This window comes from Saccharothrix sp. S26, assembly GCF_021390395.1.
Classification (GTDB): domain Bacteria; phylum Actinomycetota; class Actinomycetes; order Mycobacteriales; family Pseudonocardiaceae; genus Actinosynnema.
In genome coordinates this window covers 1-57,060 of record NZ_JAJUWT010000001.1, presented here as the reverse complement: position 1 = coordinate 57,060, position 57,060 = coordinate 1, and the positions used below count along the sequence as shown (strand labels likewise).

Sequence of the window (57,060 nt, the reverse complement as noted above, 5' to 3'; positions counted from 1 at the left end):
GAGCGTGCCATCGTGGCTTACCCCTGGTGTGTTCGAGCGAGTACGGAGGCCCGCGTGAGCAGTCCGGAGGCAGCGCTGTGGTGGGCGAGATCCCGGGCCGTGGGGCCGCTGCGTGTGCCGTCAGCGGCCAGAACCCCGGCAGGCATGTTGCGGCTGGTGGGACGGGGCGGTGAGCACTGTTGGCTGCTGCCCCGCCCGCCCGACGACGTGACACCGGCCATGCTGCGTGAGCTGCGGATGCAGGTGCTCCCGGTGGAATTTCCGAACGAGACCAGCCGGGTCCTGGCCGCGGCGCTCCGTTGCTGCTGGACCGATATCCAGGGAAGCCCGTGGCCGGGGCGGCCAGCGACGATGCGCGAGGTGCTAGACGTGGTGGACCAGCTCACGCCCGGACGGGGGGAAGAGGTGCTGCACCGCTTCGGGGTGGGGGCGCTCCGCCGCTTGAACGCCAGCCGATGGCTGGATATCGATGACGACGCGCAGCGGGTCTGCCTTGGTCCCAGGGTGGCCACATGGCCGGACCAGGACCTCCCGGTGCTGCGGGAGCTGTGCCGGGAGTTGCCACTCCCGCGACCTGACCGGGAGCCGGACCGGTGAGCGGCTTGTTCGATGACCTGCTCCAGCCGCTCGGTGATAAGCAGCGCGACGCGCTGGTCTCGGCGTGGGCCGCGCTTGAGTACGGCAGCGAGCCCGCCAGCGAGGCCGCACTGCCCGCACTCCGCGATGCGGCGCTGCGTCATCTGCTTGACCAGATGCTGCGAATGACCGGCCGTACGCTCGTCGACGCGGGCGCCTACCTGTGGACATCGGGATACCGGGACGACATCGCTGCGGTACTCGCGGCAAACGGCTGGGGAATTCTGCCGCCGCTGGAGCGGGCCGCACTGGTATTGGTGCTAATCCACTCCGTTGCGATCCCCCGGGCAGAGGGTCACCTGGCCGGCGACGATTGGCAGTCGACCCATCCGACCACACCGACCCATCTGCGGAAGCTGTCGCAAGTTCGCGGGCAGCGACGCCTGTCCGATGCTCTGCAGTGGCTGCGTGCGGCCGGGCTGGTCCGCTCGGTACGCGGCGCCGATTCAGAGATGGCCGGCGCCTCGTACGTCCCCGGGCCGGCGCTGCGCCGGCTCACTCCAGCCGCGCGGCGGCGCCTGCAGGAGAACCTGATCCTGGCCGTAGGCCCGGATACAGCGCTCGCTACGGCGATCACGGTACGCCGGAGTTTGGGCCGCCCAGAAGTGACGACCTCCCCAAGGAGCAGCTCATGAGCGGCACGCCGCAAGGAGAGGACATCGTCGGTGACCGCGTCCTGGTCGGCCTGCAGAGCGTGAGAATCTCCCGGCTGTCCACGCATCCCATCCCGGTTGCCGCCGGCACTCTCATAGCCGTGGCCGGGCAGGGGCCGAAGGACTCCAATGGGGCGGGGAAGTCGTCGCTGCTAGCCCAGATCAGCTTGCTGCATGCCGATGAGCAGTGGCGATTCGGCTCCGGCGCGCCCGCCGCGGTCGACCTACTGTTCAACTCCGAGGACGCTGGCGGTGAAGACCGCTGGGGCAACGCCGACCATGGGTACCTCATCGGCGTGTTCGCTCCTGCCGCCGGGACCCTCGATCAGCTTCAGGCCTGCGCCCTGACCGTGTGGATACGGATTGACCGCAGCAGCCAGAAAGGTCCCCGGCTGAAGCTGCGCTGGCAGGACGGGCTGCATCTACCCGCTGGGGACAGCGAGGCTGAGCGGGAGCAGGCCGCTGACTTTGTCTGGCAAGCCCTGCCCCAGCGGGCCGGGCGGCAGGACGTGGCGGCCCGCGACCTTCCGCGCACCCTCTACGGCGAGCACGTGCGGTGCGTGTCGTTCCTGTCGACGTCGGTGCGGGCCAGCGCCGCCCCGAACCTGCTCGCCCAACCGTTGAACGAAATCTCAGAGCGGCGGATCTTCGAGGCGATCGCTGCGCTCACCGGCCTAGACATCGAGCTAGAGAAGGAACGTCAGGCACGCCGCCACGAGTATGACCGCCTGCAGGAGGCCGGCGACGCCGAGTCCGACCTTGCCAACTGGGAGGAAAACTCCCAGATCATCGAGGGTGGCATCGACGCCCGGGACCGAGCACGCGGGCTCGTCGTGGAAGCGGCGGACCTATGGCGGTCGCGCACGGCACGGCTGCTATGCGATGCCCTCCAGCGCGACGCCGATATCCAGCACGAGATCGCCGGGATCGAGACCGAGATCGACCGGGACAGCAGCACGGCACAAGAGCTAGGCACGCAGGCGGCGGAGCTAGCCGACGACGAGGCGTTCACGCAACGGCAGCAGGCCGCGATGAGCACGTTCATCAAGCTCGACAGCGACGACCGTGAGCTGGGCAACCAGATCGCGACGCTGGAACAGCAGATCGAGGACGTTGACCGCCAGCTGCGCGGGGCCAGGGAAGCAGCCCGCGACGCTGACGGACGCGACGAGCAGGCCGCTGACCGGGAGCGCGCCGAAGCGGACGCGGCCCTGGAAGACGCGGTCAAGGCGGTCGGAGTGGCAGAGAAGGCGCTCTCCGACGCCGAATCAAGCCTGCGAGACACAGAAAGCGGCCGGGATCTGGCCCAGCAACAGATCGAGCTCCTCGCGACCGAGAAAATCGGCGCTATCGGCTTGCTGGACGCTGTCGTCCTTGACGAGCCGGACCGAGCCCGCTGGGAAGCTGCCCTCTGGCCCTACCGCGAGGCGGCGGTCGTGGACTCAGCCCAGCTCAACCGAGCCAGCCAACTCCTAGCGGGCATACCCGGCTCGATCCTGATCGCTGCCAACCTGGCCTCGCCAGCCCCCCACGGCAGGCTCCCGGGCAGCGTCGATCCCGAGTACGACGTGAGTGGTTTCCTCGCAGCCCTTCACGCCCGGACCACGGCCCACAGCGACCCCGACCGGGTCCACGACGACGCCGGGATCGTGGTAGTCGGCGGGTTCAGCCAGCCCACAACCGGCCGCGCCGCCCGCATCGCGGCTGCCCGCGAGCAGGTCCGCCAGAAGTCCACGGTGCACCGGGACGCTGTCAAGGCACAGAATACCGCCAGGCAAAAGGTAACCGGCGCTGAGCGTCGACAAAAGGGCGCACGGGCGGCAGCGGAGGCAGACCAGCTGGAAGTGCAGGCTGGCAGGTTGCGAAAAAAGGACGAGGCCGCCAGAGAAGCACGCGGAGAACTCGCCCCGGCGCTCACTGCCGCGCAAGCCGATCGGGACGAGGTGCTCCGCCTGGCAGGCATCCGCCAGCAGCAGATCGAGTCGCTACGGCGTCAGAAGACCACCCTCGACGGCACGAACGAGACCCGGCGTAAGGAGCGTGGGAAGCTCGAGGAAGAACAATCGCAGCTCGGCCTTCCGGAACTGATTGCCGACTGGGACGGCACCCCCGACTCTGCCGGCGAGTATCTGCTCGCCCTGCCGGACGACCAGCAGTCCTGGACGGCCGACGACTGGTGGGAGGGGGCCAGGGGCCTGATCAACACCGCGATATCCGAGTGCTTCCCTCCCACCGCATCGGGCAGTATGCCGACGGAAATCAACGGCCTGATGGAAGAGTCCAGCCAACGTGGGCCCGGCAGCAGCCGACGAGCACAGGCCGCTTTTGCCCCGCTACGTCATGCGCTTCACGTCTACCTGCGCCAACAGGAAGATACCGACCGATACGAACGCCAGCAGATCGCCACTCAGCGCGAGGAACGGCATAAGAGCCTCGACGCTGCGCGGATCGGCCACGAGGAGGCGGTCCAGGCTGGCCGCGCCTACCGAGGGGCGCTCACCTCCGCCATCAAGAAGAAGCTGGCCGACGTCGCGGCCGAGTTTGACCGGCTCGATAGAGCCCACGGCGGGTACGGGGCCTCGCTCCAATACGAGGAGCCTCCGCCGCCAGCCCACCCCACCGAGGCGTGGGGCTGGAAAGTGACGCCGATGTGGCGACGCGCCGAGGGGCGGCGCCACATCCCCTACGACCGGCGGGCCAACACGGCACAAATCGATGACCGGGCGATCAAGCTCGTCTGTGCCGCCGCAGCTGCGAGCGGCACCGGCCGCCCGTTGGTGCTCGTCTTGGACGAGCTAGGCCGCAACCTCGGCAAGCAACACCGTCGCGAGGCGGTCGCTCTGCTCGGGCAGATCGGCAAGGACAGTGGCATCACAGTCGTCGGGGCACTGCAAGACGACATGGAGACCTACGCTATCGACGCCTGCGGCCAGTACGTCAAGCTGCGCCGCAGCTCAGACTCCAGCCCGTACAACGAGCAGCCCGTCGTCGTCGGCCACGACGAGCACACCCCGCGTGTTGAACTGCTCCGAGCCTGGCTGGCCGGCAACGAGTACCGCGAGCCAGCATGACCGCCCGCCGCCTCCCGCGAGGTTTCGCGATGCGCCACCTCGACGTCTACCCCGGCCTCACCACGTACGCCGTCCCCTTACCCGACGGCAGCTACAACACCGACCGCAACGGCAATCCGAAGATCACGCGCGTCACTCTGGAACCGGAAGGCTTCCCGCTACCGCACCGCCCAGGCGGCCTGACCGACAGTCAGTGGGCCTTCGTCACCAACGGCCCCCGACGGTGGCAATCTGCGGTGACCACGTTCGGCGACCGCGCCGAAGACATAGCCGTGGCGCTTGCGCGCAACGGTTGCATCGCCCTCGAATGCGACTTCCGCAGCGCTCGCGTAGTCCTGCCACCCCGCGGCTGGACACCTCACCCTGACCTGCACGCGGCCCGACAAGAGCAGAACAGCCAGCGCGCCGCCCGCCGGGCCGCGCAGGACGCCGAGGCACGCTGTCTCGCTGCCGAGCTTGCTCACTATCCGGCCGCTGGCTCACTGGTAGCCATTCTCAGAACACAACGGGACGGACCCTACCGTGACCACGTCATCGAGGCCGCCCGCGCCTTTCTCAGCGACGACACCATGACCGACACAGGCGGGGCCGCGCCGTGGGCTGCTGTGCGCTGGCTCGAGCGCGGAACGAAGTCGGACTACGACAGGGACCAAGAACCGCTCGCTGAAGGTGGTCAGGGCGCGGTCTACAGCGGCATGCACAAATACACCCGCATCCCCGTTGCGCTGAAGCAGCTCCGCTACGGTGATGAAGACGCTGTACACCGCATGCGCCGCGAGATCTCCATCGGGCACCTCTACGGAGAGCACCCGAACGTCATGCCGGTCCTGGACTCGGACCCAGACGGGCGGTGGTTCGTGATGCCGCTTGCGAATGGCAGTGCCGCCAGCCACGTGGAACGCCTTCGGCGGGAAACAGGAGCCCTCCGGGACCTCGTCACGGCAGTCTGCAATGGACTGCGCCGCCCACACAACGACGACCGGATTCACCGCGACATCAAGCCAGCCAACGTCCTGCTCCTCAACGGCAAGTGGGTCGTAGCGGACTGGGGGCTAGGCCGACAGCCCCGAGGGGAAACCAGCGTTCCGCGCCGGACTCGGACCGGTACGGGCTTCGGCTCTGAAGGATTCGCCGCGCCGGAGCTGTCGTCCGGAAACCCCCACAACGTGACGGTCGCCGCCGACATCTACAGCATTGGGCGGCTCATCGCAGCAATCCTGACCGGGGAACGACCGGAGCAGAATCTTCCGCTGCTGCCCGCCAGCGGACCATGGCGAGCTGTAGTGACGAAGGCAACCCACCACAAGCCAACCGACCGGCCGCAGGGCGTGGACGAACTCCTCCACCTGCTCAAGGACATCCCGTGACCGTTCCTTCACGGTCCCAGCGCTGCCGGGCACAGAAAATTGTGCTTCACCTCAGCTGAAAGGATCATGTTGCCGATGACACGCATTGCGCTCGAGCCGTACTACCTGCACCAAGACCAGGTTCAGTCCCTCCTCGGAGAGCAGCGGACGGAGTCCGCACGGGCGCGGGCGGCCCGCAGGAGCGATCCCGAGGCAGCGATGCCCTACGTGCTCGCCGCAGAACTTGCCGAGGCGCTCTCCTCGTTGGGAGTCGGCGAACTGACGAGGCGCGTCCTGGAGCAGGCCCTACGTGCGGGGCAAGTCGTCGGCACTGAGTTGGAGTTCACGTTCCAGCGAGACCGTGACCGCGACGCCCCCGGCTTCAAACCGACCAGCTTCACGGCGGTGCTCGACGCGGGCGAGCCGGTGCGCGTCACCGGAACATTCAACGCGGCAAGAATCGCCAGTTCCTCCGCACCCGGCAACCTCACCGGGAACAGGCGGGCCTACCTGATCGGGACGGTCACCAATCTCAGCGCAGAGCGAATCGAGCTCAGGCCAGCCTTCATCGGAATCAGGTCGTTCGTCGATGACGACCTTGGCACCGGAGGCCCCGCGTCGGGAGCGCGGGTTTACCCCAGCGATATCGGCCAGTTCAGCGGAATCGACTTCGCATCTCCCCTCACCGAGGCCGAGGGTGAAGCGGTCCTGCGAGTGCCGGAGGACACGGTGAAACGCGCCTTTGCCGGGCTGATCGGCGAGTCGTACGTTCCGAAGGATTGGGGTGGCGAGCGCTCCGACCTCTACACGTCACGAGTATTCGCTCGCGGGCGCCAGGTGTCGGCCGCGTGGCTGTTCAAGGGACCAGGCTACCCTCGCGCCATGGACGTCAAGGCCCTGGGCAAGAATGGCGACCAGATCGACCGGCTGTTCACCGAGCCTGCGGAGCTACTCGTTCTGCAGCACTGTCATCAGATCAAGCCGAGCGTGGTTGGCATGATGGACGCCTACGCCCACGACGCGCGGCACCGCCGCTCCTACATGATCATCGACGGAGCGGATACCGGACGCATATTGAGGTCTCTGGGCCTGCTCCGGTAATCGCATCACGTTCGCCTCTGCAGAACCAAGGAACGGGAGCCCTACGGTCCTGATGCCCGCGGCGGAGGCCACCAGCAAACTGGCATCCTGCGTCAGAAGCGAATCCGCGAGTAGCTGACTTCCATCGGCAGCGGTTCCGCACTGCGCGTCACTCCACGCTGTCCAATAGATCGATGATCTGTGACTGGCCGTCCTCACCGACGTCCGGCGTGGAGGTGAGCCTGTGGAACTCTTTGCCCGCGTTCTCCGGCGTCCGCTGATCGTCCTGGTTGGATGGGGCAATGGCGACTGCGGCACCTGAAAGTCTCGGCGAGGAGCCACTGGTTCCCGCCCACCCGTTCAACGAGCCGGGCGAGGACATCCAGCTTTACGAGGGACCCTTGCTCGAAGCACACGGTCAAGAACTTCGAGGCCGGGTCCTGCTGAGGTGCGGGTCTCAGCTCGACGTCGTCTGGCACCTCGATGAGGCACCACCAGTGCGCTGGGCGCTGGAAACTATGGACAAGTCCGACATCCGACTCCGCGTACACCAGCCATACGGCGTGTACGAGGTGGCGGGCCTACTACGGAACTCCGCGGGCGGACTCGTCCACGGGCAGTCGATCGGCAGTGACGAGACCCCACTGCACCGGGTCATGCTCCACTGGATCAACCTCCCCTCGATCCACAGCCCGACCAAGCTCTACCACAGGGAAGGTGAGAGCTGGTCATGGTGGACAGGCAGGTGGCGGTGCCAAGTAGGTCCGTGGAAACTCACGCTCGATCGACGTCAAGATCACAAACGCGTCTGGGACGTCCCGGGTAGCGAGCACAACTTCGTCATGACCCACGTCATGGAGATCAGCAGGTCCGACGGCGAGGAGTTCACCGCCACGGATCTCAAACCGCTTCAGCAAGCCCTGCACTTCGGGACGTCTTTCGCCTTCGGGCGCTGGGTGGCGCCCGCGGCTCCCGTCGGGATCGACTCGACCGGCTCTATCGTGTGGCGACAGTGGGCCAACGTCTTCTGCCACCCGGGTCGCAACGGCAGCCTCGCCTGGCTGCACTACCCCAACACGCACCACCTCCACGATCTCGTGTCCTGCGTGTATGCCGCATTCGCCGATCCGGACCGCAGCCACACCACCCGGTTCCTGCTGTCGATGGCCACAGAGGCGAACCACGCCGGCCGGGTCGAACAGCGCACCATGACGATCTTCTCCGCCCTGGAACTACTGAGCTGGGTCATCCTCAAACTGACCAACGGACTCAGCAACACCCAGTACAAACAACCCGGCACCAGCGGACGCATTCGGATGCTGCTGGAAGCGGCTTCCGTCGACACGAGCATCGACGCGGCACGCCAGCCCGCTCTCACGCAGTTCGCCACGACGGAGTCGAGCACCGGCACATCACTGGACGGGCCCGCCGCCATCACCAAGGTCCGCAACCGGCTGGTCCACCCCAACGCACCCCAGGACGAGGTCTATCACCTCAACGGCCTCGTCCGGGACACCTGGCTCCTCAGCCGCCACTACCTCAACCTGCTGGTCCTGCACTGGCTCGGCTACAGCGGGTCGTACCAGACGATCCTCGGCCCAGGCGGCTGGGCAGGGGACGCCGACCCCGTGCCCTGGGCACCCCAGCCGCCTGCAAGCACCTGATGACCGCGAGTACGGCGACTCGGTCGACCGGTTCCGAAGTGCCCGATCAACTCCCACACCACTTCCGCGCGGACGCGCACGAGGCTGGCAGAACAGTTTCGCCGCCGGCCGTTGAGTACGGAGGGGCGACCGTCTGCCGCTCGGCGCCATCCGCATCCACGGATCGAGATTGCGTGTTTGCGGCGGCTGCGCTTCGTCACGCAGGTGCCGACGTCGTGGTCGGCGAGAAACGCCCGCCCAGGCCGCCGCTGACCGGACATCCCGGCACCACCCGCCCGTACGACCAGACGGCTGTCCACGCACGTCAGCGGCGATCCCAAAGGTCCTGACTAACAACCACCCGGCCGGGCGACCAATCCTGGAGAGAATCCTTGACCCTGTTTCACGGCGATCAGGACCAGTTCTCCTGATTTCCTCCGGCTCGGCACACCACTGTCCACAGTGGACCGAAAACGGAGATCGCCCACCGAACCTGTTTACGCAGGTCAGCGGGCGATTCGTATACCATATGTGATTGTGGAGCTGAGGGGACTCGAACCCCTGACCCTCACACTGCCAGTGTGATGCGCTACCAGCTGCGCCACAGCCCCTTGCCTGCACGTTTCCCGGCGGTTGGGGCCGCCGTTCTCGTGTGGCAATACCGTACAACACGGCACCCGTCAGGACGAAATCGGGGGGGTGCCTTTCGGCATCCGGGCTGCTCGGCGGGGGTGTCACGGCCCTACTTGAGCAGGTTGGTCAGCCAGTCCCGGTCGTCCCACGAGACGATCTCGCCGTCCTTCATCACGGTGGGCGTGCCCTTGAACTTGCCGGTCGCCTTCACGGTGTCGAGCTCGGCCTGGGCGTCCTGCTCGTGGGCGCCGCTGTCGACGCACTGCTTGAACGCGTCACCGGTGATGCCGAGGTCCGTGCCGAGCTTCACCAGCTCCTCCTTGGTGTGCCCCGGACCGCCTTCCTCGGGCTGCCGCGCGAACAACGTCTCGTGGTACTCCCAGAACTTGCCCTGGTCGGCGGCGCACAGGGCGGCGTTGGCCGCGTCACGCGAGTAGCCCTCGGGGTCGGAGAGCCGGATCAGGAACGGCAGGGCGTGGTAGCGGACGCGGAGGTTGCCCGACTCGATCTCCTGCTTGATCTGGTCGCCGTAGACCTTCTTGAAGTTGCCGCACGCGGGGCAGAGGAAGTCCTCGTACAGGTCGATGGTGACCTTCGCGGACGCCTCGCCGACGACCACCGCGCCACCTTCGCGCACGATCGGCGCGGAGATGCCGCTGACCGCGGGCGGGTTGGCCAGTGAGTCGTCCGAGCCCGACTTGGACGACCAGATGACCCCGCCGATCACCACGGCGGCGAGCACCACGACCACCACGATGCCGATGATGACCTTGTTCCGGTCGCTGGACGCCCCACGCGCCGCGACCACCGCCTGGCTCGCCCGCTGCTGCTGCTTCTTCTTCCGAGCGTTGCGCTCCGCGCCACCCACCGCACTGCCCTCCCGGTCACAACCCGGCCCGCAGGCTATCGAGAGATGCTGAGCGGAACCTGAGTGCTCACGCGTCCGGTTGACGGGGACGGCCCGACACGCGCTCGCCCACGGGCACCTCGGGACCTTCGTCCAAACACCCGGACTCACCGGCGACGTCCGACGCCACGTGCGTCTCCTCGGCCCGCGGCAGGGTCTCCGGCGCGAACAGCCAGAACACCAGCGCCACCGCGGCCATCGCACCCGTCAGGGTGAACGCCGCCTGGTACGAGAACTGGTCCACCAGCACGCCGGCGACCAGCGGGCCGACGATCGCGCCGCAGTCGGCGACCATCTGGAACGCGGCCAGCACCGGCCCGCCCTTGGCCTTGGTCCCGATCACGTCGGCCACGACGGCGTTCTGCGGCGGGTTGAGCAGACCGGCGCCGATGCCCGCGACCAGGGACGCCGCCATGAACATCGGCACGCCGACGCTGAACCCGAGCCACACCGTGCCGATGGCGGACACGGCGAGGCCGGCGATGGCGACCGGCTTGCGGCCGATGGTGTCGGCGAGCTTCCCGGAGATCATCAGCACGGCGGCGTTGCCCGCGGCGAACACCGACAGCGAGATGCCGGCGATGGCGGGCGTGCTGTGCAGCGCCTCGACCACGAACAGCGGCACCAGGGAGATCCGCACCCCGAACACGGCCCAGCCGTTGGCGAAGCCCGACGCCAGCGCCGCCCGGTACGCCGACAGCCGCACGGCCGCGCGCACGGGCAGCGACTCCTGTTCGACCGACTTGTCCAACGCGGCGGCGAGCGTGGACCGGCGCAGGAACCACCACACGACGAGCGCCGCGACCACCAGGGCCGCCGCGTACGTGACGAACGGCACCTGGATGGAGATCTCCACGAGGGCCGCGCCGACGATCGGGCCGCCGATGTTGCCGAGCAGGAACCCGGTCGCCCACAGCCCGGACGCGCGTCCGCGCAGGGGTGCGGGCGTGATCCGGATCAGCAGGCCGACCGCGGCGACGGTGAACATGGTCGACCCGACGCCGGCGAACGACCGGAACACGATCAGCTGCCAGTACGCGGTGGCGAAGCCGCACGCGCCGGTGCCGACGGCGACGATGAGGATGCCGACGATGTAGACCCACGTCTCGCCGAACCGGTTGACCAGCCGACCGCTCATCGGCGCGAACAGCAGCCTGACCAGCGCGAACGAGCTGACCACGGCCGACACGGCGAACGTGCCGACGTCGAAGCTCTTGGCGTACGCGGGCAGGACGGGTGCCACGATGCCGAACCCGAGGGCGATGATGAAGCTCGCCACGACGAGCACCCACACCTCGCCGGGCAGTCGGGGCTTGACCTTCACGTCGGACCCGGTCCCCCGCACTGTGCGCCCCTTCCGATCTCCGTTAGCTGTGCTAAGGATATGCGGTGGGGCAACCGATGACTCAATCGAGCAGTTCGTCAACTCTGCGCGCATAGGCGGTTACGGGGTAGCAGACGTCGAAGCCGCATGCCTCCACGAACCGCTCCCCCGCGCCGCCCTCCGCCACGTGCGAGGCCACCAGCAGCGCACCGGCGTCCCGCAACTCGGCCACCACGCCCAGCACCAGCGCCTTGCCCAACCCCCGGCGGCGACGGGCGGGCCGCACCACCGCGTGCTCGACCAACCCGACCCGGCGCTCGCCGAACCCGGAGGCGAACCCGCCGATCCGGTCGCCGTCGTCCACCACGACGAACACGCAGCGCGGGTCGTCCAGCCGCTGCCCGAGGTGCCGCAGCAGCCGCGGCCCGTCCACGCCCAGGTCGTCGGCCAGCAGCTCGGCGACGCCTTCGAGGTCGGCGTCCCGCGCCGGCCGCACGAGCGGCGACCGCGACGCCTCCCCGCGGTGCACGACGGCCAGCGACTCCTCCACCGCGTGCCACCCGGTGTCGTCGGCGATGCCCTCGATCTCGGCCACGGTGGTCGGTGACGCGTACAGCACCGCCTCGGCCCGCCCCACGTCGGCGAACGTCTGCTCCAACCGCATCAGCGTGCCCGCGACCTCGGCCGACGACCCGTACACGCCGCACGCGTGGTTGCCGCCGGGCAGCGGGTTGTCCCGGTTCACCACGACCTGCGCCACGCCGACGCGGCCGACCTTGCCGTACCGGACCGCGCCGGAGGCCAGCCGGGCGGCTTCCACCAGCCCGGCCAGGTCACGGGCCCGGTACGGGTCGAGCAGTTCGGGGTCGTCTGGGTCGCGCAGCGGGTCAACCACTACCTCAGCCTCGCACGTCGCGGCCCTTCCACTTCGTGGTGCCGTGCAGCGCCTGCCACGCCGCCTCCAGCGACAGCGCGCCGAACGCGACGTAGGACAGGGGCGCGAGCACGGCCGCCGACCGCGGCTGCCCGGTCCGCCGCAGGAACGCCCACTCGGCCACCGACTGCGCGAGCCACGCCAACAGGCCGAGCTTCGACCCACGCGCCGCCGTGACGACCGGCACGACGCCGTAAGCGATGTGCGCGAGCCCGGTCGACCCGAGTGACAGGAACGCGCTCGCCGGCCCCTTCGCGTACAGCGACGTGCCCGCGACCATGCTCTTGCGCAGCGACGCCCACGTGTCGCCGAACGCGTCCAGGCCCGAGGTGGTCAGCGAGTCCGCGCCGTCCACGTACCGCGTGCGGCCGCCGGTGTCGCGGATCAGGGTGGCGAAGCCGACGTCGTCCGCACGCGACCCGGCGATCGCGGCCCAACCGCCCGCCCGCTCGTACATGGCCCGGCGGACCAGGATGCAGTGCCCGACCGCCAGCGCCATGCCGCGCCGCCCGTCCACGGTCGTCGTCTCGAACAGCAGCTGGTTGACCGGCGGCAGCAGCAGCCACCACCCCGCACCCGGTTTCGTCCCCCGCCCGGACGTGGACACCAGGTCCAGCTCGTCCTGGCGCGCGCCCGCGAGCAGCCGGCCGACCAGGTCGGGCGCGGCCTCGGTGTCGGCGTCGACGAACAGCAGCCAGTCGGTGTCCGCGTCGGCGGTGCCGACGTGCAGCGCGTGCACCTTGCCCGCCCAGCCCGACGGCGGGCCCGAACTGCTCACCAGCCGCACGCGCGGGTCCTCCTCCGCGTGCCGCCGCACGATCTCGGCGGTGCGGTCGGTCGAGGCGTCGTCCACGACCACGATCCGCAGGTCCGCGTAGTCCTGCTCGCGCAGCGCGGCCAGGCACCGGTCGATGGTCCGCTCCTCGTCACGCGCGGGCACGACCACCGTCACGGGACCGGCGTCGACCTGGGTGGCGGGCAACCGCTTGACCTCCTGCCAGACCTTGATCGCCACGGCCGCGCGGGCCAGGGCCACCGCCGCGCCGAGGACACCCCATTTCCCCATGGGTCCACAGTGGCACAAGACTGGGCGCCGTGGAGCTGCCGAACCTGCCGATCCGCCCGCTGCTCGGGCAGATCGCGGCCACGCTGACCGCGCACGGCTCGGCGGTGCTGGTCGCGCCGCCGGGCACGGGCAAGACGACGTTGGTGCCGTTGGCGCTGGAGGGCCGCGTGGTGGTGGCCGAACCGCGCCGGCTGGCCGCCCGTGCCGCCGCCGCGCGGATGGCGAGCCTGCTGGGCGAACCGGTCGGGCAGACGGTCGGCTACTCGGTGCGCGGCGACCGGAAGACGTCGAAGCACACGCGGATCGAGGTGGTCACGTCCGGTCTGCTGGTGCGGCGGTTGCAGCACGACCCGGAGCTGGCGGGCATCGGCACGGTGCTGCTGGACGAGTGCCACGAACGGCACCTGGACGCGGACCTGCTGCTGGCGTTGCTGCTCGACGCGCGGGAAGGGCTGAGGCCGGACCTGAAGCTGCTGGCCACCTCCGCGACCGTGGCGGCCGACCGGTTGGCCCGGTTGCTCGGCGACGCGCCGGTGATCCGGGTGCGGGCGCGGGCGTTCCCGGTGGAGGTCGTGCACACCCCGCCGGCCCGCAACGAGCGCGTCGAGGCCACCGTGGCCCGTGCCACCCGCCAGGCGTTGTCCGAAGTGGACGGTGATGTGCTGGTGTTCCTGCCCGGCGTGGCGGAGATCCGGCGGTGCGCCGCGCTGATCGGTGACGACGTGGACGTGCTGCCGCTGCACGGTCGCCTCGCCGTCACCGCGCAGGACGACGCGCTGCGCCCCGGTCGTCGCCGACGGGTCGTGCTGGCCACCGCGATCGCCGAGTCGAGCCTGACCGTGCCGGGCGTGCGGGCGGTGGTGGACTCCGGGCTGTCGCGCGTGCCGCGGGTCGACCACCGGCGCGGGCTGTCGGGCCTGGCCACGGTCCGGGTCAGCGCGGCGGTGGCCGACCAGCGCGCCGGCCGGGCGGGCCGCGAGGCGCCGGGCCGGGTGTACCGGTGCTGGCCCGCGCACGAGCACAGCACGTTGCCGCGCTACCCGGAGCCGGAGATCCGCACCGCCGACCTGACCCGGCTGGCGCTGGAACTGGCCTGCTGGGGCGTGCCGGACGGCGAAGGACTGGGCTGGTGGGACGCGCCACCGCCGGGCGCGCTGGACGCCGGGCGCTCGGTGCTGCGCGCGCTGGGCGCGTTGGACGCCAACGGCGGCGCGACCGACCGGGGGCGCCGGATGGCCGACCTCGGCCTGCACCCGCGGCTGGCGCGGGCGTTGCTCGACGGCGCGGCGGCCGTGGGCGCGCGCACGGCCGCCGAGGTGGTGGCGCTGCTGGACGACGACCGGGCGAACTCCGGGGTCGAGCTGTCGACCCGTGACGCGGACCCGCGCGAGGTGCGCCGCCTGGCCGCGATGGTGGACGGCGCGGGTCGCGGCGACCCCGCCCTGGTGGTAGCCCTCGCCTACCCGGAACGGCTGGCGCGCAGGCGTTCCCCCGGTTCGCCGGTGTACCTGATGGCGGGCGGCACGGCGGTGGAGCTGCCGCCGGGCAGCGGGCTGGCCGACGCCGAGTGGTTGGCCGTGGCCGTCGCCGACCGGGAGGCGGGCCGCGCGCACGGCCGCATCCGGTTGGCCGCGAGGGCGGACGAGGAGCTCGCCGTGACCGCCGCGTCGTCCCTGTTGACGACCGAGGACGACGTGCGCTGGGACGGCGACGTCGTGGCGAACCGGCTGCGCAAGCTGGGCGCGATCACGTTGTCCAGCAAGCCGTTGCACGATCGCGAGGCCGTCCGTCGCGCGTTGCTGGAGGGGTTGCGCGTCGAAGGCGTCGGCCTCCTGCGGTGGGACGCCGACGGTGTGCGCACCCGTGAGCGGATGGCGTTCCTGCACCGCGTGATCGGCGAACCGTGGCCGTCGGTGGACGACGAGGCGCTGCTGGCCGTGGTCGACGTGGGTGACGCGCGGCGCAAGGCCGACCTCGCCCGGATCAGCGGCGAGCAGGTCGTGCGGCGGCTGCTGCCGTGGCCCGCCGCCACGCGGTTCGACGAGCTCGCCCCGGACCGGCTGGAAGTGCCTTCGGGTTCACGCATCCGGGTGGACTACTCCGGGCCCGACCCGGTGCTGCCGGTGAAGGTGCAGGAGGTGTTCGGCTGGACGGAGACGCCCCGCCTGGCCGACGGCCGCGTGCCGGTCGTGCTGCACCTGCTCTCCCCGGCGGGCCGGCCGACCGCCGTGACGGGCGACCTGGCCTCGTTCTGGCGGACGGGTTATCCGCAGGTCAGGGCGGAGCTGCGGGGCCGTTACCCCAAGCACCGCTGGCCGGAGGACCCGATGACCGCCCACCCCGCCCGCCGCTAGTACTTGACGCTGACCGTCAAGTACTTGACGATAGGCGTCAAGGAGGTGGTCGCGTTGCTCGCCGAGCAGATCGCCACGATCATCCGCACCCGGCTGCTGGACCCGTTGGAGATCCTCTTCGACGACGTCGGCGACCTGCCGTCCCGGGCCGACGAGGTGGCCGGGCGGCTGGCCGCGGCCATGGAGGGGGACGACGAGGCGGCGGCCGTGCACGCCATCGCCCGGCTGATCGGCGCGCTGTACCCCGGTGACGAGCCGTTCGACCCGCCGGCCGACTGGTGGCGCACGCCGTTGGGCCAGGTCGTGGCGCGGCGGATGGGCCACCCGGCCGCGCGGTCGGTCTCGTACTCGGTGGCCGGCGCGATGCTCGGCGTCACCAAGCAGGGCGTCCACGACCTGGTGCGACGCGGGAAGTTGGAGCGCGACTCGGACGGCGGCGGCGTGACCGTCGCCTCGGTGAGAGCGAGGTTGGGCAGATGAGGGTGCTGGCACTGCACGGCGCGGGCGGTTCCCCGGCCGACTGGGATCCGGTCATCGCCGCCCTGGACGGCAGCCACGACGTGGTCCCGCTGTCGGTGACGGGCCCGTGGGACTGGGAGTCGGTCCTGGACCGGATCGAACCGCACGCCACCGACAACCCGGCCGTGCTGGGCATGTCCATGGGCGGCATGGTCGCCGCCCTCTGGGGCCGGCGGCACCCGGAGTGCCCGGCCGTGATCGACCTCGACGGCCACGGCGTGCCAACCCAACCGCAGCGCTACCTGGACCCCGCCGCCGTTGCAGAAGAAATCGCAACCCTGCGCGAACAATTCCGCGCCTACGGCCAACCGGAACTCCAACAGGCCCTGGAAGACCTCGACTGCTTCGAGGTCTTCCGCGCCCTGCGCTGCCCCGTGCTGCTGGCCCTGGCCACCAGACCGATGCCGGGACAAGCCCTGTTCGAGCCCTACCAACGAGGTCTGTCCCGAGACCTCGAGACCCTGCCACCGAACATCACCATCACCCGCCTGGACACCACCCACGCCATGGCCCGCGAAGCCCCGGCCCTCGTCGCCACCCTGATCAACGACTACCTGGCCGACAGCCGACTTCGGCGAGCGGATCACCCCTGACGACGAGCGGCGCACCCGGCGGGTCGCACGACCGCTCGCACCCACTGCTCCCCGCAAAAATCAGGACATCACAACAATCCGCTGTTCACTCAACGCTGTCGCCTCACCCTTTCGAGTGAGGCGACAGCGTTGTCATTCTTTGCGGACTGGGCAGTAGTAATGCTCAGAGTGTTCAGATGACCCGAGCTTCACCCATCGGCCGGACTGAACACTGGGATCCACTCGGCGCACCCGCGAGTCCGCTCGCCGACCAAAGCGCCCGAATCGTTCGACCCGACCAGTTCCAGCCGAATAGGCTCATCGGGTGAACCACTAGCCTATATTGAGAACATCAGTGACCGAATAGGTAGAGTTTGCTCATGTTCTGGCAACGCCGGAAAGCTGCCCGTCGCGTTCTCGACGTGCTCGCCGCGACTCCGACTCGAGAGATGTCGGCCGCCACCCTTTCCAGCCGGACGGGAATGAGCCCGGCCCAAATCTACGTCATTGTGGTGGCGCTCCGGAAACAAGGGTGTGTCGTAGCGCGCTGGAGCCACCCCCACGAGCAGGACATGCGACTGCGCAGCCCACTGTTGTACCGCGCCAGCGCATATGGTCGGTGGGTTGCGGGGGGACGTGGCAAGGGTTCGCGACCGGTCGTCGAATGGTTGCCGGAGCACGATCGGCCCTTACCTTGACCCGTGGCACGACGAACATCAGATTGTTCACCGCTTTGACCGCGGCCGTCTACGCGGTGCGGTTCGCGCGAGTTCTGCGCCTCTACCCGGCGGCGCATTACCCACTGCCGCTGTTGCTGATAGCACCCCTGCTGCCCAGCCGGGAAGCGACCCTCTGGGTACCGGAGCTGGAAAGCCAGTTCGCCGTGCTCGACCCCACCGCCCGAAGAGAACTCACCACGGACGTGATCCGCTCATTGCCCGGCCTCCTGCGCGGTGCCGCGGAGCGAGCGGTCCTGAGGGCGGTGAGGCGGCAACTCGGACCGATCAACGCCGCGCTCCGGTCCCCGGCGCCGATCTGGCCTGCCGACGAACGACAGTGGTACCGGCTCAAGGCGCACTGCTCGACGTTGCGCCTCAGCGCCCGACTGCTCGACCACTTCGTCAGCGAACCACGCCACCCGGAACTCGTGAGTCGAGCCAAATGGCTGGCGACCCGGTGCGAGGACTTCCTCGTGGAGCAGACGCAATTGAGGCCCGCCGCGCCTCACCGTCGCTGCACCGCGCAGGAAGCAGCCTTGCTGCTGGAGATCGCGCACATCGCGCTGATGGTGAACGAGCTGATTGATCGGGAGCTCGCCCGAGGGGATCGCTAGGGTGCCATCGGCCTCGGGACTCGGACTACGAAGTGCCCTCGACCGTGGCGTTCCAGATCGGAAGCGATTCAGCCAGGCTCTTCGTCGTTTTGCGAAGTGCTTCGCGAGCGGATGCCGCGCCGTCCTCGGTCAGGCGGTAGTAGCGCCTGCGCGGTCTTCGTTCGTCGTGCGGATCGACCTCTTCCCATCGATCCTTGATCCAGCCGGCTTCGAGCAGCCTGGTCAGGATCGGATAGGTGCTTCCAGGCAACAGATTCGTGCGCTCAGCGATCTCGAGCCCGTACAACTCCGCCGTCGGATCGGCGAGGAGGGCATGAAGGACTGCCTGCGTTTGAACAGTCATCCGCAGTGCTGGCACGGGGTGAACCCTATATGGCGTAGCAGCGCCTGGGGACAGTGGTGTGCGTCGAACCACCCTTCAGTGCAGCTCATCTGGGTGAACGGCCTAGCACTGTGACCTGGCGTGCCACAGAGACGGTGCATCACGCCACACGGATGGACTAACCGCCCGTTCGGGATAGACCCCTAACCGGAACCCCCGCACGCGACGGATCCCGGACGGTCGCCCCATCGCTACCTTCCGCCACACTTTCGGGTGACGACCCTATGATGAGAAAGATCTAGACCATAAAATTTCCTCGCAGATGCAAGACAGCGTCGGCAGCCGGGCTGCCTCATGGGCACCACGCACCCCGCCGATGGATGGTCTAGCACCTGGCACCGACATTTCCCTCATCACCGCAGCTCGGAAGCAATCCACGGTTGCCGAAGCGCTGCCCCCGCCCCCGAGGTAACCGCAGCGATGACCAACCCACGGCGCCAGCGCCGACACCCTGCGCCACCCGCGAGAGCCCGCTTACGCCGGGGCGCTCGCCTGCCGGGACCGTTGGCACTCGGCGGTTTCGCCGCGGCGACGCTGTCGACCGGCCTGCTGTGGTCGCTCACCTCGGCGTTGCTCGTGCTCGCGGTCGGTGGCGTCAGCGTCGTCGCGTTCGCGATCTGCACCCGACGCAGCGAACCGTGGCAACGCCTGGTCGAGCTGGTGCGCTTGCTCAGCCCCGAGCCTCGGATCCCACCCCCGAGGACACCGGAGCGAGGAGAACCGCGGTCGCTCGAGCCGGCGCGGAACAGCCGGTGAACCAAGAGGTCCAGCGGTGCCTCAGGCTCGCGTCCCTGGCGGCGCTGCCCTTGGGGCTCGCGATCGGCGCGACGCTCGGCGATTCGCTGTGGGTGCCCCTGGCCGTCGGGCTCGGATCGTGGTTGCTGTGGTCGCTCGCCACCGTCGGGCTCGTGCTCTGGCACCGCGTCCGAGCCCTGCACCGGCGAAGCGGCCACTGGGTGCTGACGGCCGTCGCGGTCGGGTTCCCCCACGACCGCGTCGGCGTGTGGTTGGAGGAGATGCGCGGTCAGCTGCTCGAGCTGACGGGGAAGGCCCGCCGGAAGTACCTCGTGAACCTGGCGACGACCGCCGTTCGGAACTGGTCCTACTCGTGGTGGGCCCGGTGGCAGCACGTGAGGGCCGCCCGCTTCCGCGGTGAGGAGCACAAGCTCGTCCACGTGCTCGGCCTGATGCTGGCACCCGATGGCGACCGCACCACGGCCGTCGACCTGTTGCACGCGACCGGCCTGTCGCGCCTGCACTCGCGACAGCCCGCGCGACACGTGCCGGCGCTGATGGCGGCCAGGCGCCTGCTGTCGACAAGGGGCCCGCACCTGGCCCGGGCTCGCGAACTCGCCCGCGACCTGCTGTCGACGCGGGAACGGGCGTACTTGATCACCCTGAAGCTCCGGCGCGACCACCTGGCCGCCTGGTTGCGCGACCACCAGGAGCCGTACGCCCGGCAGTACGCCGAACTGGCACGGCTGCGGGTCCAGGCGCAGCACCAGGCCGAGCACCTGCGCGCCGAACTGCACACCGCGACCGAGCACTGCGACCAACCCTGACACGCCCCAACCCCACCACCGGCGGACCCAACGCAACCACGCGGATGGGGGTCCGGGGGCAACGCCCGCCGGGCGGGGCCCGGGGGTCGCACCCCCGGAAAACACGACGAGCGAGGTGGTCCGCGCTCTCCGCGGACACACCTCGCCCAGAGCGAGTGGAGGTGCCGGGAATCGAACCCGGGTCCTCTGCCGCTTCATCAAGGCTTCTCCGTGCGCAGTCCGCTACATCTCTACTCGGCTCCGGTGATCACGCGGACAAGTCACCGTGATGAGCCCAGCCACTGTGGGTGTCCCGACCGTTCCCCGTGGCCGGGAACGGTGGTGAGCCTCCTAGCTGATGCCGGCGACCGGAGCGGAGGCTCCTCCGGGCCGACAGCGTCGCTCCTAGCCTCAGGCGGCGAGGGCGAACGCGCGCTGGTCGTTAGACTCGGCGCTTATTGGTTTGCGATGACGCTTGCGGTGGTCTCTCGCCTGCACCGGCACGCTTCCCTTGAATCAACGCACAAAGTCGAAACCGTTCACCCCCGTGTCGTGGGTCTTGCTCCAGCACAGCATAACCCCCCGACCGCCGTGGTTCATTCCGATTAGGTTGGTAGGGCTGTCCCCACCCCTCGCCCACCGGCGGACCTGATGGTTCCGGCCACCCGTTCGAGCGATGCTGGACGGGTACATCGGGCGTGAAGGTGGGGAACATGGCGACGCGGGTCAACCCGAACATCGGCCGGATCAGCGGGTACTTCCTGCTGAACCTGGTCACCGGCATCTTCTGGTTCGTGCTGCTGGTGACGTTGGGCGCGGTGAGCGTCGGCACGGCCGTCATCTGGGTGGGCATCCCCCTGGGCGTGCTGACGATGGCGCTGGCCCGCGGTGCGGCGTCGGCTGAACGGGTCTGGTTGCGGGCGGCGCTCGGGGTCGACATCCCCCGGCCGTACCGCCCGCTGCCCGAGGGCGTGACCGCCCGCGCGAAGGCCCTCGCGAAGGATCCGGCGACGTGGCGCGACTTCGCGTACTGGTTGATCATGCTGCCGCTGGGCGCGCTGGAGTTCTCGCTCACGGTGGCGCTGTGGTCGGCCGTGCTGGGCACCGTGTTCCTGCCGTTCTACCTGCACTGGCTGCCGGCCACGTGGGAGGTGACGCTGCCGGACGGCACGCTGTGGCTGATCGACTCGTTCGCCAAGGCGTTGCCGGTGAGCGCGCTCGGCCTGCTGCTCGGCGTGCTGGCGTACCGGCTGCTCAAGGCACTCGGCAGGGGGCACGCGCTGCTCGCCCAGTCGCTGCTCGGCCCGTCGCGCTACGACGTGCTGGAGGCGAAGGCGGAGCACCTGTCCGCCAGCCGGGCCCGCGGCGTGGAGGCGGCCGAGGCGGAGCGCAGGCGCATCGAACGCGACCTGCACGACGGCGCGCAGCAACGCCTGGTCGCCGTGGCCATGGGCCTGGGCCGGGCGCGCGGCAAGATGGAGTCCGACCCGGACGCGGCCCGCGAGCTCATCGCCGAGGCGCACGCCGACGCCAAGCTCGCCATCTCCGAGCTGCGCGACCTGGCCCGCGGCATCTACCCGTCGGTACTGGGCGACCGTGGCCTGGACGCGGCCCTGTCGTCGCTGGCCGCGCGGTCACCCATCCCGGTCGAGGTGGAGGTCGACGTCGAGCCGCGCCCGCCGACAGCCGTGGAGAGTACCGCGTACTTCACCGTCGCCGAGTCGTTGACGAACATCGCCAAGCACTCCGGCGCCACGCAGGCACGCGTGCAGGTCTCGCGCACGGAGAACTCGGTGGTGGTGGAGGTCACCGACAACGGTCGCGGCGGCGCGGAGGTGCGCCCGGGTGGTGGCCTCGCGGGCCTGGCGGACCGTGCTGCGACGATTGACGGCGTGGTCGTCGTGGTGAGCCCGATCGGCGGGCCGACCGTGATCCGAACGGAGCTGCCGTGCGCGTGGTGATCGCGGAGGACTCGGTCCTCCTGCGGATGGGTGTGCAACGCCTGCTGGCCGACGAGGGCATCGAGACGGTCGCGGCGGTCGAGGACGGCGACGCGCTGCTCGCCGCGATCGAGGAGCACCGCCCCGACCTGGCCCTGGTGGACGTGCGGATGCCGCCCACGTTCACCGACGAGGGCCTGCGGGCGGCGATCGAGGCCCGCAAGCGCATCCCGAACCTGCCGGTGCTCGTGCTCTCGCAGTACGTGGAGGAGCGCTACGCGGTCGAGCTGCTGGCCGGCGGCGCGAACGGCGTCGGCTACCTGCTCAAGGAGCGCGTGGCCGACGTGTCGGAGTTCGTGGCCGCGGTGCGCCGGGTCGCCGAGGGCGGCACGAGCATCGACCACGAGGTCATCACGCAGCTGATGGTCCGCGCCAAGCGCAACCCGGTCGACTCGCTCACCCAGCGTGAGCGCGAGGTGCTGGGCCTGATGGCGGAGGGCCTGTCCAACGCCGCCATCGCGGCCTCGCTGGTGGTGTCCGACGGCGCGGTGGAGAAGCACGTGGGCAACATCTTCGCCAAGCTCGGCCTGGAGCCCAGCACCAGCGAGCACCGCCGCGTCCGCGCCGTGCTGGCCTACCTCAACCTGGGCTGATCCCGGGCCGCCCGGTCAGTAGCGGCCCTTCAGCGCGCGGCCGTGCGCCCTCTGGATCTCCCGCTGCGCGTCCCGCTTGGCCAGGTCCTGCCGCTTGTCGTAGGACTTCTTGCCGCGCGCCAGGGCGAGCTCGACCTTGACGTACCCGTCCTTGAAGTACATCGACAGCGGGATCAGCGACAGACCGCTCTCCTTGGTCTTGCCGATCAGCCGCTCGATCTCGCTCTTGTGCAGCAGCAGCTTGCGCTTGCGGCGCACCTCGTGGTTGGTCCAGGTGCCGGCCACGTACTCGGGGATGTGCAGCGCGTGCAGCCAGATCTCGCCGTCGTCCACCTGGGCGAAGGCGTCCACCAGGGACGCCCGGCCCATGCGCAGGCTCTTCACCTCGGTGCCGACGAGGACGACACCGGCTTCGTAGGTGTCGAGGATGGTGTAGTCGTGCCGAGCCTTGCGGTTCGACGCGATCACCTTCTGACCGCGTTCCTTGACCATGACCGCAACCTTACGTGAGCGCGCCAGCGGTTATCGGAACCTACAGGCGCACGTAGAGGCGCAGCGTGACGTAGCCGGTCAGCGCCGAGATCGCGATCGCCACACCGACCAGGATGGGTGAGAGGAAGAGGATCTCCACCATGCTCACCTCCGGGATGATGTTCGCCTGGAACAGCTCGCCGAGCACCCGGTTGAGCAGGAAGACCTTCGTCACCACGAGCAGCCCGATCGAGGCGACCGCGCCGATGACGCCCGCGACCACCGCCTCGATGAGGAACGGCAGCTGGGTGTACCAGCGGGTCGCGCCGACGAGCCGCATGATGCCGACCTCGGTGCGCCGGGTGAACGCCGACACCTGGATCGTGTTGGAGATCAACATCAACGCCGCGAACGCCTGGAGCAGCGCGAGCGCCAGCGCCGCGTCACGCACGCCGTTGAGGAACCCGAACAGCCGGTCGAGGTCCTCGCGCTGGTCGTCGACCTTCTTCACGCCCGCCTTGCCGGTGAACGCCTGCACGATCACGTCGGACCGCTCCGCATCCTCCAGCTTGACCCGGAACATCGCCGGGATCGCCTCGGGACGGGCCAGCTTCGCCAGCTCGGGCTGCGACTCGAAGACCTTCTTGAACCGCTCGTAGCCCTTGTCGCGGTTCTCGTAGACGACCGTCTCGACCCCGGACGTGGTCTCCAGCTGGCTGCGCAGGCTCGAGCACGGCTGCTGCGTGCAGTCCTTGTCGTTGACGCTGATGTCGTTGGTGAGCATGACCGCCACCTCGAGCTTGCCGAGGTAGTCGTCCTGCATCTTGCCCACCATGTTGACGACCAGCAGGCCGACACCGAGCAGGAAGAGCGAGATCGCGGTCGTGAGGATCATCGCGATGGTCATCGTGACGTTCCGGCGCAGGCCGGTGACGACCTCGCTGAACACGAAGCTGGTACGCATCGGGGGGAACGTTCCTCAGGGTCGGGGGATGAGGGGGTCCGGCGGTCTCGGGCTCAGCGGCCCACGCCGTAAACACCCCGCGCGTCGTCGCGGATGATGCGGCCGTTGTCCAGCTCGACCACGCGACGGCGCATGGAGTCGACGATGGAGTGGTCGTGGGTGGCCATCAGCACCGTCGTGCCGGTGCGGTTGATCCGCTCCAGCAGCAACATGATGTCCTGGCTGGTGTCGGGGTCCAGGTTTCCCGTCGGCTCGTCGGCCAGCAGCACCAGCGGCCGGTTGACGAACGCGCGGGCGATCGCCACCCGCTGCTGCTCACCACCGGACAGCTCGTGCGGCATCCGGTCCGCCTTGCCGTCGAGGCCGACCAGCTGCAGCACCTCGGGCACCACCTTGACGATGGTGTTGCGCGGCTTGCCGATCACCTCGAGCGCGAACGCGACGTTCTCCGCCACGGTCTTGTTGGTCAGCAGCCGGAAGTCCTGGAACACGCAGCCGATGGACTGGCGCAGGCGGGGGACCCGGCGCCGGGACATCTTGGCCACGTCGAAGTTCGACACGTACACGCGGCCCTTGCTGGGCACTTCCTCCCGCAGCAGCAGCCGCAGGAACGTGGACTTCCCGGAACCGGAAGGCCCGATGAGGAACACGAACTCGCCCTTGTCCATCTCGACGGAGACGTTGTCGAGCGCGGGACGCGCGGAGCTCTTGTAGACCTTGGACACGTGTTCGAGGCGAATCACGAGGCGCGAGTGTACTCGCGGGCCGGGTAAAGCCCTCGTCTCGCCCGCCGGATGGGGGCTTGACCGATCAGGACTGGTGCTGCTTGCGCCAGCGGATGCCCGCCTCCAGGAAGTCGTCGATCTGACCGTCGAGCACCGCGGACGGGTTGCCGACCTCGTGCTCGGTCCGCAGGTCCTTGACCATCTGGTACGGGTGCAGCACGTAGGAGCGCATCTGGTTGCCCCAGCTCGACCCGGTGTCCTTGAGCGCGTCCATCTTGGCCTGCTCCTCCTGCCGCTGGCGCTCCAGCAGCTTGGCCTGGAGCACGGCCATCGCGGTGGCCTTGTTCTGCAGCTGTGAGCGCTCGTTCTGGCAGGAGACGACGATGCCGGTCGGGATGTGCGTCAGGCGGACCGCCGAGTCGGTCGTGTTCACGCCCTGGCCGCCGGGGCCGGAGGAGCGGTAGACGTCGACCCGCAGGTCCTTCTCGTCGATGTCGACGTGGTCGGTCTGCTCGACCACGGGCACCACCTCGACGCCGGCGAACGACGTCTGCCTGCGGCCCTGGTTGTCGAACGGCGAGATGCGCACGAGCCGGTGCGTGCCCTGCTCGACGCTCAGCGTGCCGTAGGCGTAGGGGGCCGTGACGCGGAACGTGGCGGACTTGATGCCCGCCTCCTCGGCGTAGGAGGTGTCGAACACGTCGATGCCGTAGCCGTGCCGCTCGGCCCACCGCGAGTACATCCGCAGGAGCATCTCGGCGAAGTCGGCCGCGTCGACGCCGCCCGCCTCGGCACGGATCGTGACCAGGGCGTTGCGCTCGTCGTACTCGCCGGACAGCAGCGTGCGGACCTCCAGCGAGGAGATCTCGTCGCGCAGCTTCGCGCGCTCGGTGTCGGCCTCCGCGAGGCTGCCCGCGTCACCCTCGTCCTCGGCCAGCTCGTAGAGCACCGACAGGTCTTCCAGCCGGTCGCGCAGGTTCGTCACCCGGCGAAGCTCACCCTGCTTGTGGGAGAGCTGGCTGGTGACCTTCTGCGCCTCCTCCTGGTCGTCCCAGAGGTCCGGCCGGGCCGCCGCCTGCTCCAGCTCCGCGACCTGGGCGCGCAGCGCGTCGAGGTCCATCACCGCCTCGATGCTCGCGAGCGTGGCGGAGAGGTCCTTGATGTCTGCTTCGACGTCGGGATTCACGGCCCAAGATTACGCCGGCACCGGTCGCGGAGTGCGACCGGTGCGCGCGCTTCAGGCCGTGGGGATGGCGTCGAGCAGCTTGAGCACGGCCTTGGCGTGGGCCAGGCCGAACTCGGCGACCGCCTTGGCGTAGGCGTCCTCGGCGGTCTTCACCGCCATCTTGGCGGCCTCCTGCTCGGCGCCGTAGCTCGCGCGGGCGGAGTCCACGAGCGCCTGCCGCTGTTTGGCGGTCAGCGAGCCCGCGTGCACCAGCCGCAGGATCAGCGGGCTGCGCAGGTGGTCCGGTCCCGGCTCGGAGAGCAGCCAGTTCTTGAACGCCTTCTTGCCCGCCGCGGTCAGCACGTACTGCTGGCTCGATCGCGGGCCCTGCTTGCCGAGGCGCAGCAGGCCGGCGTCCGCCAGCGCGGGCAGCTCGCGGTAGACCTGGCTCCGGGTGACGCTGAAGAACGCGCCGAAGCGCTCTCCGGCCTCAGCCACGAGCTGGCCACCGGTCTTGGGTCCGTCGTGCAGCAGCCCGAGCAGGGCGGCCGCCGTCGCATTCAGGTCCGACACACCTCCAACGGTGCCACGCTCACCGGCCGCTGTCCACAATGGTCAGCCGTTCTGTCCACTGTGGCTGATCACGGGCTAGCGGAGTTGGGCCAAGCGGAGCAACGCAAAGCATCGGTGCGTAACCGCCCGCTGATCAACGCCACGCGTTCGGCCGCTTGACCCGGCTTGTCCACGCGAAGTGGAAATCCATTGAGGGGCAAGGGAAACCGCATTTCTGCGTTCACTCGAACGGCAGCGCGGGGTCACGCGCCGCGTCCGACCCGCCCCACCGGTCCCCTCGCCCGATAGCACAACCCGGTGATGTCGTCCTCTCGAGGTGGCAAATACGTCGGGTGGTGGGACCATTACGGCGGGTGTCCGTTCGACTTGTGCTCGTTCGACTGGGAGGTCAGCTGTGGGCATCAAATGGACGACGGGGACGAAGGTGGTCCGCAACGCCCGCGCCTGGGCGTCCGGCACCATCCCGGAGCAGGCGGGCAAGGACGAGTGCATGGTGTGCGGCAAGCAGATCCGCCGGCATCGCACGGTCAGCGGCGAGGGCCGGGTCTGCTCCCTCACCTGCGCCCAGTACTGGGCCGAGAACATGACCTGAGCACGAACAGGCGAAAGGCCCCCGGGATGTTTCCCGGGGGCCTTTCGCGTAGTAGCGGGGACAGGATTTGAACCTGCGACCTCTGGGTTATGAGCCCAGCGAGCTACCGAGCTGCTCCACCCCGCGCTGCAAGAACAACTATACACGCTCCGAAAACCACTTTTCACCGGGGTCCCCCAACGGGCATCGCAGCACGTCGGACCGGCTGCGCACACCGTTGACCACGCGACACGCGAATGGCCCCCGGAGTCGAAACTCCGGGGGCCATTCAGTGGTAGCGGGGACAGGATTTGAACCTGCGACCTCTGGGTTATGAGCCCAGCGAGCTACCGAGCTGCTCCACCCCGCGCTGCATTTAGAACTGTACGCCCCTGGTTAACCGGAACGCAAATCGGGTGGCCCGGAACGTGTCCAGGGCCACCCGATCGCGATGTCAGTGCAGGTCAGCCGGTCGGCGTCGGCGTCGGCTGGCTCGTGGACGGCGTCTGGGTCGACCCCGCGCTCGCCGTCTCGAACCTCTTCGTCGCCTCGTCCAGCGCCTTGTAGGCGTTGCCGAGCTCGGCGAAGTCACCGCTGGACTGCGCCGACTTCACCCGCGCCAGGGCCGACTGGATGTCCCGCACGGCCTGCTGGAGCTCCGTGCCGCCCTGCCCGTCGTTCGGCGCGGTCGGCGTGGTCGACGGCGTCGAGGACGGCGGCTGGCCGTTGTTGTCCTGCGGCGGCACCTGCGCCGACGAGCCGGACAGCACCTCCTCCATCGCCTCGCTCAACGTGGGCGCGTAGCCCACCTTGTCGCCGAAGCTGACCAGCACCTTGAACAGCTGCGGGAACTGGGTGTTCTGGCTGGCCCGCTCGATGTAGATGGGCTCGACGTAGAGCAGGCCGCCGCCCACCGGGAGGGTGAGCAGGTTGCCGTAGACGACCTTCGTCTGCCGCTGGGTGAGCAGGTTCAGCTCACCGCTGACCTCGCCGTTGGTCAGGAACGTGGTCTGGATCTGCTGCGGACCCTTCGCCTCGTTGTTCAGCGTCAGCACGCTGATCTTGCCGTAGTTGTCCGGGTCGGACCTCACCGTCACGTACGACGCCATGAACTCGCGGTTGAGCCGCACCAACGCGCTGGTGAGCTGGAAGCTCACCTTGTTCGCGTCACCGGTCGGGTCGCCCGCCAGCACGTAGAACGGCGGCTGCCGGTCCCGCTGCTGCTGCACGCCCTGCTGCTGGGCCTCGACCGTGGTGGCGTTGTCGATGGTCGGGTCGGACGGCACGGACCAGAACGACACGCCGGAGTAAAAGTCACGCGGGTTGTCCACGTGGTACTCCGACAGCATCTCGCGCTGCACCTTGAACAGGTCCTCGGGGTAGCGCAGGTGCTCCCTCAGCGACTGCGACATCTCGCTGTTGGGCTTCACCGTGCCGGGGAAGACGCCCATCCACGCCTTCAGCACCGGGTCCTTGGTGTCCATCTCGTACAGCGTCACCGTGCCGTCGTAGGCGTCCACAGTGGCCTTGACCGAGTTGCGGATGTAGCTGATCTCCCGATCCGGCTGCTGCGCGACGCCCGGCAGCGAGTCGTTCGTGGCGTCACCCAGCGCCGTGCGGCGCGCGTACGGGTAGTTGTCGAGCGTGGTGTAGCCGTCGACGATCCACGTGATGCGGCCGTCGACCACCGCCGGGTACGGGTCGCCGTCCACGGTCAGCCACGGCGCCACGGCCTCGACGCGGTCGCGCGGGTGCCGGTTGAAGATGATCCGCGAGTCGTCGCCGATGGCCGAGTTGAACAGGATGTTCCGCTCGCCGTAGGCGGCGGCGAAGACCACCTTGTTGAACAGGCCGCCGATGCGGACGCCGCCCTTGCCGGTGTAGGTGTAGGACGAGCCGTCGGTGTCGTACTCGCCGGGCGCGCCCTCGCCGCGGCCGCCGACGATGGCGTAGTCGGCCGGGCCGCCCAGCTCACCGAAGTAGGTGCGCGGCTGCTGCACGCCGAACGGGCCGGGCTGGATCTTGCCGTCCTGGCCGACCTGCGCCACCTCGAACACCGGGTAGCCGCCGTTGCCGCCCTCGTCCGCGGGCGAGTTCACCTTGCTGGCCTCGGCGAACACCATGCCGTTGCCGTGGGTGTAGATGAGGTGCTGGTTGATCCAGTCGCGTTGGCCCTGCGGGATGCCCGCGGTGTTCAGCTCGCGGACCGCGACGATGTAGTCCTGGAGCTGCTGGTCCACTTTGTACCGGTCGACGTCGAGCTTCTCCGGGAACGCGTAGAACGGCCGCAGCTGCTGGAACTGGGTGAACGTCTTGGAGATGACGGCCGGGTCGAGCAGCCGGACGTTGCCGACGGTGGCCTGGTCGTTCTTCAGCTCGTCCAGCGAGACGTTCTGCTTGCCCGCGTACGGCTTGCTCTCCACCTTGTCGTCGGTCAGCCCGTAGGCCTGCCGGGTCGCCTCGATGTTGCGGGCGATGGGTTCGGCTTCCTTCTCGATGGCGTTCGGGCGCACCGAGAACTGCTCCAGCACCGCGGGCCACGCCGCGCCGACCAGGATCGAGGACAGCACCAGCAGCACGGTCGCGATCGCGGGCAGCTGCAGGTTGCGCAGCACCGCGCCGGCGAAGAACGCGATCGCGCAGAAGACCGCGATGAACAGCAGGATCAGCTTGGCGGGCAGCACCGCGTTGAGGTCGGTGTAGCTCGCGCCGTTGAACTTGTCGCTGCGCTCGGAGAACAGCAGCGTGTACCGGTCGAAGAAGTACGCGACCGCCTTGAGCAGGATGAACACGCCGGCCACGATCGCCAGGTGGGTGCGCGCGGGCCCGGACAGCTGGCCGCCGCGGCCCGCCAGCCGGATGCCGCCGAACAGGTAGTGCGCCACCACCGCGCCGACGAACGCCACCGCCGTGGCGATGAACAGCCACGACAGCACCCACGTGTAGAACGGGAGCTGGAAGGCGTAGAAGCCGATGTCGTGGCCGAACTCGGGGTCGTTCACGCCGAACGAGGTGGCGTTGAAGAACAGTTGGACGACCTGCCAGTCGCCCTGGGCCGAGGTACCCGCGATGAGGCCGACCAGCACCGGCAGGCCGATGCCGAACAGCTTCATCCGCCTGGTCACCACGGCCCGGTAGCGGGCCACCGGGTCGTCGGGCCCGGACACCGGCACGAACACCGGCCGGGTGCGGAAGGCGAGGATGAGGTTGATCGCGACGAGGCCGCCCACCAGCAGACCCACGGCGAGGAACAACCCGAACCGGGTCGCGAGCACCGTGCCGTAGACGCTGCGGAAGCCGACCTCGCCGAACCAGAGCCAGTTGACGTAGGTGCCGAGCAGCCTTGAGCCGGTGATCAGACCGACCAGGACCACCGCACCGACGATGAGCAGAATCCGGCTGCGACGGGACAGCCTGGGCAGTCCGACCGGGGGCCGTGTGGCCACGGGGCACGCTCCTGGATCGCGGTAGTGGCGTTCGTACGTTCTGTCCAACTCTACGGAGGCCGCCCAGGGTTCCCCGTTCGGTCTTGCCTTCCGCATCTGGTTGTCGACTCGGCCGGGGCAGGTGCGACCATGGCGCACGTGTCAGCCAGTGAAACGCCACCCGTGGTGCTGCCCGAGGTCGCCCGCGAGGTCGAGGAGTTCGTGTCCACCGGCGGCTGGAACCAGCCGACCCAGCTGTTCGCGCTGGTCCCGACGGCCGAGCTGCTGGCGCAGCAGCCGGAGCTGGCCGGGCAGCTCGACCCCGACACCTCGCCGTTGACGCCGATCGCGCAGGACTCGCTGCCCGACGAGGAGCTGGACCGCGCGCTGGCGGGCATCGTGTGGCCCGAGGTCGTGCACGGGTGCGCGTTGGCGCAGGAGATCGTCGTGCTGCCGCCGGACGCCGAGGCCCAGCTCACCGAGCAGGAGCTGGACGACGAGCAGGCGCGCAGGTTCGCCGCCGAGCACCCCCAGCGCCGGGAGGCGAGGCTGGTGGCGGCGGTGCTGCGGGACGGTTCGGCGGCGTGCGTGCTGCGGCTGCGGGGCAACGTGGAGGTGCCCGAGGAGGTCGTGGCGCACCCCGAGCTCGCCCCGAACCTCACGCGTGCCCTGCTCGAGACGCTGCGCCCCTAGCAGCCGGGCGCGTCGCCGCCCTTGCTCAGCGACTCCAGCGACTGCACCGCGTCGTCCAGCTTCTGCACCTTGACCAGGCGCATGCCCTCCGGGGCGTGCTGCTCGGCCTCGTCGCAGTTGCCGGCGGGCACGAGGAACACGGTGGCGCCGCCTTCGCGGGCGGCCACCATCTTGAACCCGATGCCGCCGATGCGGCCGACCTCGCCCCGGTCGTTGATCTCGCCGGTGCCCGCCACGGACTGGCCGCCGCTGAGCTCGCCGGGGGTCAGCTTGTCGACGATCGACAACGCGAACAGCAGGCCGGCGGACGGGCCGCCGACGTCGGTCAGGCTGATCTTGATCTCGAACGGCACGTCCGCGCGGTCCAGCGGCAGCACGCCGAGGAAGCCCGTCTCGCGGCCCTCGGCGCTGCCGAGCGCGACGGTGGCGGTCTTGCGCTCGGACCCGCGTTCGAAGGTCAGCGGGACCCGGTCGCCCGGCTTGGTGGTCTCCAGCGCCGAGCGCACGTCGTCGGCGCTGGTCACCTGCTTGCCGTTGACCTCGAGCAGCCGGTCGTCGGGCTCCAGCACCTCGGCCGCCGCGCTGCCGTTGGTGATCTCGGCGGCGACGACCTTCATGGGGTAGCCGAGGTAGCGCAGCGCGGCCACCTCGGCGCTGGTCTGCGAGTCCTGGAACGCCTTCACGTTCTGGTCGCGGACCTGCTGCTCGGACTCGCCGGGCCGGAAGAACTCCTCCCGCGGCGCGAGCGCGTACCGGCCGCTGACCCACAGGCCGAGCGCGCCGAACAGCGACACGTCGTCGGTGAGCGACACCGTGGTCATGGTGAGCTTACCGCCGGTCGGGAAGGTCTCCTGACCCTCCACCGACACGACGTCACCCCCGTTGACCTGGCCCAACGTGTCGTAGGTCGGCCCGGGGCCCAGGGCGACGTACGGCACGCGCGCGAACCCGCCGAGCAGGCCGAGGGCCAGCACGACCGTGAGGCTGACCACGAGGGTCCACGTCCGCCGGGTCAGGCCGCGCCGCGGCGCGTGCGGTGGGGTTGGTGCCTGGTCCACGACGGTGTCGGTGCCTTCGGTCACGCCCGACAGGGTACGACCAAGGCGTCACGCTGCCGGCGAACCGGTCCCACGCGGGCCTGCCGTGCCGCGTACCGTGGACCCATGAGTGACCTGCCCTTCGGGTTCAGCCCGCAGGACCCCGACGACCGCAACCGCAAACCCGGGGACCAAGGGGAGAACCCCTTCGACTTCAACCAGCTCGGCGCGATGCTGAGCCAACTCGGTGCGATGTTCAGCAACGCGGGCACGTCGTCCGGGCCGGTCAACTACGACCTCGCGAAGCAGATCGCCCTCCAGCAGCTCGCCGGCAAGGGTGGCACGGGCTTCGGACCGGACCAGGGCAGCGCGGTGGCCGACGCCGTGCACCTGGCCGAGATGTGGCTGGACCCGGTGACGGCGCTGCCCGCCGGCGCCCGCACGACCCAGGGCTGGACCGCGCGCGACTGGGTCGAGCGCACGCTGCCGACGTGGCAGCGGCTGTGCGACCCGGTGGCTCGGCGCGTGTCCGGCGCGTGGGTCGACGCGATGCCCGCCGAGGCGAAGGAAGCCGCCGGACCGCTGCTGTCCATGCTCGGGCAGATGGGCGGCATGGCGTTCGGCTCCCAGTTGGGCGGCGCGTTGGCGCAGCTCGGCGCGGAGGTGCTGACGTCGACCGACGTCGGGTTGCCGCTCGGGCCGGAAGGCACCGCGGCGTTGCTGCCCGAGAACATCGAGAAGTTCACCGAGGGCCTGGAGCGGCCGACCAGCGAGGTGCTGGTCTTCCTGGCCGCGCGCGAGGCGGCGCACCAGCGGCTGTTCAGCCACGTGCCGTGGCTGCGGCAGCGGCTGCTGGACACGGTGGAGGAGTTCGCCCGCGGCATCACCGTGGACACCTCGGCGCTGGAGCAGTTGGCCGGCCAGATCGACCCGGCGAACCCGGCGAGCATCGAAGAGGCGATGAAGTCGGGGATGCTCGAACCCCAGACCACGCCCGAGCAGAAGGCCGCGCTGACCCGCCTGGAGACATTGTTGGCCCTGGTCGAGGGCTGGGTGGACGTGGTGGTGAACGAGGCGGTCGGCGAGCGGCTGCCCGGTGCCGAGGCGCTGCGGGAGACGCTGCGCAGGCGGCGTGCGTCCGGCGGGCCGGCGGAGCAGACGTTCGCCACGCTGGTGGGCCTGGAGCTGCGGCCCCGCCGGCACCGCTCGGCGGCGGCGCTGTGGAAGCTGCTCACCGACCAGCACGGCATCGAGCAGCGCGACAGCGTCTGGGAGCACCCCGACCTGGTGCCCTCGGCGGAGGACCTGGACGACCCGATGGAGTTCGCCGAGCGGTTCGGCCAGACGCGCAAGGCGCTGGAGGACCCGATGGCCGAGCTGGAGCGCACCCTGCGTGACCAGGACGCCAAGGGCGACGACGAGGACAAGCCCGAGGGCGCCTAGCGACCTGCCACCCCGCGAGGTCGCGCCCGTTCGCGACCTCGCGGGAGCCCTCAGTCCTCCTCGGTGATCCCCAGGCCCGCCGCGGCCGACAGCCCTTCCAGGTACCCGATGGCCCGCTCCGACTTCGGGTACCGGTGCACGAGCTGCCAGAAGTCCTTGCCGTGCCCCGGCACCTCCAGGTGCGCCAGCTCGTGCACCAGCACGTAGTCGAGCACCCACGCGGGCACGTCGCGCAGCCGTTCGCTGATCCGGATCGTGCCCTCGCTCGGCGTGCACGACGCCCACCTCGTGCGCATCGGCGGCACCCACCGCACGCTGCTCGGCCGCACCCCGTCCAGGTACCTCTCCGCCAGCTCCTCGCACCGCGCCAGCAGCGCGGCGTCGGACGTCCGCGTGGGTGAGCGCCTGCGGGTCTCGCTGCGCTGCAGGCGGCTGAGCATCTCCGCCACCCAGTGCTTCTCCTCGCTCTTGCTCATGCGAGCCGGCAGCAGGACCACGACCGTGTCCCCCTCGCGGTACGCGCTCACCATGCGACGGCGCCGGGCGCTGCGCCGCACCTCCACCTGCGGTTCGGGCATGGCGTTCACGGTAAGGCCAGGGACCGACAATCCGCGGCCGCCAAGCGGCGGTCTGTGGAGCAACGGACCAGCAGGTTCCACCGAAAGGCGGCTGGACACGCTCGACGCGGCGTGCAGCGGAGGGGCGTTCCCGGAGGTAGCGTTCAGCGCAACCCCCGAGTGTGGCGCAGATCGCCCCGCACTCTCGAAGCGAGGAGGAAGCCGTGGCCGAGACCTACAACGGCTACTGCGTCAAGTGCCGTGAGAAGCGCGACTTCACGGGCGAGGTGCACGAGAGCAACAACCGCAGGATGGCCAAGGGCAAGTGCCCGGTCTGCGGCACCACGGTGACCCGAATCCTCGGCAAGGCGAAGGTCTGATCGCCGACGGGCGGCCGGGCCCTCGCGGTCGCCCGGCCGCCCGTCAAGGCCCTTCGCGGCCTCTGTGGACAACCGGCAAGCCTGTGGACAGCCGTTTTGCCGAACCGGCCGCCCCGGGCAGGCTGCCGGTGTGGATCTACCCAACCGCCCCAGGGTCCTGCCCGGCCTGCCGCTGCTGCGCCGCCGGGAGGACGTGGTGCAGATCGGCACGGACCCGCGGCACGCCATGCTGGTCGAGGACGTGCCGGAACCCATGGCGTCCCTGCTGCTCGGCCTCAACGGCCGGCACACCCTCTCCGACCTGCGCGAACGTCTCGCCGACCACGGGCGGCAGGCGGCCGAGCTCGCCGGCGTGCTGCACGGTCTGACGCAGGCCGGGCTGGTCGAGGAGTCCGTGCCCGTGCCGCACCCCCGGCTGACCGCCGAGGTGACCGGGTGGGCGCTGCGGACCCGTCGGCACGCCGTCGACCTGCCCGCCGCCCGTGCCGCCCGGTCGGTGGTCGTGCACGGCGAGGGCCGGCTCGCGGTGACCGTCGCCGCCCTCCTGGCGGCCTCCGGAGTGGCACACGTTCGGGTGATCGCGCGGGGCCGCGTCGGGCCTGAGGACACCGGATCGGGGTATCTCGAAGCGGATGTCGGCCGACCGCGCGCCGAGGCCGCGCAGGATGCCGTGCGGCGGGCGTGCGGGACCGTGCGGCCGGTGGGGCGTGCGGCCGACCTGGTGGTGCTGGCCGACGCCCTGGTGCCCGCCCCGGAGCTGCTGCACCGGCTGGTCGTGGACGGCACGCCGCACCTGGCCGTGCGGGTCCGGGAGGGTCTCGGGGTGGTCGGGCCGCTGGTCGTGCCCGGTCGCAGCAGTTGCCTGAGGTGCGCGGACCGGCACCAGGCCGATGAGGACCCGGCGTGGCCGATGATCGCGGCCCAGCTGGTCGACCGGCCGCAGCACGCCGACCTGGCCACCGTGACGGCGACCGCCGGGGTGGCGGTCGGGCAGGCGCTGCTGGCGCTGGACCGGTCCGAGCCGTCCGGGACCAGACCGCCCACCTGGGACGCGACGCTGGAGGTGGACGCGTTCGCCGGGGTGGTCGAGCACCGGATCGCGCCGGTGCACCCGCGCTGCGAGTGCCGTTCCGCGACCTGACCGCTCCTCAGGTGGGGCTGTGTAGGTTTTGTGGCAGGGGCGTGAACCACCGCGACCGCGTGGACCGGCGGGAGGAGAATCACCGGGTGAGCGAAATCCCGCGCAAGGCCGTGCAGCGCACCGCCAAGCTGGCCAGCCTCCCGCTCGGGGTGGCGGGCCGGGTGGTGGGCGGCTGGGGCAAGCGCCTGGCAGGCCGCAGTTCCGAGGAGGTCAGCGCCGAGGTGTCGGCCAAGACCGCGGAGCAGGTGTTCGCGGTGCTCGGGCAGCTCAAGGGCGGTGCCATGAAGTTCGGCCAGGCCCTGAGCGTGTTCGAGGCGGCGGTGCCCGACGAGCTGGCCGAGCCGTACCGGGAGGCGCTGACCAAGCTGCAGACGGCCGCGCCGCCGATGCCCGCGCGCACCGTGCACCGCGTGCTGGCCGAGCAGTTGGGCTCGGGGTGGGCGAAGCGGTTCGCGTCGTTCGACGACTCGCCGGCGGCGTCGGCGAGCATCGGCCAGGTGCACCGGGCGGTGTGGCACGACGGCCGTGACGTGGCGGTGAAGGTGCAGTACCCGGGCGCGGACGAGGCGTTGCAGAGCGACCTCAACACCCTGCTGCGGTTCAGCCGCGTGTTGCAGGCGGTGATGCCCGGGGCGGAGGTCAAGCCGTTGTTGGAGGAGCTGCGGGACCGGTACCTGGAGGAGTTGGACTACCGGACCGAGGCGGACAACCAGCGGGTCTTCGCGAAGGCGTTCGACGGCGACGACCGCGTGCTCGTGCCGCGGGTGGTGGCCAGCTCGCCGAAGGTGATGGTCACCGAGTGGACCGACGGCACGCCGCTGTCGAAGATCATCCGTGAGGGTGAACGGGACGAGCGCGACCTGGCGGGTCAGTTGCTGTCGGAGTTCCACTTCTCCGCGCCGAGCCGGTCGGGCCTGCTGCACGCCGACCCGCACCCCGGCAACTTCATGCTCGGCGCGGACGGCCGGTTGCGCGTGCTCGACTTCGGCGCGGTCGCCCGGCTGCCCGACGGGTTGCCCAAGACGCTCGGCCTGATGACGAGGCTGGCGTTGGACGGTCGGTCGGGGGACCTGGTGGAGCTGCTGCGGTCGGAGCGGTTCATCCGTCCCGGGACCGAGCTGCACGCCGAGGACGTGCTCAGCTACCTGGCTCCGTTCGTCGAGCCGTTGCGGACCGAGACGTTCCACTTCACCCGCCGGTGGCTCCAGCGGCAGGCGGAGCGCGTCGGTGACCTCCGCAGCCCCGATTCGCAAACGGGAAGGTCGTTGAACCTGCCCCCGCAGTACCTACTTATCCACAGGGTGACGCTGGGCGCGACGGGCATCCTCTGCCAGCTCGACGCGAACGTGCAGGCCAGGGCCATCGTCGCTCGCTGGCAACCGGGCTTCGACGACTGAGTTGTCCACAGGTTCGCGACTTGTCCACAGATCACCCACACCCCATGGCACCTCCCCCGGAACCCCCGGAGGATCGGTCCCATGAACCAAGTGATCAAGGCAGCGGACCTGCGAGCGGCCGGCGTCCCGGCCTACGCCATCGACCTGAAGTGCCGCCCCGGCGGCCCGTGGCAGCGCATCCTGCCGGGCGTCGTGCTGCTCGGCGCCGGCCCACCGACCCGCGCCGAACGCCTGCGAGCCGCCCTGGCCTACGCGGGCCCGGACGCCGTGGTCACCGGCATCGACGCCCTGAACGCCCAAGGTCTTGACGCCCTACCGCCCCCACCGCGGATCCACCTGCTCCAACCGGCCACCACCCGCCGCTCGTGCGCCGACCAGGTCCTGCTGGAACGCACCACCCGCCCACCAACCGTGGTCCACCACCAGGGCCTGCGCCTGGCCGAACCAACCCGCGCCACCCTGGACGCCGCCCGCCACGAACCGGACCCGCTGCGCCAACACCACCTACTGGCCACCGCCGTCCGCTCGGGCCTGTGCACCATCCCCACCTTGACCAGGGAACTGAACGCGGGCAGCAAACGCGGCACCGCCACCCCCAGAACCACCCTGCAACTCCTCGCCGCCCTCCTCCACTAACCACTCACCCCCCTCACCACCACACCCTCAACCGCCATGGCCCCACCACCAACACCTCACCAACCACCCCGCAACCCCAACGCGGCCACACTCCACCGCCCCTCCCCCGCCTCACGCCCCTCCTCCCACCCACAACCAACACCTCACCGCACCAGCCACCACCCACCCAAGGTCGCCAAACACCGCACCCCGACCTCACCGCCAACCGGGTCACACCCCGGGTAGCGGCAGCGAACCACTCCACCCCCACCACACCCACCCCTGGCAACACCACATGCCGACCCCAACCACCACCCAACCTCCAAGTTCCGCCGGACACGACACAACCACCCCGGCTCACCCACCCCCGGCGACACAACATCGCGATCACAACCACCAGCACTCACCACACCAGCCAGGAACCCACCCGCAAGGTCACCGGCACCACACAACCACCCGGGCCTCACCACCGCACTCGGTCGCAAACCGATCTCACCGCTGCCACCCGCCCTGGCGGCACCACACCCGATCCACCAGCATCAACGCCCAGCCATCAACCCACCCACGAGGCCGCCAGAGGTGCCCCAGAACCCTCCCCTGCCCCGCCACCCGAGCGACTCCATCCCGCTGAACCCACCCGACCCCAACCACCAACACCTCACCGCCCGCCAACCCATCCACAGGGTCACCGGCGATCGCAGAACCACCCAAGGCAGTACCACCACACCTGGTTGCGAACCGGCTCCAGCCCACAAGGCACTGAGCCGGCTCGCGTCACCCTCAATCGAGGTCAGTTGGCCCAGTAGTCCGAGGGCAACTTGCCCTCGATGTCGCGGACGTGTTCCCGCGCGCACACGTGGCACAACCACCGGTCGGCGCCGAGCTCCCGTTCCCGCACCCAGGCCAGCAACTGGGCCGGGTCGGTGACGGACGAGCGCGTCCGACCGCACCGGGCGCACGCGTCGGTCACGGCTTGCGGCCCAGGTAGACGGTGTTGGTGGTCAGCAGGAAGACGTCGTCGCGCAGCCCGAGGAACGCGGGGTCCTGCGAGTCGAGCAGTTGCTTGACCGTGCGGCGGTCGGCGGGGTGCAGCACGTCACCCGCGACCTCGAAGTACCACCTCAGCTGGTTCACCGCCCAGTCGCGCACCGCCTGCTTGGGCGGTGCGGGGTGGTCGACCAGGTAGCTGAAGGCGGTCACGTCCACCAGACCACCCTCGGAGAGAGCGAGGTTCCAGCCGCCGGGCATGCGCACCGACCCGGCCGTGTTCTCCCGCATCCGCACGAACCACTCCGCACGCGCGGCGATCAGCCGGTCCTGCAAGCCCGGCTCACCGACACCCAGGTCGAAGGGGAGGAACTTGCCGCTCAACCCACCCTCGGCGAGCGCCAACCACCCACCCGGCGCGACCGCCTCGATCAACGCCGACACAGCCGCACGCTGGTCAGGGAGGTGATGCACGACGTTCGACGCCCACACCAACTGAGCCGGCCCGGCGATCTCCACCAACCGCTCGGTGGCCACGTCGGCGAGCACGGGCCGGACGCGCACGGTCGCCGTGGTCGTGTCGGTCTCGTAAGCGGCGGCTGAGCGGGCGGCGGTCGTGGCGGCGTCCAGCAGCTCGGGCACCGCGTCCACCAGGACCACGGTGCCGCCGCCCCGGGCGGAGAGGGCCTCGACCAACGCCACGCTCATCCCGCCCGCGCCGGACCCGACGTCCAGCACGGTCGGCTGGTCGGGCAGGGTGCGGACGAGTCTGCGCGCGACCACCCGTCGCGACTCGGCGTCCAGCTCGTCGGCCTGCCGGAGGAAGGTCAAGCGGGACGACCAGTCGATCCCGTCGTGCGTGTGGGCATGGGCGTGGTTGTGAGAGTGAGCTGCCACACGTCGCACCGTACCCACGCGAGGTCCGACCCTCCCACCCGAATGCCGCCGCGTCGGCGAGCGGTTCGGCAAGCGGGTGGAAGTGGAGCGGCCCGCTCTCGCCGCCGCGGGACGGTGAGAGCGGGCCGCTGCCTGCATCAGATCGCGCGGGCGGCCTTCATGGCGGCCCTGCGCTGGGCCCAGCCGGCCAGTCGACGCCACCTGCGGGCGACGACGAGGCGGTGGGCCAGCCGATGCTGTCGCGCGAATATCTCCGCGTCATGCATTCGGGATCTGGCGAGGTTTTCTTCGAGCAGCATGGGGTTCCCCTTGGGGTTGACTTCGACGAGCATCGATTCGTCTGCGGTGGATCGGTACGTGGTCACGCGGCGGCCTCCTGGTCGTTAGCCCCCCGGACAACGGTCGCGGCGGGTGCCGCGGGAACAACGGGTGCTGCGTCCTTGCGCGGACGTCCACGGGGACGCTTGCGCGCGATCACAGCTCCGCGCTCGAAGATCTCGCCGCCCCAGACCCCCCAGGGCTCGTGGCGAGCGAGCGCACCGGCCAGGCACTCGGCGATGACGGGGCAGGTGGCGCAGAACCTCTTCGCCTCCTCCAGCTCCGCTGGCGCGTCGGCGAACCACAGGTCCGGGTTGTTGGTACGGCAAGGAAGCTCCAAGCCGGCGTCGGGCGCGGTGTCGATCAAGGAAGCGACACCCGCTCCGGCGAGCTCCGGCTCGGTGGACAACGTCCCGTTTATGGGGACGGTCGCGGTCAACATCAGGTGGACTCCTGTCAAGGGTGTTGCATGGGGTTTTTGTCGTTCGAAAAACGGGTCTGAACAGCACGAAGGCCGCGGATCCGGTTACGGGTCCGCGGCCTTCGTGAGCTTGGTGGCCTGACTACAGGGTGGTCAGGTACTTCGCTCGTGCGCGGACGGCGCAACGTTCTGAGTCGGGACAACGGTCGGCGCGTACGGCGCCGGCACCTGGATCAGCTGAACTCGCTCAGCACCCCACTTGAGGGCGTGGCGATCGCGGGCAGACTTCTCCCCCGCGACATGAGCAGCGCCTGCGGCCAAGGCCACCCCGGTCATCAGGCGACCCGGCGTCTCGAAGCACATGGGAGTGTTCACGACAGGTCACCTCCTCGGGCGGTCTCGACTCGACTGCTAGCTCTTGAATCCCCAGCGGGCGCTTCGCGCCCGGCCTGAGCAGGTTATGACCCCGCGCCGGACGCGTGCAACAGGTTTTTCCAAATACCTGTCGATCGAGTGAAAATTCAGCGTTTGCCCTGTACAGAGCGCCAGGACGCGACCACGCGAACGGACGCGACCGCCCGCCGGCGGGCAGCCGTCAGCGACCGCCGCGCACCAGCGCCAGCACGTCGTCACCGAACCGGTCGAGCTTGGCCGCGCCGATGCCGGAGATCGACACCAGCCCGGCGACGTCCTCGGGCCGCTGCTCGGCGATCGCGACCAGCGTCGCGTCGGTGAACACCACGTACGCGGGCACCTTCAGCTCACGCGCCCGGTCCGCCCGCCACGCCCGCAGCTTGGCCAGCAGCTCCTCGTCCACGTCCGACGGGCACGAAGCGCACCGGCTCAGCTTGATCGCCCGCGCGTCCACCAACGCCGACCCGCACACCCGGCACTGCGGCTTGGGCCGCTTCTGCAGCGGCTCACGCTTCGCGGCCGTGCGCGACGCCGGGTGGTCGTCGGGCACCAACCCGTAGAGGAACCGGCTGCGCCGCCGATAACGCCGACCGCCCGCGGCCCGCGCCAACGCCCACGACATCCACAGGTGCTCGCGCGCCCGCGTCACGCCCACGTACAGCAACCGGCGCTCTTCCTCGATCGCCGCGTCGTCGCCGTCGGCGTGCTGGATCGGCAACGTGCCCTCGACCAGCCCGACCAGGAACACCGCGTCCCACTCCAGGCCCTTCGCCGCGTGCAGCGACGCCAGCGTCACGCCCTCCACCGTCGGCGGGTGCTGCGCCTCGGCACGCATCTCCAGCTCGGCCACGAACGCGCGCAGGTCCGCCGAGTCGACGGTGGTGACCAGTTCCTCGGCCAGTTCGACCAGCGCGAGCAGCGACTCCCACTTCTCCCGGGCCGTCCCGCCGGCGGGCGGCTCGTCGGTCAGGCCGATCCCGGCCAGCACCTCGCGCACCACCTTGGGCAGCTCGCCGGTCGGCTCGTGCGACGCCGCCGACCGCAGCGCCACCATGGCCTGCCGCACCTCGGCCCGCTGGAAGAACCGCTCACCGCCACGCACCTGGTAGGGCACGCCGACCTCGGCCAACGCCTGCTCGAACACCTCCGACTGGGCGTTGACGCGGTAGAGGACGGCGATCTCGCTGGCCGGCACGCCCTCGTCCAGCAGCGCCTTCACCCGCCGCGCGACGGCCGCGGCCTCCAGCGTCTCGTCGTCGAACTCGGTGAACGTCGGCTTCGGCCCGTCCGGACGCTGCCCGATCAGCCGCAGCCGCGACCCTGCCGGCCGGCCGCGCGCCCACTTGATCACCTCGTTGGCCAGCTCGACGACCTGCGGCGTCGACCGGTAGTCGCGCTCCAGCCGCACCACGACGGCCTCGGGGAACCGGCGGGGGAAGTCCAGCAGCGGACGCGGCGAGGCGCCCGCGAACGAGTAGATGGTCTGGTTCGCGTCACCGACGACGGTCAGGTCGTCGCGCTCGCCAAGCCACGCGTCGAGCACGCGTTGCTGCAGGGGCGTCACGTCCTGGTACTCGTCCACCACGAAGCACCGGTACCGGTCGCGGAACTCCTCGGCGACCTCGCCGTGCTCCTCCAACGCCGCCGCGGTGTGCAGCAGGAGGTCGTCGAAGTCGAGCAGCTGCGCCTGGTTCTTCAGCTCCTCGTAGGTCCGGTAGACCTGGGCGACCTGGTCGGCGGGCGCGGGGGTGTCGCGGCTGGTGCGGCCGGCGGCGTGGGGGTAGTCGTCGGGCGCGACCAGCGACGCCTTGGCCCACTCGATCTCGCCCGCGAGGTCGCGCAGCGAATCGGACTCGGTGGACAGGCCCACGCGGTTGGCTGCCTGGGCGACCAGGCGCAGCTTGTTGCGGTCGATCAACTGCCACTGCTCGCCGCCGACGACGCGCGGCCAGAAGTAGCGCAGTTGCCGCAGCGCGGCGGCGTGGAACGTGCGGGCCTGCGCGCCGTGCACGCCCAGCGCGCGCAACCGGGTCCGCATCTCCCCCGCGGCACGTGCGGTGAACGTGACGGCGAGGACTTGACCGGCGGAGACGTGCCCGCGCTGGACCAGGTACGCGATGCGGTGCGTGATGGTGCGGGTCTTGCCGGTGCCGGCGCCCGCGAGCACGCAGACCGGGCCGCGCGGGGCTTCCACGGCGGCGCGCTGTTCCGGGTCGAGTCCCTCCAGCAGCCGGTCCATGCGCTGCATCCTCGCAGAGGTCGGCGAGTACTCCCGTCATGGGGCGACGCGCCGCGCCGTATCCTGGTGGGCATGGCTGGTAAGCAGGACAAGGCGGCCGCCAAGGCGGCTGCCAAGGAAGCGGCGAAGGCGCGGCGCGCGGCATCGAAGGCGAAGCGCAGCCAGATCTTCGAGGCGTTCAAGATGCAGCGCCGCGAGGACAAGGCGCTCGTGCCGTTGATGCTGGCGTGCCTGCTGGGCGCGACGGCCGCGGCGTTCCTGATCGGCCTCATCTGGGACATGCAGTGGGTGCTGCTCCCCATGGGCATCGCGGTGGGCGCGCTGCTCGCGGTCATCGTGTTCGGTCGCCGGGTGCAGCGGACCGTGTACGCGAAGGCCGACGGCCAGCCGGGCGCGGCGGCGTGGGCGTTGGACAACCTGCGCGGCAAGTGGCGCGTGACGCAGGCCGTGGCGGGCACGACCAGCGGTGACATGGTGCACCGGGTGCTCGGCCGGCCGGGCGTGGTGCTGGTCGCCGAGGGCGCGCCGCACCGGGTGAAGAACCTGCTCGCGCAGGAGAAGAAGCGGGTGGCGCGGGTGATCGGCGAGACGCCGATCTACGACGTCGTCGTGGGCGGCGAGGACGGCCAGGTGCCGCTGCGCAAGCTGCAGAGCCACCTGATGAAGCTGCCGCGCAACATCTCGACCGCGCAGGTCGACACGATCGACAACCGCCTGTCCGCGCTGGCCAGTCGCGGCGCGGCGCTGCCCAAGGGCCCGATGCCCCAGGGCGCGAAGATGCGCAACGTGCAGCGCGCCATGCGTCGCCGCTGACGAGGGTTTTCGCAGGTCAGGCCCGTTCCGACACGCGTCGGAGCGGGCCTGCGGCGTTTGGCGGGCCGGTCAGCGGACCCGGATGACCACCGTGCCCACGGCCTTGTCGTGCAGGCCCCTGCCGTCGGCGTCCCACACCACCGCCGGGATGATGGGGAAGATCAACGCCGTCCGCAGCGCGGCCCGGGGCAGACCGACCGTCACCGAGCCGTCCAACCGGGCGACCCGCAGCCCGAACAGCGCGTGACCAGGGGTGAAGCCGAAGAAGCCGACCGCGATGACGGTGATGGCGAACCAGGCCAGCAGGCTCCAGTTCCGCGGCAGGTCCGGCATGGTGAACAGGCCCGCCACCCCACCCGACAGGGCGAAGTCGACCAGGATGGCGATGGCGCGACGGCCCGTGGACGCGACCGAGCCCGGACCCGACTGCGGCAGGCCGAGCCGTTCACCCCGCCAGCGCTGCCCGGTACCGTCACCGGAGTCGGCGCCGGGCTCCAACGCCGAGCGGTGTCCTGACAGCCACGAACCGGTCCACTTGCTCACCCCACCAGAGTAAGGCCGTGCTCAGCGGGTGAGGAGCGGCGGTCGGGTTGCCCGACCTGAGCCGCCCGTTAACACTGGCGAAACACGCGGGTGATGGCTGGGCAACACCACGGTCTTAGTTTCGCCACGATGGCAGGCCGCACCACGCAGCGGCGTACAACCACGCCCCCACCGCAGCAGAGGAGTCGACGAGGGTGTTCAAGAATCCCGACGAGGTCCTGAAGTTCATCTCCGACGAGGGCGTGAAGTTCGTCGACGTCCGCTTCAGCGACCTGCCCGGCGTGATGCAGCACTTCACGCTCCCCGCCAGCGCGTTCGACGCCGACGCCATCGCCGAGGGCCTCGCGTTCGACGGCTCGTCGGTGCGCGGCTTCCAGTCGATCCACGAGTCGGACATGCTGCTGCTGCCCGACCTGTACACCGCGCGCCTCGACCCGTTCCGGATCGAGAAGACGCTGATCGTCAACTTCTTCGTGCACGACCCGTTCACCCGTGAGGCGTACAGCCGCGACCCGCGCAACATCGCGCGCAAGGCCGAGCAGTACATCACCGAGTCGGGCATCGCGGACACCGCGTACTTCGGCGCCGAGGCGGAGTTCTACATCTTCGACTCGATCCGCTTCGACACGACCGCGAACGCATCCTTCCACGAGATCGACGCCATCTCCGGCGCCTGGAACACCGGCCGCGACGAAGAGGGCGGCAACCGCGGTTACAAGGTCAAGTACAAGGGCGGCTACTTCCCCGTCACGCCGACCGACCACTACGCGGACCTGCGCGACAAGATGGTCCTCAACATGCAGGCGCAGGGCTTCACGGTCGAGCGCGCGCACCACGAGGTCGGCACCGGCGGCCAGGCCGAGATCAACTACAAGTTCAACACGCTGCTGCACGCCGCGGACGACTTGATGCTGTTCAAGTACATCATCAAGAACACCGCCTGGCAGGCCGGCAAGACCGTGACGTTCATGCCGAAGCCGCTGTTCGGCGACAACGGCTCGGGCATGCACACCCACCAGTCGCTGTGGAAGGACGGCCAGCCGCTGTTCCACGACGAGTCCGGTTACGCGGGCCTGTCGGACACGGCGCGCCACTACATCGGCGGCATCCTGCACCACGCCCCGTCGCTGCTGGCGTTCACCAACCCGACGGTGAACTCCTACCACCGCCTGGTGCCGGGCTACGAGGCCCCGGTGTCGCTGGTCTACTCCCAGCGCAACCGCTCGGCCTGCGTGCGCATCCCGATCACGGGCAACAACCCGAAGGCCAAGCGCATCGAGTTCCGCTGCCCCGACTCGTCGGGCAACCCGTACCTGGCGTTCTCGGCCATGGTGATGGCCGGCCTGGACGGCGTGAAGAACAAGATCGAGCCGCCGGCCCCGATCGACAAGGACCTCTACGAGCTGCCGCCCGAGGAGGCCCGCGACGTCAAGCAGGTGCCGGCGTCCCTGGACGCGGTGCTGGACAACCTCGAGGCGGACCACGAGTTCCTCCTGGAGGGCGGCGTCTTCACGCCGGACGTCATCGACACCTGGATCTCGTTCAAGCGGGAGCAGGAAATCGACCCGCTGCGCCTGCGCCCGAACCCCTACGAGTTCGCGCTCTACTACGACGTGTGATCGACGCGGGGCTCTGACCAGCCGTTAGGCGGTTCGGAGCGCCACTTGATCCTCCACAGGCCGAAGGCCGGGTGACTGCTCCAGTCACCCGGCCTTCGGCCTTCTCGGCTGGTCACCAAGGGGTGGGTGTGGTGGTGGCACACTCGGTCGCGTGAGTTTGACGCCGCCGTCCCGGGCTGAGGTAGAGCAGCAGTTCCAGCGGTTGCTCAGTGGTGAGGTGGCGCAGGACGAGGTTGATCGGTGGGCGCACCGGTACATCGCCGCGGACGTGGAGGTGGTGGATCCGGTCGTGTGGACGGCGCTGGGGCGTCTGCACGGCATTGATCTTCCCGGTTGGCCCGACCGGGGTTGGCTGCACGACGACGAGCAGGTGGCGGGGTGGTTGGAGGAGCTGCGCGGTAGTGAGCCGCTGCCTCCGGCTGACTACTGACGGTCGGTGCGCGTCAAGCGGTGTACCACGGCCAGGCCCTCGGGGGTGCCCGGCCAGTGCTCGGCCACCACCTCGGGGCCCGCGGAACGGATGACGGAGCGCAGGACCCAGCTCACCGCGATGGCGTCGTCCGCGTAACCCAGCACCGGGATGAAGTCGGGGACCAGGTCGAACGGCAGGGCGAGGTACGCCAGCAGCAGCCACAGCCGCACGCGCGCGGAGCGGGGGACGCGGTGGTCGCGGGCCAGGCGGGTGACCAGGCGCAGCACGTCCGGCAGCAGGCGCACGGCCTGGCTCAGCGCCTTGCCGCGCGGCCGGACCAGGAACAGGCCCAGGAGCAGCAGCAGCCACAGGCCCAGCAGGCCCACGAGCACGCCGATGAGGACGTCCACTTACTTGGGGATCGGGATGCCGGTCACGATCACCTCGCCGCCGGTGGGCGCGAGCTGACCGATGATCCCGGAGAACGTGAGCGAGAACGCGGTGCTGTCGGGACCGGCCTTGCGGTCGAGGTCGAGGAAGCCGTTGATGCTCGAGTTCTTCGCGATCGTCGCGGGCCACAGGCTGGTCGACGGGGACGCGCCGTAGTCGCGCCGCGTGTCGTCCACCGCCGAGACCGACGCCACCGGCAGGTCCATCTTGGCCGTGCTGGCGTTTATCGCGGTGACGAAGACCCTCAGGCGGCCGCCCAAGTTCTCCACCTTGGTGACCTCGACGGTGAGCAGGCCGCGTGCCTGCTTCCACGACCCGGTGAGCACCTTGGCGTCCGCACCGGCCGGCGCTTCTTCCTCCGCGGCAGAGGTGGACGGTGCCGTGCCCACCGCGCCGTCCAAGCCACCGACGGCGTCGTCCGAAGTCGTGGACGTGGGGGTGGCCGAGGTGGTCTCGCGCACGGTGAAGCTCAACGCGCCCACGCCGACCGTGCCGGCGGTGACCGCCTGGATCACCCCGAGCAGGACCAGCACCCCGAGCACGACCAAGCCGATCTTCAGAGCCGCGCTGCTCTTCTTGCGGTGGGTTCCGTCGTCCATGACGTCCTTCGTCCGGGCGCACGCGTGCGAACGTGAGTCTCCCCCAGGAGTGTCGACAGTCTCGACATAAGGAACACCAATAGTCAATGCGTGACGACCCCGGATCGACGGTCCGTAGTCCCCGGTGAACACGCCGTCGACACCAGGGCTGCCCGTCCCCCGATCGGGGCGGGCGGTTAGGGTCGCGCCGTGTCTGATGACGTCGCAACCCCCGCCCAGGTGCTGTCCACCAACATCTTCGACTCCGCCGCCGAGGCGATCGAGGCGATCGGCGCAGCCGACGTGCTCGGCCTCGGCGTCCGGGTGTCGAACCGCCTCGTCCAGGACGAGGAGTCCGACGACTCGCTCGTCGAGGAGTGGATCGTCGAACTGCTCACCTCGGTCCCGACCGCCGACGAGGAGTGAGGCAGCGAAGGGCCCCCACCTCGACGGGGGCCCTTCACCACCGCCGTCACACCGTGAGCACGACCTTGCCGCGCACGTGCCTGCCCTCCAGCAGCCGGTGCGCGTCGGCGGCCTGCTCCAGCGGGAACGTCTGCTGCACCTCCACCTTCACCGCGCCCGACCCCGCCTGCTCGGCCAGCCAGTCCAAGTCCGCCCGCACGGGCTTGGCGTAGGCGTACCGGCCGCCGAGCTCCAGCACGTTGGTATCCACAATGGACACGATCCGGGCCGGGTCGCGCACCAGCGCGGGCGAGTCGTTGAGCGCCGCGCCGCCGACGCAGTCGAACGCCACGTCGACCTTCCCGTCGCCGCCGACCAGCTCGGCCACGTTGTTCACCAGCGCGTCCCCGTAGGACACCGGCTCCACGCCGAGGGACCGCAGGAAGTCGTGGTTGCGCGGCGACGCCGTCCCGATCACCCGTGACGCGCCGAGGACACGCGCCACCTGCACGGCCAGGTGGCCGACGCCACCGGCGGCGGCGTGCACGAGCACCGTGTCACCGGACGACACCCCGACCTTGCGCAACGCCTGCAACGCGGTGAGGCCGGTCAGCGCCAGCCCACCCGCCTCCTCGAACGACAACGACGCCGGCTTGTGCGCCAGCCCGCGCTCGGTGGCCGCCACGAGCTGCGCGTACGTGCCGTGCTGCACGTGGTCCTTGCGCTGGTAGCCGAACACCTCGTCGCCGACGGCGAAGCCGTCCACCGCGGGCCCGACGGCCCGCACCACCCCCGCCACGTCCCAGCCGGGGATCAACGGGAAGTGGCACGGCGTCGTGCTCGCCACGTACCCCATGCGCACCAGCCGGTCGACCGGGTTCACCCCGGCGGCACGCACCTCGACCAACACCTGGTCCAGCGCGATGGGCGGGTCGGGCAGCTCCCGCATCACGAGGACGTCGGCATCTCCGAATTCGGTCTGCGCGATCGCTTTCACGGACCCCAGTGTTCAGGAACCGTAGAAGATGCGCTCGATCACGGCCCGCGCGCGCCGGGTCGTGCGCCGGTAGGAGTCGAGGAACTCGCCGGGGTCGACCGCGTGCCCCATCGCCGACGCCACCGCGGCCAGGTCGCGCCCGACCGCGGGCAGTTGGTCACCGGCCTTGCCCCGGACCAGCATGACGGCGTTGCGCGCCTCGGTCGCCATCACCCACGCGTCCATCAGCGCCGCCGAGTCGTCCTCGGACACCAGCCCCGCCTCGGTCGCCGCACGCAGCCCGCGCACGGTCGACGGCGTGCGCAGACCGGGCACCTCGAACGCGTGCTGCAACTGCAGCAACTGCACGGTCCACTCGACGTCGGCGAGCCCGCCGCGACCCAGCTTGGTGTGGGTGGACGGGTCGGCGCCGCGCGGCAGCCGTTCGGCCTCCACGCGCGCCTTGATGCGCCGGATCTCCCGCACGGCCCCCGCGTCCAGGCCCTTCGCCGGGTAGCGCACCGGGTCGATCATCTCGATGAACCGCGCGCCGAGGTCCGCGTCACCGCCGATGAACCGCGCCCGCAGCAACGCCTGCGCCTCCCACAGCTCCGCCCACTGCGCGTAATAGGCCCGGTAGGAGTCCAGCGTGCGCACCAGGGGCCCCTGCCTGCCCTCCGGCCGCAGGTCGGTGTCCACCTGCAACGGCGGGTCCTGGCTGGGCGCGCTGAGCAGCCGCCGCACCTGCTCCACCACCGACGACGCGTACCGGGCGGCGTCGGCGTCGGTCACGCCGGGCGCGGGCTCGCACACGAACATCACGTCGGCGTCCGAGCCGTACCCCAGCTCACGCCCGCCGAGCCGGCCCATGCCGATGACCGCGATCGACGCCAACCGCTCGCCGGCCGACCGCACCACCGCGTCCAGCGCCGCCTGCAACACCGCCACCCACACCTCGGACAGCGACACGCACACCGTCCGCAACGGCACCAGGCCCAGCAGGTCGGCCGCCGCCACGCGCAGCAGCTCCTGGCGGCGCAACGACCGGGCGGCGGTGACCGCGCGGTCCAAGTCGCTGTACCGGGACACGGCGCTGCGCAGCGGGTTGCCGATGGTCATCGGGTCGCGGCCGACCAGCGCGTCGGTGTCGGCCAGCAGCGGCAGCACCTCGGGCGCGCGCACGAGCAGGTCCGGCACGAGCTTCGACGTGCCCAGCAGCGCGGCCAGCCGGTCGACCACCGTGCCCTCGTCCCGCAGCAGCCGCAGGTACCAGGGCGTCTCGGCCAACGCCTCGGACACCTTCCGGTACGCCAACAGCCCGCCGTCGGGATCCGGCGTGGTGGCGAACAGGTCCAGCAGCACCGGCAGCAGGGCCGTCTGTATCCGCGCCCGCCGGGAAACGCCCCTGGTCAGTGCCTCGATGTGCTTCAGCGCGCCGTCCGGCGCGGCATACCCGAGCGCGGCCAGCCGCGCCGCCGCCTGGGTCGTGGTCAACCGCAGCGCCTCGGTCGGCACGTTCGCGACGGCTTGCAGCAGCGGCCGGTAGAACAGCTTCTCGTGCAGCCTGCGCACCTGGTTGGCGCGCTTGCGGAACTCGGCGAGCAGCACCTGGCCCTCCGACAGCCCGCCCTCGCCCTGCAACCCCGCCGCACGCGCCAGCCACCGCAGCGCCGCCACGTCGTCGTCGGCCGGGAACAGGTGCGTGCGCAGCATCCGCTGCAACTGCAACCGGTGCTCCAACGTGCGCAGGAACCGGTAGGCGCGGCCGAAGTCGGCGGCGTCCGCGCGGCCGATGTACCCGCCCCGCCCCAACGCGGCCAACGCCTGCGTGGTCGTGGTGATGCGCAGCTCCTCGTCACCGCGACCGTGCACGAGTTGCAGCAACTGCACGGCGAACTCCACGTCCCGCAGCCCACCGCGGCCCAGTTTCAGCTCCCGGTCGGCCAGGCCGGCGGGCACGTGGTCCTCGACGCGGCGGCGCATGGCCTGCACGTCGGGCACGAAGTTCTCCCGTTCCGCGGCCGTCCACACCAGGGGGCGCACCACGTCCATGTACCGCCGGCCCAGCTCCTCGTCACCGGCCACCGGCCGCGCCTTGAGCAGCGCCTGGAACTCCCACGTCCGCGCCCACCGCTGGTAGTAGGTGGCGTGGCCGTCCAGCGTGCGCACCAGCGCACCCGCCTTGCCCTCGGGCCGCAGCGCCGCGTCCACCTCGAAGCACGCCTGGCCCGCGACCTGCATCACCGCGCCGGCCAGCCGGGTCGCCACCGCCAGGTCGCCCTCGCCGACGAACACGACGTCGACGTCGCTGACGTAGTTCAGCTCACGCGCGCCGCACTTGCCCATCGCGATCACCGCGAGCCGGCACTCGTCCGACCGCGGCACCTGCCGCGCGGCCACGTCCAGCGAGGCCCGCAACGCGGCCACCGCCAGGTCCGACAGCAGGCTGGCCACGTCGTCGTAGTTGACGTACAGCTGCTCCGGCTCGACCACGTGCGCGAGGTCGGCGGCGGCGATCCGGCACAGCAGCGCCCGGTACTCGACCCGCAACGCCCGCACCGCGTCGGTACCGGTCAGCCCTTCGACGGCGGCGAGCAGCGCGGGCGCGAACGACCCGGCGTCCACCGGCCCGTCGTCGACCAGGCCGTGCCAGCGGTCGGGGTTGGCGACCAGGAAGTCCGACAGCGCCGTGGAGCTGCCCAGCACCGCCAGCAGCCGACCGCGCAACGCCTCGCTGTCCCGCAACGCCTGGTCCAGCTCGGGCCACCGGTCACCGAGCGCGACGCGCAGCCGGTCGACCCCGCGCAGCGCCAGGTCCGGGTCCGGACTGCGGGACAGGGCCACCAGGATCGGCTCGTTGCCCTCGCTGGGCCGCCGCCCCTCCCACCACCCGGCCGCGTGCAGGTGCTCACCGCTGCGCGCCTCGGTCAGGCCGAACCGGGCGGGGGACGTGGGGAGGCGTGCTGGATCGGTCATCGACGAACACCGTAGTCCGCCGAGGGCAGGCTCAGCCGGCCACGATCAAGTAGATACCGAACAACACCACGGTCACGCACGCGAACAGGCACAGGCCCGCCGCGGCCGTGGGCAGCGCCGTCGACGCCTGCCGCTCCCGTGCCGCCTCACGCGCCGACAGGGCCCGCAGACCACCCGAGAACAGCACGACCAGCCCCACCACCACCGCGAGGCTCACCCCGAACACGGCGGCCAACGCCGCCCAGTCGATCTTCACGCCGCCACCTTGTGCGTCTCGGCCTGCGCCGCGATCTCGTCCACCACGTGCTCGGGCCGCACCGGCTCACGGCGCGACAGCAGCCAGATCACCAGCGACACGCCCACGCCGACCGCCGCCACGGCGACCACGCCCAGCGTGCCCAGCGAGGCGACCTTGCCCGCGAGCGCGCCGACCAGGCCCGCCGCCGGCAGCGTCAGGCCCCAGGCCGCGGCCATCCGGCCCGCCACGCCCCACCGCACGCCGTCGAGCCGGCGGCCCAGGCCGGAGCCCATGATGCCGCCGGACGCGACGTGCGTGGTGGACAGCGCGAAGCCCAGGTGCGAGGACGCCATGATCACGGTCGCCGCGCTGGTCTGCGCGGCGAAGCCCTGTGGCGCTTCGATCGTGGTCAGGCCCTTGCCCAGGGTGTGGGTGATGCGCCAGCCGCCCAGGTACGTGCCCAGCGCGATCGCGATCGCCGCGCTCAGGATCACCCACAGCGGCGGCGCGGAGCCGGGCGCGAGCGTCCCGGCCGTGATCAGCGTGAGCGTGATGATGCCCATCGTCTTCTGGGCGTCGTTCGTGCCGTGCGCGAGGGACATGAGCGCGGCCGACGCGATCTGGCCCGCCTTGAAGCCCTTGTCCGTCACCGACTTGCGGGCCCGCTTGGTCAGCCGGTAGGTCAGGTAGGTGGCCAGCATCGCCACGATGCCCGCCACCAGCGGCGCGGCGATCGCGGGGGCCACGACCTTGTCCACGACCTTCGCGAAGTGCACCGCGTCCGCGCCCGAGGCGATCCAGGTCGCCCCGATCAGGCCACCGAACAGCGCGTGCGACGAGCTGGACGGCAGCCCGACGTACCAGGTCACCAGGTTCCACATGATCGCGCCGATCAACCCGCCGAACACGATCGCGGGCGTGATCCTGGCGTCGTCGACGATCCCGCCGGAGATGGTCTTGGCCACCTCGACCGACAGCAACGCGCCCACCAGGTTCAGCACCGCCGAGAACGCGACGGCGGTGCGGGGTCGCAGCGCGCCGGTGGCGATGGAGGTCGCCATCGAGTTCGCGGTGTCGTGGAAGCCGTTGGTGAAGTCGAAGACCAGGGCCGTGACGACCACGATGATCACGAGGAGCGAGGCATCCACGCTGATTCCTCCAACTGAATCGACACAGTCGAAGGTAAACGCTACCCGTCTGGCCGATGAACACTCACAACGACAGGGTGAACGCTACCTGTCTCGACGATGAACGCTCACATCAGCGGAGGTTCATCACACCAGTGGCAGGCTCCGGTGGATCGTCAGCTCACCGGCCGCCAGGCGCACGAATCGTTCGGCAAACGGTTGCCACACCTCCCGGATGTCCTCGTGACCCCGCGCGAGCCGGTCCGGGTCGAGAGCTCCAGCACGCGCACCGGGCACACCGTCCGGGTACCCCGACGCCCACCCCAAAACCACCTCCGGCGTGGTTTCGACGTGGAACTGGAGCCCGTAGGCGCGGTCACCGATGCGGAACGCCTGGTTGGCGCACTTGGGCGACGACGCGAGCAGCACCGCGGTCGGCGGCAGGATGGCCACCTCGTCGTAGTGGAACTGCAGCACGTCCGGCGTCCACGGCAGGTCGGCGAACAACGGGTCGTTCCCCGCCGTGTCCCGCTTGGCCACCAGGTCCATGCCGATCTCGGGCCCCTGCGGGTTGCGCCGCACCTGCCCGCCGGTGGCCGCCGCCAGCAGCTGCGCGCCGAGGCAGATCGCGAGCAGCGGCAGCCTCCGCGACACGGCGTGCGACAGCAGCTTGCGGACGTCCGCCAGCCACGGGTGCTCCGCGTCGTCCAGCGGGCCCATCGCGCCGCCCAGGCATACCAGGCCCTGGTACCCGTCGAGTGACTCCGGCACCGGCTCTTCGTACGGCTTCACCACCTCCAGCACCGCCCCGGCGGCGGTCAACCACTCGCCGAGGCGGCCGATCGGGTCGTCGTGGCCGGGTTGCAGCACAAGCAGTCGCGTCACCCGTCCGAGGGTAGTCAGCAGTCGCAGGAGATCCCGTGGGGGCTTCGGTCCGGCGTCGCGGCCTGGTCGCCTTCGACCGGGTAGCCCGACGCGTGCCAGGTGGTGATGCCGCCGGCCAGCCGCTTCACCTTGAACCCGAGGCGGGACAGCTTCAGCGAACCCTTCGTGGCGGCGTTGCACTCGAAGCTCTCGCAGTAGCAGACGTAGACGAGGTCGCGGTCCCAGCCCGCGGTGGTCGTCTCGTCCACGTCCCAGTGCGGCAGGTTGATCGCGCCGGGGATGCGCAGCCGGGCGAACGCCTCGGCGCTGCGCGTCTCGACGAGCTGGAAGCCCTCGGTGGTGCCTGCCCTCAGGTCGCGGACCACGTCGTCCGGGTCGGCCTCGAAGGCCAGTTCCGCGGCGAAGAACGCGGCGGCGGCAGCGGGGTCGGCGGCGGGGAAGCGGAGCGTGTTGGTCATGGGTAAATGGTGGCTGACCAGCGTGTTCTTCCCCATGCAGAAGTCCAGGCGTTGCGCGGGTCCGGCTTAGGATTCCACGGTGGAACTGGACGACCTGGATTGGAAGTTGTTGGAGCTGCTCCAGCGCGACGGCCGGATGACGTTCACCGAGCTGGCCAAGAGGGTGTCGCTGTCCGCGCCCGCGGCGACCGAACGCGTGCGGCGGCTGGAGCAGGCGGGCATCGTCACCGGGTACGTGGCGGTGGTCGACCCGCACCGGCTCGGGCTGCCGATCGAGGCCATCGTGCGGGTCCGGGTGCGCAGCCTCGACACGCCCCGGTTCCGGGAGCGGGTGGTGACGCTGGCCCAGGTGCGCGACGCCGACCACGTGACCGGTGACGACTGCTGGCTGCTGCGCGTGGTGTGCCGGTCGATGGTCGAGCTGGAGGAGTTCGTCGAGCGGGCCCAGCGTTACGGCGACACGACCACGTCCCTGGTGTTCTCCTCCCACGCCCGCAACCGACCCGTGACGCGGGACGTCTTCGGGGGTATCGCTTCACACTGACCGCGGGCGCGCTCGCCCTGGGCACGGTGGTCCGCCTGCACGCGATGTTCGCCGAACCGGTGTGCTTCGCCGCGCGGAACTGGCCGTACGTCGGCGAGAGCCGGGGTCTCGCACCCGGCACCACGCTCGACGGGGTGCGCGAGGTGTGGCTGTGCGTCCAGGAACCGGCACTCTGGCAGCGGGTGCTCGGCTTCGTCGCGGACGCGGCCGGCCCGTGCGCTTACGTCTCCACGCTGCTGGTGCTCTTGCTCGTGCTCAAGAGGGCAGCCCACGAAGGCGTCCACACGTTCGACACGGCGGTCCGCGTGCGGCGGCTCGGCCACTACCTGCTGTGGGTCGTCCTCGGGGCGACCTGCGTGGCGTCGATCGCGCGCACCACCTTGGTGCACGCCGCCGTCACCTACGATGCCGGGACGTTGGCGTTCTTCGGCGAGTGGGACGTCCCGTGGTGGGCGGTCGTCACCGGCGCGGGGCTGCTGACGTTGGCGAAGATCATGCGGGCGAGCGCGGAGATGCGCGCGGACCTGGAGGGGACCGTGTGAGCATCCAGGTGCACCTCGACCGGCTGCTGGCCGAGCGCGGGATGACGTTGACGGAGTTGGCGGACCGCGTCGGCGTGACCGTGGTCAACCTGTCGATCCTCAAGAACGGCCGGGCCAGGGCGATCCGGTTCAGCACCTTGACCGCCCTGTGCGACGTGTTGGACTGCCAGCCGGGCGACCTGCTCAGCCACCGGCCGGGGTGAACACGAACGACGCCGAGTCGACCACCGGTTGGAACCCGATCCGCTGGTAGATCGAGTTCGACGTCGGGTTCGCCAGGTCGGTGTAGAGGACGATGTGCTCCGCGCCCTTCTCCCGTGCCCAAGAGGCGCAGGCCGCCGTGACGGCCGCGCCGTAGCCGTGCCGGCGGTGCTCGGGCGGGGTGTAGACCGGGCCGATGCGGGACATGCCGGACACGGGCGCGCCCACCCCCGCCCACGCCACGGGCGTGTCGCCCTGGCACCAGATCACGTGCCCCTGCCCGGCTGCCATGCCGACCTCCAGCATGTGCCGGGACCGCTCCACGCTGTTCTCCTCGTCCGCGTGGACGCCCGCCTCGTCGGCGAAGTCGGTGCGCCACCGGCTGAGCAGGTCGAGGTCGTCCGGGGTCGCCAGGCGTGCGGAGCCGGGCACGTCCGGTGTGACGAGGTCGCCCAGCTCGTACAGGCGCTGTGCCATGTGCTCGCGGGCACTGCACCCGGTGCGGGCGGCCCAGGCGACGACGAACGCTTCCACCGACTCGCGGGGGCCGTTCGCGCCGGGGAGTTCCACGTCACCGGCCAGGGCTTCCGCGACGACCTCCGCCCACTCCGGTGCCACACCGCTCAACGTCAACGGCCACGGCGGCGTGCGCAGGGCCGCGGCCACCAGCACGCCGTCGTGCGTGACGCTGACCAGCAGCGGCGGCTCGTCGTCCGGGTCGGCGTGGTTGAGCCTGCGGTCGATCGCCGCGATCGGGACCGTGTGGACCACCGGGTCGGCGTTGAAGAAGTCGCCCGTCAGCGCCCAGAACTCCGCCAGGTCGTCGTGTCTCGTCACCTCGGCCATGAGCGGACCGTAACGCAAAAAAGCCTTCAGGGGCACCCGACATGTCGAGTGCCCCTGAAGGCGAAAATATGTTCGGCGGCGTCCTACTCTCCCACACCCTCACGAGTGCAGTACCATCGGCGCTGGAAGGCTTAACTACCGGGTTCGGAATGGGACCGGGTGTTCCCCAACCGCTATGACCACCGAAACACTATGAAATTACCAACCCGTAGGCACCCGCCCCAGACACTCTCGTGCCCGACCAGGTGGTCCGGTTCGGTTCTTTCAGAACCGCACAGTGGATGCGTAGCATTTTCATGACAAGTCCTCGGCCTATTAGTACCGGTCAACTCCAGCCGTTACCGACCTTCCATCTCCGGCCTATCAACCCAATAGTCTCTTGGGGGCCTTAACCCACAAAGGGTGGGATACCTCATCTAGGAACAGG

57 protein-coding genes, 3 tRNA genes, 2 rRNA genes and 1 other RNA gene (1 of these 63 only partly in view) are annotated in these 57,060 nt (G+C 70.2%); 29 read left to right on the top strand and 34 right to left on the bottom strand.

The features are described from left to right. The 7 genes from LZG04_RS00315 to LZG04_RS00285 form a co-directional block, all read left to right on the top strand. Positions 1-58: the final stretch of a hypothetical protein gene (locus LZG04_RS00315; protein WP_233812208.1), read on the top strand. Its footprint begins 1,154 nt before the window's first position; the window shows 58 of its 1,212 coding nt (coding positions 1,155-1,212); its start codon lies off the left edge, out of view; it ends in the stop codon at positions 56-58. A gap of 86 nt (positions 59-144) precedes the next feature. After that, positions 145-597, top strand: coding sequence for a hypothetical protein (locus tag LZG04_RS00310; protein WP_143193431.1), 453 nt, complete (start codon positions 145-147; stop codon positions 595-597). Then, on the top strand, positions 594-1,271 hold the full coding sequence (locus tag LZG04_RS00305; protein WP_233812207.1) for a hypothetical protein: 678 nt from the start codon (positions 594-596) through the stop codon (positions 1,269-1,271). The genes LZG04_RS00310 and LZG04_RS00305 overlap by 4 nt, the downstream gene beginning before the upstream one ends. After that, on the top strand, positions 1,268-4,360 hold the full coding sequence (locus LZG04_RS00300; protein ID WP_233812206.1) for a chromosome segregation ATPase: 3,093 nt from the start codon (positions 1,268-1,270) through the stop codon (positions 4,358-4,360). The genes LZG04_RS00305 and LZG04_RS00300 overlap by 4 nt, the downstream gene beginning before the upstream one ends. A gap of 29 nt (positions 4,361-4,389) precedes the next feature. Next, complete coding sequence (locus LZG04_RS00295) at positions 4,390-5,727, top strand: serine/threonine-protein kinase (protein ID WP_233812205.1); 1,338 nt, start codon at positions 4,390-4,392, stop codon at positions 5,725-5,727. 75 nt (positions 5,728-5,802) lie between these two features. Next, positions 5,803-6,807, top strand: coding sequence for a hypothetical protein (locus LZG04_RS00290; RefSeq protein WP_233812204.1), 1,005 nt, complete (start codon positions 5,803-5,805; stop codon positions 6,805-6,807). An 821-nt stretch (positions 6,808-7,628) separates the two neighbouring features. Beyond that, the gene (locus LZG04_RS00285; RefSeq protein WP_233812203.1) at positions 7,629-8,450 is read left to right on the top strand and encodes a hypothetical protein; all 822 of its coding nucleotides are present in this window, start codon (positions 7,629-7,631) and stop codon (positions 8,448-8,450) included. 517 nt (positions 8,451-8,967) lie between these two features. Here the strand turns inward: LZG04_RS00285 and LZG04_RS00280 are convergent. The 5 genes from LZG04_RS00280 to LZG04_RS00260 form a co-directional block, all read right to left on the bottom strand. Beyond that, a tRNA-Ala gene (locus tag LZG04_RS00280) sits at positions 8,968-9,040 on the bottom strand. A 131-nt stretch (positions 9,041-9,171) separates the two neighbouring features. After that, entirely contained in the window at positions 9,172-9,930 is a 759-nt protein-coding gene (locus LZG04_RS00275; RefSeq protein WP_233812202.1) for a thioredoxin domain-containing protein, read from the bottom strand. 67 nt (positions 9,931-9,997) lie between these two features. After that, the gene (locus tag LZG04_RS00270) at positions 9,998-11,314 is read right to left on the bottom strand and encodes an MFS transporter (RefSeq protein WP_233812201.1); all 1,317 of its coding nucleotides are present in this window, start codon (positions 11,312-11,314) and stop codon (positions 9,998-10,000) included. A 61-nt stretch (positions 11,315-11,375) separates the two neighbouring features. Continuing rightward, entirely contained in the window at positions 11,376-12,188 is an 813-nt protein-coding gene (locus tag LZG04_RS00265; protein ID WP_233812200.1) for a GNAT family N-acetyltransferase, read from the bottom strand. A gap of 4 nt (positions 12,189-12,192) precedes the next feature. Then, positions 12,193-13,293: a glycosyltransferase gene (locus tag LZG04_RS00260; RefSeq protein WP_233812199.1), complete on the bottom strand. Its 1,101-nt coding sequence runs from the start codon at positions 13,291-13,293 to the stop codon at positions 12,193-12,195. 29 nt (positions 13,294-13,322) lie between these two features. Here LZG04_RS00260 and hrpB point away from each other — a divergent pair, with 29 nt between their 5' ends. The 4 genes from hrpB to LZG04_RS00240 all read left to right on the top strand — a co-directional run bounded on the left by hrpB (position 13,323) and on the right by LZG04_RS00240 (position 18,071). Then, positions 13,323-15,647, top strand: a complete 2,325-nt coding sequence (hrpB, locus tag LZG04_RS00255) for an ATP-dependent helicase HrpB (RefSeq protein WP_233812198.1) — start codon at positions 13,323-13,325, stop codon at positions 15,645-15,647. A 24-nt stretch (positions 15,648-15,671) separates the two neighbouring features. Then, on the top strand, positions 15,672-16,127 hold the full coding sequence (locus LZG04_RS00250; protein ID WP_233812197.1) for a hypothetical protein: 456 nt from the start codon (positions 15,672-15,674) through the stop codon (positions 16,125-16,127). Further along, complete coding sequence (locus LZG04_RS00245) at positions 16,124-16,759, top strand: alpha/beta fold hydrolase (protein WP_233812196.1); 636 nt, start codon at positions 16,124-16,126, stop codon at positions 16,757-16,759. Before LZG04_RS00250 ends, LZG04_RS00245 begins: the two co-directional genes overlap by 4 nt. Positions 16,760-17,459: 700 nt before the next feature. Beyond that, entirely contained in the window at positions 17,460-18,071 is a 612-nt protein-coding gene (locus LZG04_RS00240) for a hypothetical protein (protein ID WP_233812195.1), read from the top strand. Positions 18,072-18,096: 25 nt separating this feature from the next. On the opposite strand, the gene LZG04_RS00235 is transcribed toward LZG04_RS00240, so the two are convergent. Continuing rightward, entirely contained in the window at positions 18,097-18,429 is a 333-nt protein-coding gene (locus LZG04_RS00235; RefSeq protein WP_233812194.1) for a PadR family transcriptional regulator, read from the bottom strand. 528 nt (positions 18,430-18,957) lie between these two features. Here LZG04_RS00235 and LZG04_RS00230 point away from each other — a divergent pair. Together LZG04_RS00230 and LZG04_RS00225 are read left to right on the top strand one after the other, a co-directional pair. Beyond that, positions 18,958-19,209, top strand: a complete 252-nt coding sequence (locus tag LZG04_RS00230; protein WP_233812193.1) for a hypothetical protein — start codon at positions 18,958-18,960, stop codon at positions 19,207-19,209. After that, positions 19,206-20,015, top strand: coding sequence for a hypothetical protein (locus tag LZG04_RS00225; RefSeq protein ID WP_233812192.1), 810 nt, complete (start codon positions 19,206-19,208; stop codon positions 20,013-20,015). The genes LZG04_RS00230 and LZG04_RS00225 overlap by 4 nt, the downstream gene beginning before the upstream one ends. Before the next feature lie 153 nt (positions 20,016-20,168). Here the strand turns inward: LZG04_RS00225 and ssrA are convergent. Next, positions 20,169-20,541: a transfer-messenger RNA gene (gene ssrA / locus LZG04_RS00220) on the bottom strand. Positions 20,542-20,707: 166 nt separating this feature from the next. Between ssrA and LZG04_RS00215 the strand changes: the two genes are divergently transcribed. Both LZG04_RS00215 and LZG04_RS00210 read left to right on the top strand, forming a co-directional pair. Continuing rightward, a complete protein-coding gene (locus LZG04_RS00215) occupies positions 20,708-21,955 on the top strand; it encodes a sensor histidine kinase (protein ID WP_233812191.1) in 1,248 nt (415 codons plus the stop codon). Then, positions 21,943-22,587: a response regulator transcription factor gene (locus tag LZG04_RS00210; RefSeq protein WP_233812190.1), complete on the top strand. Its 645-nt coding sequence runs from the start codon at positions 21,943-21,945 to the stop codon at positions 22,585-22,587. Before LZG04_RS00215 ends, LZG04_RS00210 begins: the two co-directional genes overlap by 13 nt. A 15-nt stretch (positions 22,588-22,602) precedes the next feature. Here LZG04_RS00210 and smpB read toward each other — a convergent pair whose 3' ends face one another. From smpB to LZG04_RS00185, 5 genes are all read right to left on the bottom strand, one after another. Beyond that, positions 22,603-23,079 (bottom strand): SsrA-binding protein SmpB, encoded by a 477-nt coding sequence (gene smpB, locus LZG04_RS00205; RefSeq protein WP_233812189.1) that lies wholly within the window; start codon positions 23,077-23,079, stop codon positions 22,603-22,605. A gap of 40 nt (positions 23,080-23,119) precedes the next feature. Beyond that, entirely contained in the window at positions 23,120-24,022 is a 903-nt protein-coding gene (gene ftsX / locus LZG04_RS00200) for a permease-like cell division protein FtsX (protein WP_233812188.1), read from the bottom strand. A 53-nt stretch (positions 24,023-24,075) separates the two neighbouring features. Further along, complete coding sequence (ftsE, locus tag LZG04_RS00195) at positions 24,076-24,765, bottom strand: cell division ATP-binding protein FtsE (RefSeq protein ID WP_230572826.1); 690 nt, start codon at positions 24,763-24,765, stop codon at positions 24,076-24,078. Positions 24,766-24,832: 67 nt separating this feature from the next. After that, a complete protein-coding gene (prfB, locus tag LZG04_RS00190) occupies positions 24,833-25,933 on the bottom strand; it encodes a peptide chain release factor 2 (protein WP_233812187.1) in 1,101 nt (366 codons plus the stop codon). A 51-nt stretch (positions 25,934-25,984) separates the two neighbouring features. Continuing rightward, entirely contained in the window at positions 25,985-26,485 is a 501-nt protein-coding gene (locus LZG04_RS00185) for a PadR family transcriptional regulator (protein WP_233812186.1), read from the bottom strand. Between the two features lie 394 nt (positions 26,486-26,879). Between LZG04_RS00185 and LZG04_RS00180 the strand changes: the two genes are divergently transcribed. Continuing rightward, positions 26,880-27,077: a hypothetical protein gene (locus LZG04_RS00180; RefSeq protein WP_053717392.1), complete on the top strand. Its 198-nt coding sequence runs from the start codon at positions 26,880-26,882 to the stop codon at positions 27,075-27,077. A 52-nt stretch (positions 27,078-27,129) separates the two neighbouring features. Here the strand turns inward: LZG04_RS00180 and LZG04_RS00175 are convergent. From LZG04_RS00175 to LZG04_RS00165, 3 genes are all read right to left on the bottom strand, one after another. Continuing rightward, positions 27,130-27,203: transfer RNA gene (locus tag LZG04_RS00175), tRNA-Met, on the bottom strand. Positions 27,204-27,349: 146 nt separating this feature from the next. Further along, positions 27,350-27,426, bottom strand: a tRNA-Met gene (locus LZG04_RS00170). Positions 27,427-27,520: 94 nt separating this feature from the next. Then, positions 27,521-30,502 carry a UPF0182 family protein gene (locus LZG04_RS00165; protein ID WP_233812185.1) on the bottom strand — a complete coding sequence of 994 codons (2,982 nt, stop codon included), beginning with the start codon at positions 30,500-30,502 and terminating at the stop codon, positions 27,521-27,523. A gap of 129 nt (positions 30,503-30,631) precedes the next feature. Here LZG04_RS00165 and LZG04_RS00160 point away from each other — a divergent pair, with 129 nt between their 5' ends. Then, a complete protein-coding gene (locus LZG04_RS00160) occupies positions 30,632-31,174 on the top strand; it encodes a PPA1309 family protein (protein WP_233812184.1) in 543 nt (180 codons plus the stop codon). Here the strand turns inward: LZG04_RS00160 and LZG04_RS00155 are convergent. Next, positions 31,171-32,256, bottom strand: coding sequence for a PDZ domain-containing protein (locus LZG04_RS00155; RefSeq protein WP_233812183.1), 1,086 nt, complete (start codon positions 32,254-32,256; stop codon positions 31,171-31,173). The two genes, LZG04_RS00160 and LZG04_RS00155, sit on opposite strands and share 4 nt — an antisense overlap. Before the next feature lie 81 nt (positions 32,257-32,337). On the opposite strand from LZG04_RS00155, the gene LZG04_RS00150 reads away from it, so the two are divergent. Then, positions 32,338-33,654: a zinc-dependent metalloprotease gene (locus LZG04_RS00150; RefSeq protein ID WP_233812182.1), complete on the top strand. Its 1,317-nt coding sequence runs from the start codon at positions 32,338-32,340 to the stop codon at positions 33,652-33,654. 50 nt (positions 33,655-33,704) lie between these two features. Here LZG04_RS00150 and LZG04_RS00145 read toward each other — a convergent pair whose 3' ends face one another. Further along, complete coding sequence (locus tag LZG04_RS00145; RefSeq protein WP_233812181.1) at positions 33,705-34,232, bottom strand: M48 family metallopeptidase; 528 nt, start codon at positions 34,230-34,232, stop codon at positions 33,705-33,707. Between the two features lie 203 nt (positions 34,233-34,435). On the opposite strand from LZG04_RS00145, the gene LZG04_RS00140 reads away from it, so the two are divergent. From LZG04_RS00140 to LZG04_RS00125, 4 genes are all read left to right on the top strand, one after another. After that, positions 34,436-34,591, top strand: coding sequence for a DUF5679 domain-containing protein (locus LZG04_RS00140; RefSeq protein ID WP_015098458.1), 156 nt, complete (start codon positions 34,436-34,438; stop codon positions 34,589-34,591). A gap of 130 nt (positions 34,592-34,721) precedes the next feature. Beyond that, the gene (locus LZG04_RS00135; protein WP_233812180.1) at positions 34,722-35,732 is read left to right on the top strand and encodes a ThiF family adenylyltransferase; all 1,011 of its coding nucleotides are present in this window, start codon (positions 34,722-34,724) and stop codon (positions 35,730-35,732) included. An 86-nt stretch (positions 35,733-35,818) separates the two neighbouring features. Next, positions 35,819-37,129 carry an AarF/ABC1/UbiB kinase family protein gene (locus tag LZG04_RS00130; protein ID WP_233812179.1) on the top strand — a complete coding sequence of 437 codons (1,311 nt, stop codon included), beginning with the start codon at positions 35,819-35,821 and terminating at the stop codon, positions 37,127-37,129. A gap of 81 nt (positions 37,130-37,210) precedes the next feature. Continuing rightward, on the top strand, positions 37,211-37,765 hold the full coding sequence (locus tag LZG04_RS00125) for a hypothetical protein (RefSeq protein WP_233812178.1): 555 nt from the start codon (positions 37,211-37,213) through the stop codon (positions 37,763-37,765). 769 nt (positions 37,766-38,534) lie between these two features. On the opposite strand, the gene LZG04_RS00120 is transcribed toward LZG04_RS00125, so the two are convergent. The 5 genes from LZG04_RS00120 to LZG04_RS00100 form a co-directional block, all read right to left on the bottom strand. Next, positions 38,535-38,714 carry a hypothetical protein gene (locus LZG04_RS00120; RefSeq protein WP_233812177.1) on the bottom strand — a complete coding sequence of 60 codons (180 nt, stop codon included), beginning with the start codon at positions 38,712-38,714 and terminating at the stop codon, positions 38,535-38,537. Continuing rightward, positions 38,711-39,628 (bottom strand): trans-aconitate 2-methyltransferase, encoded by a 918-nt coding sequence (locus LZG04_RS00115; protein WP_233812176.1) that lies wholly within the window; start codon positions 39,626-39,628, stop codon positions 38,711-38,713. The genes LZG04_RS00120 and LZG04_RS00115 overlap by 4 nt, the downstream gene beginning before the upstream one ends. Before the next feature lie 137 nt (positions 39,629-39,765). Continuing rightward, positions 39,766-39,993 carry a hypothetical protein gene (locus LZG04_RS00110; RefSeq protein ID WP_233812175.1) on the bottom strand — a complete coding sequence of 76 codons (228 nt, stop codon included), beginning with the start codon at positions 39,991-39,993 and terminating at the stop codon, positions 39,766-39,768. Further along, a complete protein-coding gene (locus LZG04_RS00105) occupies positions 39,990-40,388 on the bottom strand; it encodes a WhiB family transcriptional regulator (protein ID WP_233812174.1) in 399 nt (132 codons plus the stop codon). The genes LZG04_RS00110 and LZG04_RS00105 overlap by 4 nt, the downstream gene beginning before the upstream one ends. Before the next feature lie 574 nt (positions 40,389-40,962). Then, entirely contained in the window at positions 40,963-43,029 is a 2,067-nt protein-coding gene (locus tag LZG04_RS00100) for an ATP-dependent DNA helicase UvrD2 (RefSeq protein ID WP_374202776.1), read from the bottom strand. A 63-nt stretch (positions 43,030-43,092) separates the two neighbouring features. On the opposite strand from LZG04_RS00100, the gene LZG04_RS00095 reads away from it, so the two are divergent. Next, complete coding sequence (locus LZG04_RS00095; protein ID WP_233812172.1) at positions 43,093-43,833, top strand: DUF4191 domain-containing protein; 741 nt, start codon at positions 43,093-43,095, stop codon at positions 43,831-43,833. 69 nt (positions 43,834-43,902) lie between these two features. Here LZG04_RS00095 and LZG04_RS00090 read toward each other — a convergent pair whose 3' ends face one another. Beyond that, positions 43,903-44,376 carry an RDD family protein gene (locus LZG04_RS00090; RefSeq protein ID WP_233812171.1) on the bottom strand — a complete coding sequence of 158 codons (474 nt, stop codon included), beginning with the start codon at positions 44,374-44,376 and terminating at the stop codon, positions 43,903-43,905. A 194-nt stretch (positions 44,377-44,570) separates the two neighbouring features. On the opposite strand from LZG04_RS00090, the gene glnA reads away from it, so the two are divergent. Next, on the top strand, positions 44,571-45,995 hold the full coding sequence (gene glnA / locus LZG04_RS00085) for a type I glutamate--ammonia ligase (protein WP_141978957.1): 1,425 nt from the start codon (positions 44,571-44,573) through the stop codon (positions 45,993-45,995). A 151-nt stretch (positions 45,996-46,146) separates the two neighbouring features. After that, positions 46,147-46,425 (top strand): hypothetical protein, encoded by a 279-nt coding sequence (locus LZG04_RS00080; RefSeq protein ID WP_233812170.1) that lies wholly within the window; start codon positions 46,147-46,149, stop codon positions 46,423-46,425. On the opposite strand, the gene LZG04_RS00075 is transcribed toward LZG04_RS00080, so the two are convergent. Both LZG04_RS00075 and LZG04_RS00070 read right to left on the bottom strand, forming a co-directional pair. Beyond that, a complete protein-coding gene (locus LZG04_RS00075) occupies positions 46,419-46,817 on the bottom strand; it encodes a YkvA family protein (protein WP_233812169.1) in 399 nt (132 codons plus the stop codon). The genes LZG04_RS00080 and LZG04_RS00075 overlap by 7 nt on opposite strands. Continuing rightward, entirely contained in the window at positions 46,818-47,456 is a 639-nt protein-coding gene (locus tag LZG04_RS00070) for a hypothetical protein (protein WP_233812168.1), read from the bottom strand. 189 nt (positions 47,457-47,645) lie between these two features. Between LZG04_RS00070 and LZG04_RS00065 the strand changes: the two genes are divergently transcribed. Continuing rightward, positions 47,646-47,861 (top strand): hypothetical protein, encoded by a 216-nt coding sequence (locus LZG04_RS00065; protein ID WP_233812167.1) that lies wholly within the window; start codon positions 47,646-47,648, stop codon positions 47,859-47,861. A gap of 46 nt (positions 47,862-47,907) precedes the next feature. Here LZG04_RS00065 and LZG04_RS00060 read toward each other — a convergent pair whose 3' ends face one another. The 6 genes from LZG04_RS00060 to LZG04_RS00035 form a co-directional block, all read right to left on the bottom strand. Beyond that, a complete protein-coding gene (locus tag LZG04_RS00060; protein ID WP_233812166.1) occupies positions 47,908-48,837 on the bottom strand; it encodes an NADP-dependent oxidoreductase in 930 nt (309 codons plus the stop codon). A 12-nt stretch (positions 48,838-48,849) separates the two neighbouring features. Then, positions 48,850-51,792, bottom strand: a complete 2,943-nt coding sequence (locus tag LZG04_RS00055; RefSeq protein WP_233812165.1) for a bifunctional [glutamine synthetase] adenylyltransferase/[glutamine synthetase]-adenylyl-L-tyrosine phosphorylase — start codon at positions 51,790-51,792, stop codon at positions 48,850-48,852. Between the two features lie 31 nt (positions 51,793-51,823). Beyond that, positions 51,824-52,048, bottom strand: coding sequence for a hypothetical protein (locus LZG04_RS00050; protein WP_233812164.1), 225 nt, complete (start codon positions 52,046-52,048; stop codon positions 51,824-51,826). Then, positions 52,045-53,178: an inorganic phosphate transporter gene (locus LZG04_RS00045; protein ID WP_233812163.1), complete on the bottom strand. Its 1,134-nt coding sequence runs from the start codon at positions 53,176-53,178 to the stop codon at positions 52,045-52,047. Before LZG04_RS00045 ends, LZG04_RS00050 begins: the two co-directional genes overlap by 4 nt. Before the next feature lie 126 nt (positions 53,179-53,304). Next, the gene (locus LZG04_RS00040; protein WP_233812162.1) at positions 53,305-54,042 is read right to left on the bottom strand and encodes a type 1 glutamine amidotransferase; all 738 of its coding nucleotides are present in this window, start codon (positions 54,040-54,042) and stop codon (positions 53,305-53,307) included. A 14-nt stretch (positions 54,043-54,056) separates the two neighbouring features. Beyond that, positions 54,057-54,500, bottom strand: a complete 444-nt coding sequence (locus tag LZG04_RS00035) for a rhodanese-like domain-containing protein (protein ID WP_233812161.1) — start codon at positions 54,498-54,500, stop codon at positions 54,057-54,059. Positions 54,501-54,579: 79 nt separating this feature from the next. On the opposite strand from LZG04_RS00035, the gene LZG04_RS00030 reads away from it, so the two are divergent. The 3 genes from LZG04_RS00030 to LZG04_RS00020 are packed head-to-tail and all read left to right on the top strand — an operon-like array spanning position 54,580 to position 55,789. Further along, a complete protein-coding gene (locus tag LZG04_RS00030; RefSeq protein ID WP_233812160.1) occupies positions 54,580-55,044 on the top strand; it encodes an Lrp/AsnC family transcriptional regulator in 465 nt (154 codons plus the stop codon). Positions 55,045-55,070: 26 nt separating this feature from the next. Beyond that, positions 55,071-55,586 carry a hypothetical protein gene (locus tag LZG04_RS00025; RefSeq protein ID WP_233812159.1) on the top strand — a complete coding sequence of 172 codons (516 nt, stop codon included), beginning with the start codon at positions 55,071-55,073 and terminating at the stop codon, positions 55,584-55,586. Beyond that, entirely contained in the window at positions 55,583-55,789 is a 207-nt protein-coding gene (locus LZG04_RS00020) for a helix-turn-helix transcriptional regulator (RefSeq protein ID WP_233812158.1), read from the top strand. Before LZG04_RS00025 ends, LZG04_RS00020 begins: the two co-directional genes overlap by 4 nt. Here LZG04_RS00020 and LZG04_RS00015 read toward each other — a convergent pair. From LZG04_RS00015 to LZG04_RS00005, 3 genes are all read right to left on the bottom strand, one after another. After that, positions 55,770-56,633: a GNAT family N-acetyltransferase gene (locus tag LZG04_RS00015; protein WP_233812157.1), complete on the bottom strand. Its 864-nt coding sequence runs from the start codon at positions 56,631-56,633 to the stop codon at positions 55,770-55,772. The two genes, LZG04_RS00020 and LZG04_RS00015, sit on opposite strands and share 20 nt — an antisense overlap. Before the next feature lie 70 nt (positions 56,634-56,703). After that, positions 56,704-56,820, bottom strand: a 5S ribosomal RNA gene (rrf, locus tag LZG04_RS00010). 108 nt (positions 56,821-56,928) lie between these two features. Beyond that, positions 56,929-57,060 (bottom strand): 23S ribosomal RNA (locus tag LZG04_RS00005); the annotation flags it as partial.

What these genes read in the sequence shown, in the direction of transcription:
- LZG04_RS00300 (WP_233812206.1), top strand. Translation starts at nt 1,268, where the DNA reads ATGAGCGGCACGCCGCAAGGAGAGGACATCGTCGGTGACCGCGTCCTG.
- LZG04_RS00285 (WP_233812203.1), top strand. Translation starts at nt 7,629, where the DNA reads ATGACCCACGTCATGGAGATCAGCAGGTCCGACGGCGAGGAGTTCACC.
- LZG04_RS00215 (WP_233812191.1), top strand. Translation starts at nt 20,708, where the DNA reads ATGGCGACGCGGGTCAACCCGAACATCGGCCGGATCAGCGGGTACTTC.
- ftsX (WP_233812188.1), bottom strand. Translation starts at nt 24,022, where the DNA reads ATGCGTACCAGCTTCGTGTTCAGCGAGGTCGTCACCGGCCTGCGCCGG.
- LZG04_RS00105 (WP_233812174.1), bottom strand. Translation starts at nt 40,388, where the DNA reads ATGTTGACCGCGACCGTCCCCATAAACGGGACGTTGTCCACCGAGCCG.
- LZG04_RS00145 (WP_233812181.1), bottom strand. Translation starts at nt 34,232, where the DNA reads ATGCCCGAACCGCAGGTGGAGGTGCGGCGCAGCGCCCGGCGCCGTCGC.
- LZG04_RS00160 (WP_233812184.1), top strand. Translation starts at nt 30,632, where the DNA reads ATGGCGCACGTGTCAGCCAGTGAAACGCCACCCGTGGTGCTGCCCGAG.
- LZG04_RS00150 (WP_233812182.1), top strand. Translation starts at nt 32,338, where the DNA reads ATGAGTGACCTGCCCTTCGGGTTCAGCCCGCAGGACCCCGACGACCGC.
- LZG04_RS00015 (WP_233812157.1), bottom strand. Translation starts at nt 56,633, where the DNA reads ATGGCCGAGGTGACGAGACACGACGACCTGGCGGAGTTCTGGGCGCTG.
- LZG04_RS00245 (WP_233812196.1), top strand. Translation starts at nt 16,124, where the DNA reads ATGAGGGTGCTGGCACTGCACGGCGCGGGCGGTTCCCCGGCCGACTGG.
- LZG04_RS00095 (WP_233812172.1), top strand. Translation starts at nt 43,093, where the DNA reads ATGGCTGGTAAGCAGGACAAGGCGGCCGCCAAGGCGGCTGCCAAGGAA.
- LZG04_RS00035 (WP_233812161.1), bottom strand. Translation starts at nt 54,500, where the DNA reads ATGACCAACACGCTCCGCTTCCCCGCCGCCGACCCCGCTGCCGCCGCC.
- smpB (WP_233812189.1), bottom strand. Translation starts at nt 23,079, where the DNA reads ATGGTCAAGGAACGCGGTCAGAAGGTGATCGCGTCGAACCGCAAGGCT.
- LZG04_RS00290 (WP_233812204.1), top strand. Translation starts at nt 5,803, where the DNA reads ATGACACGCATTGCGCTCGAGCCGTACTACCTGCACCAAGACCAGGTT.
- LZG04_RS00310 (WP_143193431.1), top strand. Translation starts at nt 145, where the DNA reads ATGTTGCGGCTGGTGGGACGGGGCGGTGAGCACTGTTGGCTGCTGCCC.
- LZG04_RS00125 (WP_233812178.1), top strand. Translation starts at nt 37,211, where the DNA reads ATGAACCAAGTGATCAAGGCAGCGGACCTGCGAGCGGCCGGCGTCCCG.
- LZG04_RS00295 (WP_233812205.1), top strand. Translation starts at nt 4,390, where the DNA reads ATGCGCCACCTCGACGTCTACCCCGGCCTCACCACGTACGCCGTCCCC.
- LZG04_RS00260 (WP_233812199.1), bottom strand. Translation starts at nt 13,293, where the DNA reads ATGGGGAAATGGGGTGTCCTCGGCGCGGCGGTGGCCCTGGCCCGCGCG.
- LZG04_RS00070 (WP_233812168.1), bottom strand. Translation starts at nt 47,456, where the DNA reads ATGGACGACGGAACCCACCGCAAGAAGAGCAGCGCGGCTCTGAAGATC.
- LZG04_RS00100 (WP_374202776.1), bottom strand. Translation starts at nt 43,029, where the DNA reads ATGCAGCGCATGGACCGGCTGCTGGAGGGACTCGACCCGGAACAGCGC.
- LZG04_RS00055 (WP_233812165.1), bottom strand. Translation starts at nt 51,792, where the DNA reads ATGACCGATCCAGCACGCCTCCCCACGTCCCCCGCCCGGTTCGGCCTG.